This window comes from Streptomyces sp. NBC_01618 (assembly GCF_045209435.1).
Classification (GTDB): Bacteria; Actinomycetota; Actinomycetes; order Streptomycetales; family Streptomycetaceae; genus Streptomyces.
Genome location: NZ_CP109297.1, coordinates 3,433,931 through 3,491,030, shown reverse-complemented (window position 1 = coordinate 3,491,030; position 57,100 = coordinate 3,433,931). Strand labels below are relative to the sequence as shown.

At 69.1% G+C, this 57,100-nt stretch carries 51 protein-coding genes and 3 rRNA genes (1 of these 54 only partly in view); 32 read left to right on the top strand and 22 right to left on the bottom strand.

Translation table 11 applies throughout. The features are described from left to right. Positions 1-635: 635 nt before the first annotated feature. A complete protein-coding gene (locus OH735_RS16335) occupies positions 636-1,346 on the top strand; it encodes a M23 family metallopeptidase (protein ID WP_406382273.1) in 711 nt (236 codons plus the stop codon). A 20-nt stretch (positions 1,347-1,366) separates the two neighbouring features. Here the strand turns inward: OH735_RS16335 and OH735_RS16330 are convergent, their stop codons facing one another. Next, positions 1,367-1,951, bottom strand: coding sequence for a TetR/AcrR family transcriptional regulator (locus tag OH735_RS16330; RefSeq protein ID WP_406382272.1), 585 nt, complete (start codon positions 1,949-1,951; stop codon positions 1,367-1,369). 127 nt (positions 1,952-2,078) lie between these two features. Between OH735_RS16330 and OH735_RS16325 the strand changes: the two genes are divergently transcribed. Beyond that, positions 2,079-3,650: an MDR family MFS transporter gene (locus tag OH735_RS16325; RefSeq protein WP_406382271.1), complete on the top strand. Its 1,572-nt coding sequence runs from the start codon at positions 2,079-2,081 to the stop codon at positions 3,648-3,650. A gap of 181 nt (positions 3,651-3,831) precedes the next feature. On the opposite strand, the gene cseC is transcribed toward OH735_RS16325, so the two are convergent. From cseC to OH735_RS16295, 6 genes are all read right to left on the bottom strand, one after another. Next, positions 3,832-5,214 (bottom strand): two-component system sensor histidine kinase CseC, encoded by a 1,383-nt coding sequence (gene cseC, locus OH735_RS16320; protein WP_406382270.1) that lies wholly within the window; start codon positions 5,212-5,214, stop codon positions 3,832-3,834. Further along, positions 5,211-5,918 (bottom strand): two-component system response regulator CseB, encoded by a 708-nt coding sequence (cseB, locus tag OH735_RS16315; protein ID WP_406382269.1) that lies wholly within the window; start codon positions 5,916-5,918, stop codon positions 5,211-5,213. The genes cseC and cseB overlap by 4 nt, the downstream gene beginning before the upstream one ends. 10 nt (positions 5,919-5,928) lie before the next feature. Continuing rightward, the gene (locus OH735_RS16310; RefSeq protein ID WP_406382268.1) at positions 5,929-6,675 is read right to left on the bottom strand and encodes a hypothetical protein; all 747 of its coding nucleotides are present in this window, start codon (positions 6,673-6,675) and stop codon (positions 5,929-5,931) included. Beyond that, entirely contained in the window at positions 6,663-7,313 is a 651-nt protein-coding gene (locus OH735_RS16305) for a SigE family RNA polymerase sigma factor (protein ID WP_406382267.1), read from the bottom strand. The genes OH735_RS16310 and OH735_RS16305 overlap by 13 nt, the downstream gene beginning before the upstream one ends. 173 nt (positions 7,314-7,486) lie before the next feature. Further along, positions 7,487-8,389: an A/G-specific adenine glycosylase gene (locus OH735_RS16300; protein ID WP_406382266.1), complete on the bottom strand. Its 903-nt coding sequence runs from the start codon at positions 8,387-8,389 to the stop codon at positions 7,487-7,489. 153 nt (positions 8,390-8,542) lie between these two features. Then, positions 8,543-9,226 (bottom strand): phosphatase PAP2 family protein, encoded by a 684-nt coding sequence (locus OH735_RS16295; protein WP_406382265.1) that lies wholly within the window; start codon positions 9,224-9,226, stop codon positions 8,543-8,545. Positions 9,227-9,421: 195 nt separating this feature from the next. Between OH735_RS16295 and OH735_RS16290 the strand changes: the two genes are divergently transcribed. Continuing rightward, a complete protein-coding gene (locus OH735_RS16290; RefSeq protein WP_406382264.1) occupies positions 9,422-10,222 on the top strand; it encodes a hypothetical protein in 801 nt (266 codons plus the stop codon). A gap of 166 nt (positions 10,223-10,388) precedes the next feature. Here OH735_RS16290 and disA read toward each other — a convergent pair whose 3' ends face one another. Next, positions 10,389-11,513 carry a DNA integrity scanning diadenylate cyclase DisA gene (gene disA, locus OH735_RS16285; protein ID WP_406382262.1) on the bottom strand — a complete coding sequence of 375 codons (1,125 nt, stop codon included), beginning with the start codon at positions 11,511-11,513 and terminating at the stop codon, positions 10,389-10,391. Between the two features lie 80 nt (positions 11,514-11,593). Beyond that, positions 11,594-13,006 (bottom strand): DNA repair protein RadA, encoded by a 1,413-nt coding sequence (radA, locus tag OH735_RS16280; protein ID WP_406382261.1) that lies wholly within the window; start codon positions 13,004-13,006, stop codon positions 11,594-11,596. Between the two features lie 239 nt (positions 13,007-13,245). On the opposite strand from radA, the gene OH735_RS16275 reads away from it, so the two are divergent. Continuing rightward, positions 13,246-15,156, top strand: coding sequence for a BACON domain-containing protein (locus tag OH735_RS16275; RefSeq protein WP_406382260.1), 1,911 nt, complete (start codon positions 13,246-13,248; stop codon positions 15,154-15,156). 105 nt (positions 15,157-15,261) lie between these two features. Here OH735_RS16275 and OH735_RS16270 read toward each other — a convergent pair whose 3' ends face one another. Next, the gene (locus OH735_RS16270) at positions 15,262-16,104 is read right to left on the bottom strand and encodes a hypothetical protein (protein WP_406382259.1); all 843 of its coding nucleotides are present in this window, start codon (positions 16,102-16,104) and stop codon (positions 15,262-15,264) included. Positions 16,105-16,144: 40 nt separating this feature from the next. On the opposite strand from OH735_RS16270, the gene OH735_RS16265 reads away from it, so the two are divergent. The 3 genes from OH735_RS16265 to ilvD all read left to right on the top strand — a co-directional run bounded on the left by OH735_RS16265 (position 16,145) and on the right by ilvD (position 20,133). Then, the gene (locus tag OH735_RS16265) at positions 16,145-17,110 is read left to right on the top strand and encodes a Ppx/GppA family phosphatase (RefSeq protein ID WP_406382258.1); all 966 of its coding nucleotides are present in this window, start codon (positions 16,145-16,147) and stop codon (positions 17,108-17,110) included. A 140-nt stretch (positions 17,111-17,250) separates the two neighbouring features. Then, positions 17,251-18,078: a sugar phosphate isomerase/epimerase family protein gene (locus OH735_RS16260; protein ID WP_406382256.1), complete on the top strand. Its 828-nt coding sequence runs from the start codon at positions 17,251-17,253 to the stop codon at positions 18,076-18,078. Between the two features lie 204 nt (positions 18,079-18,282). Beyond that, a complete protein-coding gene (gene ilvD, locus OH735_RS16255) occupies positions 18,283-20,133 on the top strand; it encodes a dihydroxy-acid dehydratase (protein WP_406382255.1) in 1,851 nt (616 codons plus the stop codon). A gap of 68 nt (positions 20,134-20,201) precedes the next feature. Here ilvD and OH735_RS16250 read toward each other — a convergent pair whose 3' ends face one another. After that, the gene (locus tag OH735_RS16250; RefSeq protein ID WP_406382254.1) at positions 20,202-22,475 is read right to left on the bottom strand and encodes a serine/threonine-protein kinase; all 2,274 of its coding nucleotides are present in this window, start codon (positions 22,473-22,475) and stop codon (positions 20,202-20,204) included. Positions 22,476-22,598: 123 nt separating this feature from the next. On the opposite strand from OH735_RS16250, the gene OH735_RS16245 reads away from it, so the two are divergent. From OH735_RS16245 to OH735_RS16170, 16 genes are all read left to right on the top strand, one after another. After that, positions 22,599-22,922 (top strand): SH3 domain-containing protein, encoded by a 324-nt coding sequence (locus OH735_RS16245; RefSeq protein WP_406382253.1) that lies wholly within the window; start codon positions 22,599-22,601, stop codon positions 22,920-22,922. Between the two features lie 70 nt (positions 22,923-22,992). Beyond that, positions 22,993-23,514, top strand: a complete 522-nt coding sequence (locus OH735_RS16240) for a hypothetical protein (RefSeq protein ID WP_406382252.1) — start codon at positions 22,993-22,995, stop codon at positions 23,512-23,514. 68 nt (positions 23,515-23,582) lie between these two features. Beyond that, a complete protein-coding gene (locus tag OH735_RS16235; protein WP_406382251.1) occupies positions 23,583-24,371 on the top strand; it encodes an ABC transporter ATP-binding protein in 789 nt (262 codons plus the stop codon). Next, positions 24,368-25,156, top strand: a complete 789-nt coding sequence (locus OH735_RS16230; protein ID WP_406382250.1) for an ABC transporter permease — start codon at positions 24,368-24,370, stop codon at positions 25,154-25,156. Before OH735_RS16235 ends, OH735_RS16230 begins: the two co-directional genes overlap by 4 nt. Before the next feature lie 74 nt (positions 25,157-25,230). Continuing rightward, complete coding sequence (gene proC, locus OH735_RS16225; protein WP_406382249.1) at positions 25,231-26,040, top strand: pyrroline-5-carboxylate reductase; 810 nt, start codon at positions 25,231-25,233, stop codon at positions 26,038-26,040. A gap of 789 nt (positions 26,041-26,829) precedes the next feature. Next, positions 26,830-28,355 (top strand): 16S ribosomal RNA (locus OH735_RS16220). Positions 28,356-28,654: 299 nt separating this feature from the next. Further along, positions 28,655-31,779 (top strand): 23S ribosomal RNA (locus tag OH735_RS16215). Positions 31,780-31,856: 77 nt separating this feature from the next. Then, a 5S ribosomal RNA gene (gene rrf, locus OH735_RS16210) occupies positions 31,857-31,973 on the top strand. The 16S, 23S and 5S rRNA genes sit together here, the layout of an rRNA operon. Before the next feature lie 72 nt (positions 31,974-32,045). Then, positions 32,046-32,690, top strand: coding sequence for an HAD family hydrolase (locus OH735_RS16205; RefSeq protein ID WP_406382248.1), 645 nt, complete (start codon positions 32,046-32,048; stop codon positions 32,688-32,690). A gap of 42 nt (positions 32,691-32,732) precedes the next feature. Beyond that, positions 32,733-33,938 (top strand): MFS transporter, encoded by a 1,206-nt coding sequence (locus tag OH735_RS16200; protein ID WP_406382247.1) that lies wholly within the window; start codon positions 32,733-32,735, stop codon positions 33,936-33,938. Then, a complete protein-coding gene (locus tag OH735_RS16195) occupies positions 33,907-35,079 on the top strand; it encodes an acetoin utilization protein AcuC (RefSeq protein ID WP_406382246.1) in 1,173 nt (390 codons plus the stop codon). The genes OH735_RS16200 and OH735_RS16195 overlap by 32 nt, the downstream gene beginning before the upstream one ends. A 122-nt stretch (positions 35,080-35,201) precedes the next feature. Beyond that, a complete protein-coding gene (locus OH735_RS16190) occupies positions 35,202-36,017 on the top strand; it encodes a phosphatase (RefSeq protein WP_406382245.1) in 816 nt (271 codons plus the stop codon). A gap of 128 nt (positions 36,018-36,145) precedes the next feature. Next, positions 36,146-36,358, top strand: coding sequence for a helix-turn-helix domain-containing protein (locus tag OH735_RS16185; protein WP_014046653.1), 213 nt, complete (start codon positions 36,146-36,148; stop codon positions 36,356-36,358). Between the two features lie 109 nt (positions 36,359-36,467). Then, on the top strand, positions 36,468-36,566 hold the full coding sequence (locus tag OH735_RS16180; protein WP_003948845.1) for a 30S ribosomal protein bS22: 99 nt from the start codon (positions 36,468-36,470) through the stop codon (positions 36,564-36,566). Between the two features lie 184 nt (positions 36,567-36,750). Continuing rightward, positions 36,751-37,845, top strand: coding sequence for an NAD-dependent epimerase/dehydratase family protein (locus OH735_RS16175; RefSeq protein ID WP_406382244.1), 1,095 nt, complete (start codon positions 36,751-36,753; stop codon positions 37,843-37,845). A 15-nt stretch (positions 37,846-37,860) separates the two neighbouring features. Continuing rightward, the gene (locus OH735_RS16170) at positions 37,861-38,922 is read left to right on the top strand and encodes a lysophospholipid acyltransferase family protein (protein ID WP_406382243.1); all 1,062 of its coding nucleotides are present in this window, start codon (positions 37,861-37,863) and stop codon (positions 38,920-38,922) included. A gap of 65 nt (positions 38,923-38,987) precedes the next feature. On the opposite strand, the gene OH735_RS16165 is transcribed toward OH735_RS16170, so the two are convergent. From OH735_RS16165 to OH735_RS16155, 3 genes are all read right to left on the bottom strand, one after another. Next, positions 38,988-40,175 carry a DUF5667 domain-containing protein gene (locus OH735_RS16165; RefSeq protein ID WP_406382242.1) on the bottom strand — a complete coding sequence of 396 codons (1,188 nt, stop codon included), beginning with the start codon at positions 40,173-40,175 and terminating at the stop codon, positions 38,988-38,990. 224 nt (positions 40,176-40,399) lie between these two features. Continuing rightward, positions 40,400-41,176, bottom strand: coding sequence for an ECF subfamily RNA polymerase sigma factor, BldN family (locus OH735_RS16160; protein ID WP_030928170.1), 777 nt, complete (start codon positions 41,174-41,176; stop codon positions 40,400-40,402). Positions 41,177-41,532: 356 nt separating this feature from the next. Continuing rightward, positions 41,533-42,498, bottom strand: coding sequence for an HAD family hydrolase (locus OH735_RS16155; RefSeq protein ID WP_406382241.1), 966 nt, complete (start codon positions 42,496-42,498; stop codon positions 41,533-41,535). A 169-nt stretch (positions 42,499-42,667) separates the two neighbouring features. Between OH735_RS16155 and OH735_RS16150 the strand changes: the two genes are divergently transcribed. From OH735_RS16150 to hemB, 6 genes are all read left to right on the top strand, one after another. Continuing rightward, positions 42,668-42,943 (top strand): glutaredoxin family protein, encoded by a 276-nt coding sequence (locus OH735_RS16150; RefSeq protein WP_406382239.1) that lies wholly within the window; start codon positions 42,668-42,670, stop codon positions 42,941-42,943. A 272-nt stretch (positions 42,944-43,215) separates the two neighbouring features. Then, a complete protein-coding gene (locus OH735_RS16145; RefSeq protein ID WP_406382238.1) occupies positions 43,216-43,983 on the top strand; it encodes a redox-sensing transcriptional repressor Rex in 768 nt (255 codons plus the stop codon). Further along, on the top strand, positions 43,980-45,473 hold the full coding sequence (locus OH735_RS16140) for a glutamyl-tRNA reductase (RefSeq protein ID WP_406382237.1): 1,494 nt from the start codon (positions 43,980-43,982) through the stop codon (positions 45,471-45,473). Before OH735_RS16145 ends, OH735_RS16140 begins: the two co-directional genes overlap by 4 nt. After that, positions 45,470-46,462: a hydroxymethylbilane synthase gene (gene hemC, locus OH735_RS16135; RefSeq protein ID WP_406382236.1), complete on the top strand. Its 993-nt coding sequence runs from the start codon at positions 45,470-45,472 to the stop codon at positions 46,460-46,462. The genes OH735_RS16140 and hemC overlap by 4 nt, the downstream gene beginning before the upstream one ends. Then, entirely contained in the window at positions 46,459-48,129 is a 1,671-nt protein-coding gene (locus tag OH735_RS16130) for a uroporphyrinogen-III synthase (protein WP_406382234.1), read from the top strand. Before hemC ends, OH735_RS16130 begins: the two co-directional genes overlap by 4 nt. 134 nt (positions 48,130-48,263) lie before the next feature. Continuing rightward, on the top strand, positions 48,264-49,259 hold the full coding sequence (gene hemB, locus OH735_RS16125; RefSeq protein WP_406382233.1) for a porphobilinogen synthase: 996 nt from the start codon (positions 48,264-48,266) through the stop codon (positions 49,257-49,259). Between the two features lie 171 nt (positions 49,260-49,430). Here the strand turns inward: hemB and OH735_RS16120 are convergent, their stop codons facing one another. After that, positions 49,431-49,778 carry a hypothetical protein gene (locus OH735_RS16120; RefSeq protein WP_406382231.1) on the bottom strand — a complete coding sequence of 116 codons (348 nt, stop codon included), beginning with the start codon at positions 49,776-49,778 and terminating at the stop codon, positions 49,431-49,433. Positions 49,779-50,495: 717 nt separating this feature from the next. On the opposite strand from OH735_RS16120, the gene OH735_RS16115 reads away from it, so the two are divergent. Then, positions 50,496-51,110: a hypothetical protein gene (locus OH735_RS16115; protein ID WP_406382230.1), complete on the top strand. Its 615-nt coding sequence runs from the start codon at positions 50,496-50,498 to the stop codon at positions 51,108-51,110. Positions 51,111-51,274: 164 nt separating this feature from the next. Further along, positions 51,275-51,715 carry a hypothetical protein gene (locus OH735_RS16110; RefSeq protein ID WP_406382228.1) on the top strand — a complete coding sequence of 147 codons (441 nt, stop codon included), beginning with the start codon at positions 51,275-51,277 and terminating at the stop codon, positions 51,713-51,715. Between the two features lie 65 nt (positions 51,716-51,780). On the opposite strand, the gene OH735_RS16105 is transcribed toward OH735_RS16110, so the two are convergent. The 4 genes from OH735_RS16105 to OH735_RS16090 are packed head-to-tail and all read right to left on the bottom strand — an operon-like array spanning position 51,781 to position 54,387. Continuing rightward, on the bottom strand, positions 51,781-52,572 hold the full coding sequence (locus tag OH735_RS16105) for a DUF4253 domain-containing protein (RefSeq protein WP_406382227.1): 792 nt from the start codon (positions 52,570-52,572) through the stop codon (positions 51,781-51,783). A gap of 49 nt (positions 52,573-52,621) precedes the next feature. After that, positions 52,622-53,290 carry a maltokinase N-terminal cap-like domain-containing protein gene (locus tag OH735_RS16100; protein WP_406382225.1) on the bottom strand — a complete coding sequence of 223 codons (669 nt, stop codon included), beginning with the start codon at positions 53,288-53,290 and terminating at the stop codon, positions 52,622-52,624. Positions 53,291-53,314: 24 nt separating this feature from the next. Further along, on the bottom strand, positions 53,315-53,566 hold the full coding sequence (locus OH735_RS16095; protein WP_406382223.1) for a DUF397 domain-containing protein: 252 nt from the start codon (positions 53,564-53,566) through the stop codon (positions 53,315-53,317). After that, positions 53,563-54,387: a Scr1 family TA system antitoxin-like transcriptional regulator gene (locus OH735_RS16090; protein WP_406382221.1), complete on the bottom strand. Its 825-nt coding sequence runs from the start codon at positions 54,385-54,387 to the stop codon at positions 53,563-53,565. The genes OH735_RS16095 and OH735_RS16090 overlap by 4 nt, the downstream gene beginning before the upstream one ends. 112 nt (positions 54,388-54,499) lie before the next feature. Between OH735_RS16090 and OH735_RS16085 the strand changes: the two genes are divergently transcribed. Then, the gene (locus OH735_RS16085) at positions 54,500-54,895 is read left to right on the top strand and encodes an ATP-binding protein (protein ID WP_406382220.1); all 396 of its coding nucleotides are present in this window, start codon (positions 54,500-54,502) and stop codon (positions 54,893-54,895) included. A gap of 7 nt (positions 54,896-54,902) precedes the next feature. Here the strand turns inward: OH735_RS16085 and OH735_RS16080 are convergent, their stop codons facing one another. The 3 genes in view from OH735_RS16080 to OH735_RS16070 are tightly spaced (at most 49 nt apart) and all read right to left on the bottom strand, a layout consistent with a single transcriptional unit that may run on beyond the window. Continuing rightward, positions 54,903-55,478: a GNAT family N-acetyltransferase gene (locus OH735_RS16080; protein WP_406382219.1), complete on the bottom strand. Its 576-nt coding sequence runs from the start codon at positions 55,476-55,478 to the stop codon at positions 54,903-54,905. Between the two features lie 14 nt (positions 55,479-55,492). Then, positions 55,493-56,779, bottom strand: coding sequence for a hypothetical protein (locus tag OH735_RS16075; protein ID WP_406382218.1), 1,287 nt, complete (start codon positions 56,777-56,779; stop codon positions 55,493-55,495). 49 nt (positions 56,780-56,828) lie between these two features. Continuing rightward, on the bottom strand, positions 56,829-57,100 hold the 3' portion of the coding sequence (locus OH735_RS16070) for a SigE family RNA polymerase sigma factor (RefSeq protein ID WP_406382216.1). It continues 238 nt past the right edge of the window; 272 of the gene's 510 nt are visible here — the last part of the coding sequence; its start codon lies off the right edge, out of view; it ends in the stop codon at positions 56,829-56,831.

The following is a 57,100-nucleotide window of genomic DNA, read 5'->3' as shown; positions in this document are numbered from 1 at the left end:
CCCGTACCCGCCCGTGCCGTGCCCGTGCCCGTCCATGCCCCCGTACCCGCCCGTACCCGTGCCCGTGCCCGTCCGTGCCCCCGTACCCGCCCGTACCCGTGCCCGTGCCCGTCCGTGCCCCCGTACCCGCCCGTGCCGTGCCCGTGCCCGTCCGTGCCACCCCGTACCCGTCCGTGTCGCGCCCGGCGTCGAGCGCCTCGGAACGGTGAACCGGAACGGCTTCGCCCGTCGGCCGAAGGTCCCGGATCGGACGGGCTTCGGTCCCACCGGCGGTGACAAGGCACACAGCCCTTTCGGGGCCTACTAGCGGCGATAGGGGAGAGCGCCGCGGTCGCGGCAGGGACCTTTGACCCGGTGCGGGGAGGGGCCTTCGAGCCCCGAGGGGAAAGAACCTGAATCGCCATGTTTAGTCCGTTTGGACCGGTTTGGGGCTGGGGTTAAACCTGTCCGAAAAAGGAGTTTCGGTGCGTCCTGGTGGCGGGCGTGCGGAACCGGTGGCAGCGAATTCCCGAGGGCGCTGCTACGGCTTTTGTTCGTAGATGGGGTGTTTGAGCATAGGCGGGGTTGCGGGTTACCAAGGAATGGCCAGCCCGGCCTAAGCGCCGGGTCCAGTCATCTCCGGAGGATCTCCGCTTATGTCGAAGCGCGTTTCGTTCCAGCACTCCCGCCGCCCGTCCCTGTCCCGTGTCCGTGGCGCCGTGGTGGCAGCCGGCCTGGGGACGTCGATGGTTCTCGGTGCGGGCGCTGCGTTCGCGGCCGCCACGGCGGGCTCTCCCGGCGCCGCTAGCCTGATCAGCGACTCCTTGGCCGAGTCGGTCGCCCAGCAGGCGGCCGTCCAGGGCAAGGCTGCCAAGACGGCCGAGGCTGCCAAGGCGGCCGACGCCGCCAAGAAGGCGGCGGCCAAGGAGGCGGCCGCGAAGAAGGCTGCCGGCTGGCAGACCCCGGTGGGCCGCTACGTGCTGAGCGCGAGCTTCGGCAACGACGGCAGCCGCTGGGCCCACAAGCACTCCGGCCAGGACTTCGCCGTGCCGATCGGCACCAAGGTCGAGGCCGTGCACGGCGGCACCGTCGTGAAGGCCGGCCCGAACGGCGGCGGCGACGGTCCCGCGTACGGCAACGCCGTCGTGATCAAGCACGCCAACGGCACGTACTCGCAGTACGCCCACCTGTCGCGGATCGATGTGCGCATCGGCGAGACCGTGAAGACGGGCGAGAAGATCGCCCTCTCCGGCAACACCGGCAACTCCAGCGGCCCGCACCTGCACTTCGAGATCCGCCACACCGCCAACTACGGTTCCGCGGTCAACCCGGTCAGCTTCCTGCACAAGGAGGGCGTCTCGGTCTGATCCGACCGGGACGGACCCCGCTACTCGGCGGACTCCGGGCTCTGTGCCCGGGTGATGAGTTCGAAGGCGACTTCTTGGATGGCCTTGCGCTTCTCCTCGGGGTCGCCTTCGAGGTCCTTGAGGGCGAACATGCCCGCGTGCGTCGCGAAGAGCGCGGTGAAGCAGCGCACCTGGTCGGTCAGTGACGCGCCGGGCTCCTGGAGCAGGTCGACCAGGGCGACGACGCGTTCCTTGATGGTCACCCCGATGCTGAGGTCCCGTACGGCCGCCTGGTTCTCCTGCATGAAACGGAACAGCGGCGCGGCGCCGATCAGGGCCTCGCTGTAGCGGCTGAGGATCTCCTTCTTCGTCTCCAGGGTGCGCGGCTGCTCCTTGCCCCAGGCGAGCAGCTCCTCGACCGGACGGTTGAGGTCCTCGAAGATGCTGGCCAGGATGTCTTCCTTGGTCTTGAAGTGGTAGTACAGCGCGGCCTTGGTGACATCCAGCCGCTCGGAGATCTCGCGGAGCGAGGTCTTCTCGTAGCCCTGTTCGGCGAAGAGCTCCAGGGCGACGTCCTGAATGCGCTGGCGGGTGTTGCCACGGCGCTGCTGCGGCGTGTGGCCCATGAGGCTCTCCTTCAAAAAACTTACTTGACGCCCGGCTAGTTACGGGTCTACTTTCCCCAGTGTAGTCAACTAGCCGGGCGGCAAGTAAGTGTCTGGCCCGCACAGGGGATCAGGGGAGTGGGGACCAATGTCCGATCTGAAGAAGGCGGCTGGCGGAAAGGCGGCCGGTGCCGACCTGCCTGCCGGAAAACCGGGGAAGCAGCAGCGCAGTGTCCGGGTGGTGATGCTCGCCCTCATGATCGCGATGCTGCTCGCCATGCTGGACAACCTGATCGTCGGCACGGCCATGCCGACGATCGTCGGTGACCTGGGCGGTCTGGAGCATCTGTCCTGGGTCGTCACCGCGTACACCCTGGTCACCGCCGCTTCCACCCCCATCTGGGGCAAGCTCGGCGACATGTACGGGCGCAAGGGCATCTTCCTCACGTCCATCGTGATCTTCCTGGTCGGCTCGGTGCTGAGCGGAATGGCCCAGGACATGGGCCAGCTGATCGGCTTCCGGGCGGTCCAGGGGCTCGGCGCGGGCGGTCTGATCGTCGGCGTCATGGCGATCATCGGCGACCTCGTACCGCCCCGCGAACGCGGCAAGTACCAGGGCATGATGGCCGGCGTCATGGCCATCGCCATGATCGGCGGACCGCTGGTCGGCGGCACCATCACCGATCACCTCGGCTGGCGCTGGAGCTTCTACATCAACCTGCCGCTGGGCGCGGTCGCCCTCGCCATGGTCACCGCCGTGCTGCATCTGCCGAAGCGCGAGCGCGCCGCGGCGAAGGCCGACTACCTGGGCGCCGGGCTGCTGACCCTCGGCATCACCGCGATCGTGCTCGTCACCACCTGGGGCGGTTCGGAGTACGACTGGAACTCCGCTGTGATCATGGAGCTCATCGCGATCGGTGTCGCCTCGCTCGTCGGCTTCCTCTTCGTCGAGACCAAGGCCGCAGAACCGATCATTCCGCTGCACATATTCCGCAGCCGCAACTTCACCCTGATGTCCGTCGTCGGCTTCATGGTGGGCTTCGTGATGTTCGGCGCCGTGCTCTTCCTGCCCCTGTACCAGCAGTCCGTCCAGGGCGCCTCCGCGACCAACTCGGGCCTGCTGCTCCTGCCGATGCTGCTGGCGATGATGGTGGTCTCGCTGATCGCGGGACGGGTCACCACCAGCACCGGCAAGTACAAGATCTTCCCCATCGTGGGCTCCGCCCTGATGGTGACCGGTCTGTTCCTGCTCTCCCAGATGGACACCGCCACCACGCGATTGACCTCGGGCATCTACATGGCGGTGCTCGGCGCGGGCATGGGCTTCCTGATGCAGATCACGATGCTCGTCGCGCAGAACAGCGTGGAGATGAAGGACATGGGCGTCGCCTCCTCCGCGACCACCCTCTTCCGTACGCTCGGCAGCTCCTTCGGCGTCGCGATCATGGGCGCGCTCTTCACCGGACGGGTGCAGGACGAGATGGTGGCCCGCGGCGGCGGGGCAGCCACCGCGAAGTCCGCCCAGCTGGACGCGGCGAGCCTGGCGAAGCTGCCGGAGCAGGCGCGTGAGGCGTACCAGTACGCGGTGTCGTCCGGCACGCACATCGCGTTCCTGGTCGGCGCCTCGGTCGGCGTCGTCGCGCTGCTCGCGTCGGTGTTCGTCAAGGAGGTCCCGCTGCGGGGAGCGGGACCGGAGACCACGTCGTCGGACGACACGTAGCCACGGGACGCGGCCGCCGCTGCCAAGCAGGCCGAGGCCGTCTGACCCTTTCGCGGTGTACGAGCGGCGTACGAGCAGCGTGTGCGCGGCGTACCAGCGGCTCACCGCACGACGTGCGCGTACGAGCCCGCGTACGGAGAGGCTCCCGGGGCGCGCCCCGGGAGCCTCTCCCGTATCCGCTTCAGCCGCCGTTCCGTCTGCGGACGGACTCCGCCCTCTCCCCGTCGCCGCTGCCCGGTGTGCGCTGCTCGGACACGCGCAGGACCGGGAAGCTGCCGGTGTTCGTCGGCGCGTGCTCGGGCAGCCACAGCACGGCGATCGCCCCGCCCGCGCCCTTCGCCGCCCCCTCCGGCCCCGCGTTGCGGAAGGTCAGCCGGGCCCCGAGGACCCGCGCCTGGCCGACCGCGATCGTCAGCCCGAGACCGTGCCCGTGCCCGGCCCGGTCGCTGCTTCCGGTACGGAACCGGCTCGGCCCCTCACGCAGCAGCGCCGCCGGGAACCCGGCACCGTGATCGCGGATCCGCACCACCCGGCCCTCGACCGTGACCTCCACCGGCGTGGCACCGTGCTTCGCGGCGTTGCCCAGCAGATTGCCGAGGATCCGTTCCAGTCGGCGCGGATCGGTGCTGACCCAGGACTCGTGGACGACCTGCACCCGCACATCCGGGTCCAGCAGCGCGATCCGCCTGCTGACGAACTCGCCCAGCGCGATTTCCTGCAGCTCGGCCCGCTCCGACGCACTGTCCAGCCGGGCCACCTCCAGCACGTCCTCGACGAGCGTACGCATCGCCTGCGCCCGGTCCCGTACCAGCTCCGTGGGACGGCCCGGCGGCAGCAGCTCGGCCGCCGTCAGCAGACCCGTCACCGGCGTACGCAGCTCGTGCGCGATGTCCGCGGTGACCCGGCGCTCCGCCTCGATCCGTTCGTTCAGCGCGTCCGTCAGCGCGTCCACCGCCCGGGCCAGCTCATCGGTCTCGTCCTGGACGACACCGCCGACGGCCTCCCGGACCCGTACATCCGTGTTGCCCTCCGCGACCAGGCCCGCCGCGGCCGCCGCCTTGCGCAGCCGGCGCGACAGCTGCCCGCCGATCAGCACGCCCAGCGCGCAGCCGCCGAACACCACGGAGACCGAGCCGATGATCAGCGCCCGGTCCAGGTCACTCATGATCGTGGCGCTGCGATCGGCGAAAGGCGTGTGCAGCGAGAGGACGTCGCCGTTGCCGACCGGCACGGCCGCCCACACATCGGGCACCCCGTTCCTGAGCTCCTCGACATGCGTGGCGCGCCGGTTCCTGCTGATCTCCGCGCGCAGGCTGTGCGGCATCGTCGGATCGTTGAGCTTGGCGCCGAACCGTGGGTCGGCCTTCTGCGTCTTCTTGGCCTCGTACAGCAGCTGCGCGTATGTCAGCCGCTCAAGCTGGACCTCGCGCGCGTTCTCCAGCATCGAGACCCGCGCGGCGTTGTGGACGACGAAGCTGAGCGCGACCGCGGTCAGCGCGCCGACCGCCGCGATGGCGATGCTTATCTTCCAGCGGACCCCCGTCCGCAGGGCGAGCCGCTTCATGGCCGGAGTTTGTAGCCGAAGCCGCGGACCGTCTCGATCCGGTCCTGGCCGATCTTGGTGCGCAGCCGCTGCACATGGACATCCACGACCCGGGTGTCACCGCCCCATCCGTAGTCCCAGACCCGCTCCAGGAGCTTGTCGCGGGAGAGCACAGTGCCGGGCGCGGCGGAGAACTCCAGCAGCAGCCGCATCTCGGTCGGGGTCAGCGCCACGTGCTCGCCGGCCCGGTGGACCTCCATGCCCTCGGTGTCGATCTCCAGGTCGCCGAAGACCAGCACCCCGCCGACGGGCTGCTGGTCCGGCTCCCCGTTGCCCGGCCGGCCGCCGCCCGACGCATGGCCGAAGCGGCGCAGCACGGCACGGATCCGGGCGACCAGGACCGCCCCGTCGAAGGGTTTGGTGACGTAGTCGTCGGCGCCGGCCTCCAGGCCGAGCACCACGTCGATCGAGTCGGCCCGGGCCGACAGCATGATCACGGGGACGGTCGACTCGTCGCGGATACGACGGCAGAGGCTGACTCCGTCGAGGCCCGGCACCATCACGTCGAGCAGCGCGATGTCGGGACGGTCGGCCCGGAACGCCTCCAGGCCCGACAGCCCGTCGGGCATCGCGGTGACCGTGAAGCCGTCGCGCTCCAGCGCCAGCTGGGTGGCCTCTCGGATGACGTCGTCGTCCTCGACGAACAGGACGTGGGTCTCGGCCATCGGACTGCTCTCAGTTCCTCGCCGGTTCAGCGGATTCCGGAAGTCCGGCCGCTCCGTCACCGACGGCTCGGTTGAAGTCGTTGTGCACCCGGTCGTGCTCGCTGAACCGGTTGTTCGCCCAGTGGTAGGTGATCACTTCCTCGCCGGAGGGGTACGCGACCGTGTCCTTCTTCCCGTACACCTGGGCCGTGACCACCAGATCACCGCGGTCGATGGTGCCGTACACCGCGGGCTGCTCGATGGCGAACACGTTCTCGTACGTGCCGTTGCCCCGCGGGCGGTACACGTACGTGCCGACGCCCACCGAGTCGCCGCAGGTCATCACGTTGACCACGACGTCGGCCGAGGAACTGCCGGTCAGGGTGCCGTAAGAGGTGTCCACCGGGTACTCGGAACTGCTGCACGGCTTCAGGTCCGTCCTGACCCGCTCGCCGACCTTGGGGTCCTTCTTGAGCAGCGCCACCGGATCGACCCGGGGCGTGGGCTTCGCCGTGGACGGCGAATGGGCGCTCGGCGTGACCTGGGCGACCGGCTGGGTGCCCGCCGGGCCCTCGTCCCGGGTGCCCGTGCCGCCGGTGGAGCAGCCGACGGCGAACAGCCCGAAGGCGGCGAGCCCGACCAGGGTCGTGGTGCCCGCCGCCCAGCCGGTCAGGAACCGGCCACGTCGGACGGTGGCCACGGGGCCACCGTCGTCTCTTGCGCCGCAACGGTCGTCGTCGCCGCTGCCGCTGTCACCGCTGGCTGTCAGGCCGCGCACCGCTCCCGCCCCCGTTCGTCCATCCGCCCACCCGCCTGCTCCCGTATCCGCGCCGTTGCCCGCGCACGCACCGGAGCACCGGCGGCCGGAGCGCGGCCGGCCGCGGCACGTCCCTGCTCCTCCCGGAGCCGGGCCTCCGTGCTCGCCGCCTCGCGGCTCTCCAGCTCCTGGCGCAGTCGTGCCAGCGCGCGGTGCAGCGTGCTCTTCACCGTACCGGTCGACATGCCGAGGGCCGCCGCCGTCTCCTCCGTACTCATCTGCTCCCAGTGTCGCAGCACGACGACGCTGCGCTGCTTGGGAGCCAGTACGCCCAGCACGTCCACCAGCAGGGCACGGTTCGCGCGCTGCTCGGTGCCGTCCTCGACGCTCGCGTCGGGCAGCTGCTCGGTGGGGACTTCGTCCAGCTTGCGGGACCGCCACCACTCGGTCCGGGTGTTGATCATGACGCGGCGCAGATAGGCGTCGGCGAGGGACTTGTCGGCGATGCCGTCCCAGCGGCCGTACGTACGGACCAGGGCGGTCTGCAGCAGGTCCTGCGCGTCCACCGGGTCGGGGACCAGTCGGCGCGCACTGCGTAGCAGTGCCTCCTGCCGGGTGCGTACGTATTCCTCGAATTCGAGCACCTCGCCCTGCGCCATTCCAACCGCCTCCGTCCCCGTAGAACCCCGTACACCGCCGCCAGCCATCGGATCGGTTGGGCGGACGTCGTCGACGCTACGGAGCTGTTGTCACGGGGCTGTGCGGAGCAGCCATACGCCGACGCACGGCTGTCCATCGGTTGTGTAACAGCGAGGGGGAGGAGAGCTGTGGATCAGCTCATCGGCAGCCGGTACTGGCCGCCGGGCAGCGGTTCGACGAGGCCGTCCGCGACCAGGCCGTCCAGTGCGCGGGCGCGTTGCACCGGCTCGTCCCACACCGCGTCCAGGGCCGACTGCGGCACCGGTGCCACGGCCTCGCGCAGTACGGCGAGCAGCCGCCCGCGCACCTGCCGGTCCGTACCGGCGTAGGACTGGCCCCGTCGGGCGGGCCCCTGGTGGGCGGGCTTGCCGGCCAGCCGCCAGGCGCACTGCCCAGCGATCGGGCACCGCGTGCAGTCCTCGTTCTTGGCGGTGCAGACGAGGGCGCCGAGCTCCATCGTCGCGGCGGCCCAGCGGGCGGCCCGTTCGTCCTCCTCGGGGAGCAGGGCGCGGGCGAGCTTGCGTTCGGCGGCGGTGGTCGCGTTCGGCGGGTACTGGATGCCGGTCGCGGCCCGGGCGAACACCCGGCGGACGTTCGTGTCCAGTACGGCATGCCGCTGCCCGTACGCGAACGAGGCCACGGCCGCCGCGGTGTACTCGCCGATCCCGGGCAGGGCGAGCAGCTGACCGTGCTCGCTCGGTACGTCGCCGCCGTGTCGTTCAGTTATTGCCAGCGCGGCCCCGTGCAGGCGGAGCGCGCGGCGCGGGTAGCCGAGCCGGCCCCAGGCGCGGACCGCCTCACCGGGCGGCTCGGCGGCCAGGTCGGCCGGGCGCGGCCAGCGGGCCAGCCACTGTTCGTACACCGGAAGGACCCGGCTGACGGGGGTCTGCTGCAGCATGAACTCGCTCACCATCACACCCCAGGCGTCCGCTTCGGGACGGCGCCAGGGCAGATCGCGGGCGTGCTGTTCGAACCACCCGATGACGGGAGTGTGGAGGGAGGCGGGGGGCGTCTGTGTCGCAGTCATGGCAGTCATCGCACCCACGATCCTGGCACGGAGGGGCGGACGAACACTCGGCGCACGGTGGTGTCGCTCCTCCTGAGGGCCCTTGGGGTGATAATGCCACCCGTCTGTCCCCCCGGAATCCGGCAACCGGCCCAAGGGGTCTCCCCCGGGCCGTCGATGCCGTCAGCGCCGCCGCCGGGACCCTCCGTGCCGCCGCCGGGACCGGCCCGCCGGCGCCGTACCCTGCCCCTGCCCCGGCGCCGTGCCCGGCCCCGACACGAGGGCCGCCACCGGCGCCCCGCTGTCCCGTACCGTCCGGGCGAGCGACCGTGCCGGGCGGTACAGCACGGCGACCACCGCGGCCGACACAGCCGCACCCAGCAGCAGCCCGACCGCCACGTCGTGCGGATAGTGCACCCCGACGAAGACCCGGGAGAAGGCCATCAGCAGGGCCAGCGGCACGGTGAGCCAGGCCAGCCGGGGCCGGGCGATCGCCAGGGCGACGGCTGCCGCGCCGGCGATCGCGGAGTGGTTGCTGGGGAACGACCAGTCGCCCGTCGGCGGACAGGGCACCAGGGAGGCCGCCGCCCCGACGACCGTCCGGCACGGCCGTTCCTCGTCGACCACCGACTTGAGCACCTCGCTGACCACGTAGCCGAAGGCCGTCGCGAGGGGCGCGAGCACGGCCAGGGCCAGGGCGCGCTCGTCCGCCCGGCGGGCCCGCCACCACCCGGTGACGAACAGGACGCCGAAGACGAGGAGTCCGAGCTCCGTCCATATTTCGGCCAGATGTTGCACCCATGACGGCATGTCATGAGCGAAGTCGGTGATGTCCCGGTAGAGCGGGGCAGTAACTGAACTATCCATGTGACAGAGGGTAGTCAACGAAATCGAGTGGTCACCTTCGGCGATGCCAGGGGCCGAACAGGCGGCAGTGCGGGGCCCGAACGGGCGGAAGTGCGGGGCCCGAACAGGCCGTCCCGGGATGATGATCCGCAAAACTTCGGGGCGGGGCGGCGGGTGGGGCGGGAGTCGGCGCGGATCTCTCGTACAGTTTGCGCCGTGGGATCTTTGCGTAATCCGATCGGGCCGCTTCCCTCCACCATCTACTGGCGGCGGAGGGCGGTAGCGGCGACGCTGGTTGCGCTGCTCGTGGCGCTGATTGTATGGGCCGTCACCTCCGGCGGCGGCAAGAAGACCACGGACGATTCCCGGCCCGGTGGATCGGGTCCCGTGCACGAGATCACTCCCGGCCCCACCCCGTCGGGCCCGGCCATCAGCCAACAGCCGGGCGGGCGCGACGAGTCGGACGACACGGGTGGCGGTGGCGGGGACAGCAGCGGTACGGGCACGGGCACCGACGGCGGTACGGACGCCGGCGGCGGGTCGGGCACCGGAGCCGGTGGCGCGGGCGACGGCGTCGAGACGACTGGTCAGCAGGTCCCGGCGAACTCCCCGATCCCCAACTGCACCGCAGGCGCACTCCAGTTGAGCCTGAGCACCGAACTCAGCTACAGCCCCGGCCAGAAGCCGAAGTTCCGCCTGGTCGCCAGGAACACCTCGTCCGCCGACTGCAAGGCCGACTTCGGGCCGAAGAGCGCGGTGCTCACCATCACCGAGGCCGGTGGCGACGACAGCCAGGTGTGGTCCTCCAAGGACTGCCCGCGCAACGCGGGCAGCCTGCTGCTGAAGATCCCGGCGGGCGCTACCGTCGTGCACACTGTGGAGTGGGACCGCAGGAAGAGCGTCCCGCAGTGCGCCACGCCGCCGTCGGGGGCCGCGGGGCCCGGTACGTATCTGGTCGAGGCGAAGGCGCCGGGCGAGCCGGTGCAGCGCGCCTCCTTCGTCCTCGCGAAGGACTGAGCAGGGCCGAGAACGGCGAAGGGCCGAGAGTGGCGAAGGGCCGAGAGCGGCGAAGGGCCGAGAACGGCCGAGAAGGACTCAGGGGCTGGGGCCCCGGAAAACACTGCGGGGCCCGGTCTTCCGGGCCCCGCACTGTGTCTCATGCCGCGCACTGCTGCGCGCGCCGCTACACGTACCGTTCGAGGATCGACGACTCGGCCAGCCGCGACAGCCCCTCGCGCACGCTCCGCGCCCGCGCCTCGCCGACCCCGTCGACCGTCTGGAGGTCGTCCACGCTGGCGGCGAGGAGCTTCTGCAGGCCGCCGAAGTGCTCCACCAGCCGGTCGATGATCGCCCCGGGCAGCCGCGGCACCTTCGCCAGCAGCCGGAAGCCGCGCGGCGAGACCGCCGAATCCAGCGTCTCCGGCGAGCCGCTGTACCCCAGCGCCCTTGCCACGACCGGGAGTTCGAGCAGTTCGGTGTGGGAGAGCGCGTCGAGTTCGGTCAGCGCCTCGGTGACCGTACGGGACCGCTTCGCGGTCGGCTCCGGCACGTAGTCGCGCACGACCAGCTCGCGCTCCGGCTCGACGCCTGCGATCAACTCGTCGAGCTGGAGCGAGAGAAGCCGGCCGTCGGTGCCCAACTCCACCACGTACTCCGCGATCTCGGTCGCGATCCGGCGGACCATCTCCAGACGTTGCGCGACGGCCGTCACGTCCCGGACCGTCACCAGATCCTCGATCTCCAGCGCCGAGAGCGTGCCCGCGACCTCGTCGAGCCGGAGCTTGTACCGCTCCAGGGTGGCGAGTGCCTGATTGGCGCGGGAGAGGATCGCGGCGGACTCCTCCAGGACCCGGCGCTCCCCGTCCACGTACAGCGCGATCAGACGCATCGACTGCGAGACGGAGACGACCGGGAAGTTGCACTGCTTGGAGACCCGGTCCGCCGTGCGGTGGCGGGTGCCGGTCTCCTCGGTGGGGATGGAGGCATCCGGGACCAGTTGCACGCCGGCCCGCAGGATCTTGGTCATGTCCTTGTCGAGGATCAGTGCCCCGTCGAGCTTCGCCAGCTCACGCAGTCGCGTCGCGGTGAACTCCACGTCCAGCACGAATCCGCCGGTGCACATCGACTCGACGGTCTTGTCCATGCCGAGCACGATCAGCCCGCCGGTGTTGCCGCGGAGGATGCGCTCCAGGCCGTCCCGCAGCGCCATTCCGGGCGCGACGGCGCTCAATGAGGCGCGCATCAGCGCCTCGTTACCGGTGCCTTGGCCGGACTTTCCGGGCGATGCTGCCCGGTCGCTGGCTGCCACTGCACTCCTCCGGTCACAGGTTTGCGGTGCCCTTACGTCACTCATACCGTTCGTACGGACGGGCGAGACCAGGGCAAAGTCTACCGGCGTGCGCTCTCCTCCCGTGGGGCCTGTGCGCGAGACCGGCGCGGGAGCACGCTCAGAGCATCGCCCATGTTGGCGACTTCTGTGACCTTCATACCGGCCGGGACCTTTCCCGGGTCGGTCGGAACCAGCGCGTGCGTGAAGCCCAGACGGTACGCCTCGGCCAGCCTGCGCTGGACCCCCGTAACCCGTCTGACCTCGCCCGCGAGGCCCACTTCGCCGATCGCCACCAGGTTCTTGGGAAGAGGCGTGTCACTGGCGGCGCTGGCCAGCGCCAGCGCGACCGCGAGGTCCGCGGCGGGCTCGGAGAGCTTCACTCCGCCGACCGTCGCGCTGTAGATGTCCCGCTTGCCGAGCGAACTGATCCGGCCGCGCTGTTCCAGAACGGCCAGCATCATCGACACCCGGGACGTCTCCAGCCCCGAGGTGGTGCGCCGGGGGGAAGGGATCTGGGAGTCGACCGTCAACGCCTGCACCTCGGCGACGAGCGGCCGCTTGCCCTCCAGGGTGACGGTCAGGCAGGTGCCGGGCACCGGTTCGTCGCGCCGGGTGAGGAACAGCCCGGACGGGTCGGCGAGGCCGGTGATGCCCTCGTCGTGCAGCTCGAAACAGCCGACCTCGTCGGTCGCGCCGTACCTGTTCTTGACGCCGCGTACGAGCCGCAGACGGGCATGGCGGTCGCCTTCGAAGGACAGCACCACATCGACGAGATGCTCCAGCAGCCGCGGCCCGGCGATCGCCCCGTCCTTCGTGACGTGGCCGACCAGGAGCGTCGACATGCCGCGCTCCTTGGAGGCCCGGATGAGGGCGCCGGCGACCTCCCGGACCTGTGCCATGCCGCCGGGGGCCCCGTCGATCTCGGGCGAGGCGACGGTCTGTACGGAGTCGAGGATGAGGAGCGACGGCTTGACGGCGTCCAGATGACCGAGGACCGCGGACAGGTCCGTCTCGGCGGCGAGATACAGATGGTCGTTGATCGCCCGGATCCGGTCGGCGCGCAGGCGCACCTGGCTCGCGGACTCCTCGGCGGTGACGTAGAGGGTGCGGTGGTCGTCGCTCGCCGCCTTGGCGGCGACATCCAGCAGCAGCGTCGACTTCCCGACGCCCGGTTCGCCCGCGAGCAGCACGACGGCACCGGGGACGAGCCCGCCGCCGAGCACCCGGTCCAGCTCACCGACGCCGGTGGACCGGGCGGTGGCCTGCCGGCTGTCGACCTGGCCGATGGGGAGCGCGGCGGTGCTGACCCGGCCGGCCGCGGTGGTCCGCACGGCGGGGGCGCCGCCGAACTCCTCGACCGTCCCCCACGCCTGGCATTCGGGGCAGCGGCCGAGCCACTTGGCGGTCGTCCAGCCGCATTCTGTGCAGCGGTAGGACGGCCGGTCCTTCGCGGATTTCGTACGGGCAGCCATGGCGCAACCGTATAGGTGGGGTCGGACAACGCCGCCGGGCACGGTCCGTGGGCGGCGTCCGGCACGGCAGCGGCGGGTAGCTTCCGTCGGTTTCGAGGATCTCGGCTCCCAGAGTTCCAAGGATCTCGGCTCCCTGAATCCGGGATTCCTGTCCTCTTTCGAGCGATACGTTCACCCGTAAGGATTAAATGTGCTGAAGGGGCGCTAAAGGCATGCTCTGTGCTGCCTACGGTCGCCAGGTGACGAGCAGCAGACTGGAGCCCCCCACGCACACCACCGGCGCACACCGGGCGCGGCGACTTGCGCCCCACTCCTCGACGCACCCTTCGCCGCGGCGGCCTCCCGCACGTTACGAGCCGCATCTCGACGGCCTGTTCACCTACTGCCTCTCCGTGCTTTGCGACCACGATGCCGCCACCGAGGCGCTCGGCGGTGTGCTGGCGATCGCGGAACGGCAGCACGGCCGGTGCCCGGCGGGTGAGGAGGAACGTAAATCCTGGCTGTACGCGCTGGCCCGATGGATGTGTCTGCGCAGGCTCGCCGAGCAGAAACAGGGCCGTCGGGCACACCGTCACAAGGCCGGGAAGCCCTCGGGAAGACCGCAGCCCGAGCCGGAGCCGAGGCGGGAGGCGAACCGGGCGGCCGGCGGGCCCCCGGGCAAGCAGCCGAGCGGGGCGGCCGCCCAGGCGGCGCGCGCGGGACGCCGTATGCCCCCCACCGCCGCGGCGAAGGCCGCTGCCGCCCCCTTCCCGTCCGGCGGCGCCCCGGCGGGCCACGCCTCCGCCCCGCAGTCCGAAGCCGCCGTTGAGGCGCACCGCCGCGAACTCGCCCAGCTGGCCTGGCCGGAGGCCGCGGGCACCACCCCCGAACAGCGCGAAGCGCTCGAACTCGCCGTGCGCCACCGCCTCGCCCCGCGCGCCGTCGCCTCCGTCCTGGGCCTCGAACCAGCGACCGCCCGGGAGCTCCTGGCCGCCGCGGCCTGCGAGGTGGAACGCACCCGCGCCGCCCTGGCCGTCGTCGAGACCGGCAACTGCCCCACCATCGCCCGCCTCACCGGCGACCACCGCGTCCTGCTCTCCGCCACCCTGCGCCGCGAACTCGTCCGCCATGTCGACGACTGCCCCCGCTGCCGCCGGGCCGCCGAGCGGGCCGGTGCCGAGGGTCCCTGGCCGGGCGCGGCCGTCACCCCGGCCGCCACGCTGCCGGTCGTCGAGGCGCCGCGGCCGTCCGCGTACGTCGCGATGGTGCACGCCCAGCGGAACCGGTCCGGCGGCCCGCGCTTCGACCGGGCGGGCTTCCCCATGGACCCGAAGGACCGCGCCGCGCGCCGGGACCGGCTGCGGGCCAGGGTCGTGACGACGACGGTGGTGGCGACGGTCGTCGCGGCCCCGGTGATCGCGCTGTGGACCGCCTATCGCGGCGCGCCGCAGACCGGCGAGGGCCACGACGGCGCCTCGGTCACCGCGACCGAGGCGGACGCCCGCCAAGACCTCGACGGCACCCCGGACGGCCACTACGAGAACGCGGGCAACGCCCGTCCCCGCCCCGACGGTCCCTTCGAGGACGGCCGCGGTCCGGACGTCTCGGCCGAGGTGATCAGCTCGGGTCCGGTGCGGGGCGGCATCGGCGGTCTCACCGTCGAGGCCCGCTCGTCCGGCGGGACGACACTGATCCGGCTGACCGCCTCGGGCGGCGCCCCGGTCGCGTGGTCGGCCCGCGCGGACGCGTCCTGGCTGCGCCTCAGCAGCTCCTCGGGGACGCTCGCCGCGGGCGAGAGCGTCACGATCCGCGTCCATGTGGACCACCTGCGGGAACCCGCCGGCCCCTGGAGCGCGCGCATCGCCCTCGCCCCGTCGGGTTCGGTCGTGGCGATCCGGGGACGGGGACACGACGCGACGACACCGTCGCCCGGTGGCCCGGGACATTCGGGGACGCCCGCACCCTCCGACTCCTCGGGACCGTCCGTACCGTCGGATCCGCCGCCGTCCTCGCCGGACCCCACACACCCCACCGACCCGACCCCCGACCCGACGGGCTCCCCGGACCCCACACCGTCCCCGACCGATCCGACACCGTCCCCGGACCCGTCCGGACCGTCGACCCCCTCCGACCCGGGGACGGGCACGGGCACCACGACCCCGGCAGGCTGAAACACACCGGCCCCGCGCGACGCGACCGACCGGCCCGCGGGAGGGCGCCCCGGCGGTCACGCCTCGCCCCGTCCGGCGCGGTCCGCCGCTGTCACACCCCGGCGGTCACGCCGGATCCGCCGGGTGCGGTGCCATCGGCAGCAGCGAGGACAGGCGTTCCTCGCACAGCTCGACCAGCCGGTCGTAGCCCTCCTTGCCCATCAGTTCGATGAGCTCCGGCCGGTACGAGACGTACACCGGCTCCCCGGCGCCGTGCGCGGACGTCGCCGATGTGCACCACCAGTGCAGATCGTGACCGCCCGGACCCCAGCCCCTGCGGTCGTACTCGCCGATCGAGACCTGGAGCACGCGCGTGTCGTCGGGCCGGTCGATCCAGTCGTACGTACGCCGGATCGGCAGCTGCCAGCAGACGTCCGGCTTGGTCTCCAGGGGCTCCTTGCCCTCCCGCAGCGCCAGGATGTGCAGCGAACAGCCCGCGCCCGCCGCGAACCCGGGACGGTTCTGGAAGATGCACGAACCCTTCCAGCGCCGCGTCTGGCGTTCCCCGTCCTCGTCGACCTCGACCCAGCCGGTCTCCGTACCGACGTCGTGGAACTGCCACAGCTCGGGGGTCAGCCGCTCGACGTGGCCGGCCACCCGCTTCTCGTCGTCCTCGTCCGAGAAATGTGCGCCCAGCGTGCAGCATCCGTCGTCCGCGCGGCCCGCCTGGATGCCCTGGCAGCCGCTGCCGAAGATGCAGGTCCACCTGGAGGTCAGCCAGGTCAGGTCGCAGCGGAAGATCTGCTCGTCGTCCGCGGGGTCGGGGAACTCGACCCAGGCGCGGGCGAAGTCGATACCCGTTTCGTCTTCGGACCGGCTCGGTCCGTTCGCTTCCTGTTGCTGCATCTCCTGCTTCGTTCTCTGCGTCTTCGTGTTTTTGCCCGGCTTCGCCTTTTTCGTCTTTGGCACGCGCCAAGAGTAAGTCCGTCGTCCCGGTAGCGTTCCTGGTATGAGACTCGGAGTCCTCGACGTGGGTTCGAACACGGTGCATCTGCTGGTGGTGGACGCGCACCCCGGCGCCCGTCCGCTGCCCGCGCACTCGCACAAGGCGGAGCTGCGCCTGGCCGAACTCCTCGACGACGACGGGGCGATCGGCCCCCACGGTGTCGACCGGCTCGTGGCAACGCTCACGGACGCGCTCCAGGCCGCCGAGGACAAGGGGTGCGAGGACGTGCTGCCCTTCGCCACGTCCGCGGTACGGGAGGCGAGCAACGCCGACCAGGTGCTGGCCCGGGTGCGGGACGAGACGGGCATCGACCTCGCCGTCCTCAGCGGCGCGGAGGAGGCCCGGCTCACCTTCCTCGCCGCCCGCCGCTGGTTCGGCTGGTCGGCGGGGCGGCTGCTGGTCCTGGACATCGGGGGCGGTTCGCTGGAGATCGCGTACGGCATGGACGAGGAGCCGGACGCCGCGGTGTCGCTGCCGCTCGGGGCCGGTCGGCTGACCGCCGGGTGGCTGCCGGGCGATCCGCCGGACCCGGCGGACGTGCGGGCGCTGCGCCGTCATGTCCGGGCCCGGATCGCCCGGAGCGTCGGGGAGTTCACCCGCCTCGGGCGCCCGGACCACGTCGTCGGCACCTCCAAGACGTTCAAGCAGCTCGCCAGGATCGCGGGCGCCGCACGCTCCACCGACGGCCTGTACGTGCAGCGCGCCCTCACCCGCAAGGCGCTGGAGGAGTGGGTGCCGAAGCTGGCGGCGATGACGACCGAGCAGCGGGGCGCTCTGCCCGGGGTCTCCGAGGGCCGGGCCGCGCAGCTGCTGGCCGGGGCGCTGGTCGCCGAGGGGGCCATGGACCTGTTCGGGGTCGAGGAGCTGGAGATCTGCCCCTGGGCGCTGCGCGAGGGCGTCATCCTGCGCCGCCTGGACCACCTGCCGACGGAGCCCACAGAACCGACGGAGCGGGCCGCGCTGCGCTGAAGCGCCGCGCGCAGGGGGCCACGCCACCCCACGCAGGTCGCCCCGCCGCCCGGCACAGGTGGCCGGAAGCCGGCCATGGCCCTTGTCACTTTCCGCCCGGGTCCCTCGGCGGGGCGTACCACTGCCCGTACGCTGTCCCAGTGGCAGAACCAGTGGTGCGCATCCCGGATGCGAAGGTCGCCCTGTCGACGGCTTCCGTCTACCCGGAGTCGACGTCGACGGCCTTCGAGATCGCCGCGCGTCTTGGTTACGACGGTGTCGAGATCATGGTGTGGACCGACCCCGTCAGCCAGGACATCGAGGCCCTTCGACGGCTTTCGGACTACCACCAGGTGCCGATCCTCGCCGTCCACGCGCCCTGTCTGCTGATCACCCAGCGCGTCTGGTCCACCGATCCGTGGGTGAAGCTCCAGCGGGCCCGTGCAGCCGCGGAGAAGCTCGGGGCGACGACCGTGGTCGTCCACCCGCCGTTCCGTTGGCAGCGCAACTACGCGCGCGACTTCGTCACCGGGATCTGGCGCATGGCCGACGAGACCGATGTGCGGTTCGCCGTCGAGAACATGTACCCGTGGCGCTACCGGGACCGCGAGATGCTCGCGTACGCCCCCGACTGGGACGTCACCAACGACGACTACCGGCACTTCACCGTGGACCTCTCGCACACCGCGACGGCCCGCACCGACGGCATGGCGATGGTGGACCGGATGGGCGACCGGCTCGCCCACGTCCACCTCGCCGACGGCAAGGGCTCCAACAAGGACGAACACCTGGTGCCCGGCCGCGGCGACCAGCCCTGCGCCGAACTCCTGGAGCACCTGGCCCGTACCGGCTTCGACGGCCATGTCGTCATCGAGGTCAACACCCGCCGCGCCATGTCCACCGCCGAACGCGAGGCCGACCTGGCGGAGGCGCTGGCCTTCACCCGACTCCACCTGGCGTCGTCCTCGGCCGAGGCGCCGCGCCGGTGACCGGCGGCCACACCGACGACGAGGGCCCCGCGCACCCCGCCCCCGAGCGCCGCGGCCGTCCCTCCCGCACGTCCCGTACCAAAAAGGCCCCGCCCCGCCCATCCACCGAGCACCCCATCTCGTATACCGGACACGGTGTCCAGATCTTGGAGCCGGAGGCGTAGGCTCGAAGGCAGTCTTTTCATGTCGAAGGAGCGAGAGACGATGCCCCAGCTGAGGTCCCGCACTGTCACCCACGGCCGCAACATGGCGGGCGCCCGCGCCCTTATGCGGGCGTCGGGCGTAGCGAGCGAGGACATCGGCAAGCCGATCATCGCCGTCGCCAACTCCTTCACAGAGTTCGTCCCCGGCCACACCCACCTGGCCCCGGTCGGCCGGATCGTCTCCGACGCGATCAAGGCCGCGGGTGCCGTGCCGCGCGAGTTCAACACCATCGCCGTCGACGACGGCATCGCGATGGGCCACGGCGGGATGCTCTACAGCCTCCCCTCCCGCGACCTGATCGCCGACTCCGTCGAGTACATGGCCGAGGCGCACTGCGCGGACGCGCTGATCTGCATCTCCAACTGCGACAAGATCACCCCCGGCATGCTGATGGCCGCGATGCGCCTCAACATCCCGACCGTCTTCGTCTCCGGCGGCCCGATGGAGGCCGGCAAGGCCACCCTCGTCGACGGCACGGTCCGCAAGCTCGACCTGGTCAACGCGATCAGCGACGCGGTCAACGAGAACATCTCCGACGAGGACATCCTCCGCATCGAGGAGAACGCCTGTCCCACCTGCGGCAGCTGTTCCGGCATGTTCACCGCCAACTCGATGAACTGCCTGACCGAGGCGCTCGGCCTCTCCCTCCCCGGCAACGGCACGGTCCTCGCCACGCACACCGCCCGCAAGGCGCTGTACGAGGAGGCCGGCCGCACGGTCGTCGAGATCACCAGGCGCTACTACGAGCAGGACGACGAGACGGTCCTGCCCCGCTCCATCGGTACCCGCGCCGCGTTCGACAACGCCATGGCGCTCGACATCGCCATGGGCGGCTCGACCAACACGATCCTGCACCTGCTCGCCGCGGCGCAGGAGGCCGAGCTCTCCTACGACCTCGACGACATCGACGAGGTCTCGCGCCGCGTCCCGTGCCTGTCGAAGGTCGCGCCCAACGTGGCCCCTGGCGGCACGTACTACATGGAGGACGTGCACCGGGCCGGCGGCATCCCCGCCATCCTCGGTGAGCTGCACCGCGCCGGCCTGCTCAACGAGGACGTGCACGCGGTCCACTCCGGCTCCCTCGCCGAGTGGCTGAAGAACTGGGACGTCCGCGGCGGCTCCCCGTCCCCCGAAGCCGTCGAGCTGTGGCACGCGGCCCCCGGCTGCGTCCGTTCCGCGACTGCCTTCTCGCAGTCCGAGCGCTGGGAGACCCTCGACGTGGACGCGGCCGGCGGCTGCATCCGCGACCTGGCGCACGCGTACTCCAAGGACGGCGGCCTCGCGGTCCTCAAGGGGAACATCGCCGTGGACGGCTGCGTCGTGAAGACGGCGGGTGTCGACGAGTCGATCTGGACCTTCGAGGGCCCGGCGGTCGTCTGCGAGTCGCAGGAGGACGCCGTCGACAAGATCCTCCGCAAGGAGATCAAGGAGGGCGATGTCGTCGTCATCCGTTACGAGGGCCCGCGCGGCGGCCCCGGGATGCAGGAGATGCTCTACCCCACGTCCTTCCTCAAGGGCCGCGGCCTCGGCAAGAGCTGTGCCCTGGTGACCGACGGCCGCTTCTCCGGCGGTACGTCGGGACTGTCCATCGGCCATGCGTCGCCGGAGGCCGCGTCGGGCGGCACGATCGCGCTCGTCGAGGACGGCGACCGGATCCGGATCGACATCCCGAACCGTTCGATCGAGCTTCTCGTCCCCGAGGCCGAGCTGACCACCCGCCGCGAGGCGCTGAACGGCGTCTACGCGCCGAAGGGCCGCGAGCGCAAGGTCTCGGCCGCGCTGCGCGCGTACGCGGCGATGGCGACGAGCGCGGACCGGGGCGCGGTGCGGGACGTGTCCAAGCTCGGCTGAACCGGGCCTGATAACGCAATCTCGACTGAACCGGGCCTGATACGCAATAACGAAGCAGGACCCCGCTCTCACCAGCGAGCGGGGTCCTGCCCGTCCACGGCGAACACGGACCCGTCGGGCGCGGTCCCGAAGACGGCCCGGCCGGCGGCTACGGGGGCGGGCAGCGTCGAGGCGTACGTGAGCTTCCCGTCCCGGAGCCGGGGCCCCGTCTGCCCCAGCAGCGTTCCGCGTTCCGTGTCCACGGCGAGCAGCCGCCCGTCCGCCGCCGAGAAGTACAGCCGGTGTCCACCGGCGAGGACGGGCGCCGAGGTCCGCCCGGCAGCGGTCTCCAGCTGCCAGAGAACGGCCTCGCCGCCTGCCGGACGCGTGTCGACGGCCACCAGGGTCCCGCCGTGCGCCAGCAGATAGGCGGTGTCCCCGCCCACCACGACCTCCGGTTCGTTCATCCGGAACGGCAGCGCCACCCGGGCGACGCGCCCCCGCTCCGGGTCGTAGCGGACGAGCCCGACGGTCTGGGTGTCCCCGTTCATGGACGTCAGGACGAGTGCGCCGTCCGAGGTCCCCACCGGGGTGAGCATGCCGTCCAGCCGCCGCTGCCAGGTCACGCGCCCGGCCCGCGCGTCGACGGCCGTGACCAGCGTGGTGGACCCGTAGGCGGAGTGCTCGAACGCGTAGGCCAGCCCCGACGCGTCGTCGTACAGCGCGAAGTCCGGGCGCCGGTGCCCGGCGAGCGGATGCCGCCAGCGGGACACGCCGGTCGCCGAGTCGAGGGCCTCGGTCGTGCCGTCCTCGGCGACCAGCAGCAGCGTGTCACCCGCGGCGAAGGGGGTACCGAGGTACGGGGAGAGATCCGCCTGCCAGACCTGCTCGCCCTCGGCGGGGTCGTACGCCCGGAGCTTCCCGCCCGGCACCGCCGTGTGCACCAGATCGCCGGAGACCGACACGACACCGGCCGACGGGGCGTTCGCGGCGGCGCCATGGGACCACAGCACCCGGCCGTCCGCGGGATCCAGCCGAACGGCGCCGATACCGGCAGCGGCGCAGTACAGCGCCGTGGAACGCCCGGCAGCCGCCTTGCCGTCGCCGTCCTTGCCGTCATCGAGGGCGGCGCCGTCGCCGCCGCTGCTCGCCGCGGAGCAGACCGGCGTCGAGTTGCCCGAGGTCGGCAGCGGCGTATGCCACGGCGCGACCGCTTCCGCCGAACCCTTCGCCCCACCCGACTCCCCCGGCCCACCGGAGCCACCCGACGTACCCGAGCCACCCCCGTCGCCCACCACACCGGCCGCCCACACCCCACCGGCACCGATGACGAGCAGCGCGGCACCGGCCGCCAGCCACCGCCGCTTGCCGCCACGGTTGGCGGTCGCCCTTTTGCCCCGCGCAGCCGCGCCCGCGCCCGCGTGCGTGTCCGCGTCCGCCCGCGCCACGATCCCGGGGCCCGAGTCCGCCGTGGCTCCGGGCCCGGCCTCGACGGCGCCCGGTCTGCGCTGCGACGGTATGAACGCTGCGGCGTCGTACGAAGGAGGGCGCAGCGCCGCCATGATGTCGTCCGGCGTGGGCCGCTCCGCAGGGTCCTTCGCCAGGCACTGCCCGATCAGCGGCGCCAGCTCCGTGGGCACGCCCGTCAGGTCCGCCTCGTCGTGCACCACCTGGTAGGCCACGATGTACGGGCTGTCCGAATCGAAGGGCCCCCGGCCGGTCGCCGCGTGGACGAGCACGGAGCCCAGGGCGAACACATCCGCGGCGGGCCCGACCTCGCGCGGCCGCTGGAACTGCTCGGGCGCCATGTACGGCGGCGAGCCGATCAGCTTGCCCGTCTCGGTGCGCAGATCGCTGTCGTACGGGCGGGAGATCCCGAAGTCGATGACCTTGGGCCCGGAGTCGGTGAGCAGCACGTTGCTCGGCTTGAGGTCGCGGTGGATGACCCCGGCCCGATGGATGTCGCGCAGCGCCTCGGCCAGTCCGGCCGTCAGCCTGCGGAGTTCCGCGGGAGCCAGCGGCCCGTTCCGCTTCACCTGGTCGGAGAGCGTGGGGCCGGGCACGTACAGGGTGGCCATCCACGGCCGTGCGGCATCGGGGTCGGCGTCGACGACCGGCGCCGTGAAGGCCCCGCTGACCCGCCTCGCGGCCCCGACCTCCTGCCGGAAACGGGCCCTGAACTCGGGGTCCTGGGAGTAGTGCCGGTGCACCACCTTGACCGCCAGTTGCAGCCCCGAGGCCGAGCGAGCCAGGTGTACGACACCCATGCCACCCGCGCCGAGACATGCCTGCAGGCGGTATTGACCGGCGTATTCCGGATGCTCCGCTTCCGGATTGGCTCCGGTACCTCGCAGCGGCGGCATCGCCCACCCCCGTGTGTTCGTCCGCAAGCGCGACGCACGGAGCCTAGTCGATGGTGTGTGCGATACGGGCGGGGCTTGTAGCCTGCGCGTCGTACACACCGTCTCTCAACGGGGGAGGGCCTCATGGCCTTGGAAGAGCACACCGACAGCACCGCCGACGCGGCCGAGGGCGTGACCACGCTCGCCGGTACCGACGACGTCACCCGGTACCCCATCGCGCCCGGCTACCGCGTCAACGTCCGCACGGGACCGGGCACCCAGTACGGCATCGTCAGGACACTGCCGTACGGAGTGAAGGTCCCGGTCTACTGCCAGAAGCCGGGGGAGCGGGTCACCGGCCCGTACGGCACCTCGAACATCTGGGACAACATCGCCAACGGCCAGTTCGTGTCGGACGCCTACGTCCACACGGGCAGCGACGGCTACATCGCCCCGCGCTGCGACTGACCGGAACGGCGCGGGCCGCGACCGGGGGACCGCAGCCGGGACCGCGGCCCGCCCGGGGATAATCGACCTCGTGAGCGAGAACAGCGAAGCCCCCGGCTCCACCACGCCCGGCCCGCAGCCCGAGCCCCTGCTCTTCTTCGGTACGACCTGGGTCGACCACGACGGGGGCTACGGGCTGCGACGCGTCGGGACCGCGGTCGGCTCCCTCGCCGCCGCGGCCGCAGCCTGTTTCGTCCTGCGCTTCGCCTTCCAGGGGCTGGAGATCGCCGACGTCGGCAGCCTCGCCGGCACCCTGGTGGTCCTGATGTTCGCCATCTGCAGCGCCGTCGCCTTCCGCAAGACCTGGGAAGGATTCAGCCGCCGCCCGGCCGATCCGGCGCGCGAGGCGAGTCTGCGCGGTCTCAAGACGATCGGCTTCGTCGGCTCGCTGCTCGCGTACTTCCTCCGTACGTTCAAGGAGGCACCGGGCGAACAACTGCGCCGCACGGAGTACGAGGCGGCCCTCGCCCGCTACGCGAAGCGCCGCTCGGCCCGCACCGGCAACCCGGCCGCCCGCAAAACCACCAAGGGCAAGCGCCCCAAGCGCAAGTAGCACCCCACGCGCACCGGCGGTCCCCACATGTCTCGGCGCCCACGCTGCGCGTCGGTCACGATGGCCCCATGTCGCCCTCCGATCCCACCCCGGCCCCACCCCGCGCCCTCGCCATCGAGGCCCGTGGCCTCACCGTCGTACGAGGCAACCGCACCGTCCTGCGCGGCCTCGACTTCACCGTCGAAACCGGCAGGATCACCGGCCTCCTGGGCCCCTCCGGCTGCGGCAAATCCACCCTGATGCGTGCCGTCGTGGGCACCCAGGCCAAGGTCACCGGCACCCTCGACGTGCTCGGCAGCCCCGCGGGCGACCCCACTCTCCGCCCGCGCATCGGGTACGTCACCCAGGCCCCGTCCGTCTACACCGACCTGACGGTCCGACAGAACCTCGACTACTTCGCGGCGATCCTCCAGCCCGGCCGCAGGCACCGCGACGCACGCCGGACCGCCGTCACCCGCGCGATCGCCGAGGTCGACCTGACCGGCCACGCCGATGCCCTCGCCGACACCCTCTCCGGCGGCCAGCTCACCCGCGTCTCCCTCGCCGTGGCCCTGCTCGGCACCCCCGAACTCCTGGTCCTCGACGAACCGACCGTCGGCCTCGACCCGGTGCTCCGCCGCGACCTGTGGAACCTCTTCCACGCCCTCGCCGCCGACCGCGGCACCACACTCCTCGTCTCCTCCCACGTCATGGACGAGGCAGAGCGCTGCCACCGGCTCCTCCTCATGCGCGAGGGCGAGATCGTCGCCGACGACACCCCCGAGGCACTGCGCACCGCTGCCGGCGCCGCCACCGTCGAAGAGGCATTCCTCCACCTGGTCGACAAGGCCGCCATCCGTCAGGAGGCCGCCCGATGAGCACGCACCCGAACCCCGGCCCTCACCCCCGCCCGGCCGCACCACCCCTGAGTCCGGCCCGCACCCTCGCCACCGCCGCCCGCGTCCTGCGTCAACTCACCCACGACCCGCGCACCGTCGCGCTGCTCCTCCTGATCCCGGTCGTGATGATCACGCTGCTCCGGTACGTGTTCGACGGCAGCCCCCGCACCTTCGACGCCATCGGTGCCTCGCTCCTCGGCATCTTCCCGCTGATCACGATGTTCCTGGTGACCTCGATCGCCACCCTGCGCGAACGCACCTCGGGCACCCTCGAACGCCTCCTCGCCATGCCGCTCGGCAAGGGCGACCTCATCGGCGGCTACGCCCTCGCCTTCGGCGCCGTCGCCATCGTCCAGTCCCTCCTGGCCACCGCACTCTCGGTCTGGGCACTCGGCCTGGACGTCACCGGCTCCCCGTGGCTCCTGCTCCTCGTCGCCCTGCTCGACGCGCTGCTCGGCACGGCACTCGGCCTCTTCGTCTCGGCCTTCGCCGCATCCGAGTTCCAGGCCGTCCAGTTCATGCCGGCGGTGATCTTCCCGCAGCTCCTGCTCTGCGGACTGTTCATCGCGCGCGACCGGATGGCACCCGCCCTCGAAGCGATCTCGAACGTCCTGCCCATGTCGTACGCGGTCGACGGCATGAACGAGGTCCTCCACCACACCGACGTCACCGGCGACTTCGTCCGTGACGTCCTGATCGTGGCGGGCTGCGCCCTGCTCGTCCTCGCCCTTGGCGCAGCCACCCTCCGCCGCCGCACCGCCTGACGGGCCGGTGCGAGGATGGCGGAAACGAGTACCGAGCACCGAGAACCGTCAGCACCGCCCGGAGGGTGAACCACATGACCCAGACAGTCGCAGTCCTCGGCACCGGCAAGATCGGCGAGGCCCTGCTCAGCGGCATGATCCGGGCGGGCTGGCGCCCGGCGAACCTGCTGGTCACCACCCGCCGCTCCGAGCGCGCCGAGGAACTCCACAGCCGCTACGGCGTCGACTCCGTCACCAACGCCGAGGCCGCCAAGCGCGCCGACATCCTCATCCTCGCGGTCAAGCCCCAGGACATGGGCCGGCTCCTCGACGAACTCGCCGGGCACGTATCCGCCGACCGCCTGGTCATCAGCGCCGCCGCGGGCATCACGACCGCTTTCATCGAGGACCGCCTCGCCGCGAACACCCCGGTCGTACGCGTCATGCCGAACACCCCCGTCCTCGTCGACGAGGGCATGTCCGTCATCTCCGCGGGCAGCCACGCCACCACCGAACACCTCGCCGCCGCCGAGACGATCTTCGGCGGCGTCGGCAAGACCCTGCGCGTGCCCGAGTCCCAGCAGGACGCGGCAACCGCCCTCTCCGGCTCGGGCCCCGCGTACTTCTACTTCCTCGTCGAGGCGATGACGGACGCGGGCATCCTGCTCGGCCTGCCCCGCGCCCAGGCACACGAGCTGATCGTCCAGGCCGCCATCGGCGCCGCCGTCATGCTCCGCGACAGCGGCGAACACCCGGTCAAGCTCCGCGAGGCCGTCACGAGCCCGGCCGGCACCACCATCAGCGCCATCCGCGAACTGGAGAACCACGGCGTACGCGCCGCCCTCATCGCCGCCCTCGAAGCCGCGCGCGACCGCAGCCGCGAACTCGCCTCCGGCAACGGCTGACGGCCGGCAGGCCCCACGCACACCCCCTCCACCTGCGTCGCACCACCTTCGCGAACCCACTGCCGGGCAACGACACGGCGGTGGGTTCGCGCCCACGCCCGAGCCACCGGCCAGGCCCTGGGTTGACACGACACGCCCACGTACGTAATGTGCTCCGAGTTGTCCGATGTGAGCGCCGACCCTGGTCGGTCCCCGGACAGCCATTCCGCAGTAACCACATCGGTCAGCGACATCTGTCGCCTGACTTTCTGTGCGCATTTGCGAAATGAGGAATCCGCGTTCGAAGGAACAGGACCCCGATTAGCGTCGAGGCCCAGGATTCGCTAAAGTCTCACTCGTCGGAACGGCCCAACGGCCGGGAAGACAAACCCCGCTGACTGGGAATCAGGCCCGAAAGGATCTGATAGAGTCGGACTCGCCGGAAAGGGAAACGCGAAAGCGAAGAACTGGAAAGCGATCCCGTTTCGACCGGGAATCGGACACGAAAGAGTCTGATAAAGTCGGAAACGCAAGACCGAAGGGAAAAGCCCGGAGGAAAGCCCGAGAGAATGTTCTGCGGGTGAGTACAAAGGAAGCGTCCGTTCCTTGAGAACTCAACAGCGTGCCAAAAGTCAACGCCAGATATGTTGATACCCCGGCCTGCTTCGGCAGGTTGGTGGTTCCTTTGAAAGTCCCACGGGGTCAAAGACCCGGTGGGCAGTTTACACAGCGAGGACGCTGTGGACGATCGGTCTTATTCCGGCTGATCGTTCCGCTCTCGTGTTGTGTTGTCCCGATTACGGGAAAACATTCACGGAGAGTTTGATCCTGGCTCAGGACGAACGCTGGCGGCGTGCTTAACACATGCAAGTCGAACGATGAAGCCCTTCGGGGTGGATTAGTGGCGAACGGGTGAGTAACACGTGGGCAATCTGCCCTTCACTCTGGGACAAGCCCTGGAAACGGGGTCTAATACCGGATAACACTCTGTCCCGCATGGGACGGGGTTGAAAGCTCCGGCGGTGAAGGATGAGCCCGCGGCCTATCAGCTTGTTGGTGGGGTGATGGCCTACCAAGGCGACGACGGGTAGCCGGCCTGAGAGGGCGACCGGCCACACTGGGACTGAGACACGGCCCAGACTCCTACGGGAGGCAGCAGTGGGGAATATTGCACAATGGGCGAAAGCCTGATGCAGCGACGCCGCGTGAGGGATGACGGCCTTCGGGTTGTAAACCTCTTTCAGCAGGGAAGAAGCGAAAGTGACGGTACCTGCAGAAGAAGCGCCGGCTAACTACGTGCCAGCAGCCGCGGTAATACGTAGGGCGCAAGCGTTGTCCGGAATTATTGGGCGTAAAGAGCTCGTAGGCGGCTTGTTGCGTCGGTTGTGAAAGCCCGGGGCTTAACCCCGGGTCTGCAGTCGATACGGGCAGGCTAGAGTGTGGTAGGGGAGATCGGAATTCCTGGTGTAGCGGTGAAATGCGCAGATATCAGGAGGAACACCGGTGGCGAAGGCGGATCTCTGGGCCATTACTGACGCTGAGGAGCGAAAGCGTGGGGAGCGAACAGGATTAGATACCCTGGTAGTCCACGCCGTAAACGTTGGGAACTAGGTGTTGGCGACATTCCACGTCGTCGGTGCCGCAGCTAACGCATTAAGTTCCCCGCCTGGGGAGTACGGCCGCAAGGCTAAAACTCAAAGGAATTGACGGGGGCCCGCACAAGCAGCGGAGCATGTGGCTTAATTCGACGCAACGCGAAGAACCTTACCAAGGCTTGACATACACCGGAAAGCATCAGAGATGGTGCCCCCCTTGTGGTCGGTGTACAGGTGGTGCATGGCTGTCGTCAGCTCGTGTCGTGAGATGTTGGGTTAAGTCCCGCAACGAGCGCAACCCTTGTTCTGTGTTGCCAGCATGCCCTTCGGGGTGATGGGGACTCACAGGAGACTGCCGGGGTCAACTCGGAGGAAGGTGGGGACGACGTCAAGTCATCATGCCCCTTATGTCTTGGGCTGCACACGTGCTACAATGGCCGGTACAATGAGCTGCGATGCCGCGAGGCGGAGCGAATCTCAAAAAGCCGGTCTCAGTTCGGATTGGGGTCTGCAACTCGACCCCATGAAGTCGGAGTTGCTAGTAATCGCAGATCAGCATTGCTGCGGTGAATACGTTCCCGGGCCTTGTACACACCGCCCGTCACGTCACGAAAGTCGGTAACACCCGAAGCCGGTGGCCCAACCCCTTGTGGGAGGGAGCTGTCGAAGGTGGGACTGGCGATTGGGACGAAGTCGTAACAAGGTAGCCGTACCGGAAGGTGCGGCTGGATCACCTCCTTTCTAAGGAGCACTTCTTACCGGGCTTTGCCTGGTCAGAGGCCACTACGTCGGCAAATGTCCGACGGTGGTTGCTCATGGGTGGAACGTTGACTATTCGGCACGATGGGTTGTTGTTCACTAGTACTGCTTCGGCGTGGAACGTGGGTGATGGCTTGTCGGGTCGGGCACGTTGTTGGGTATCTGAGGGTACGGCCGTGAGGTCGCCTTCAGTTGCCGGCCCCGGTAAAGCACCGCTTGTGTGGTGTGTGACGGGTGGCTGGTCGTTGTTTGAGAACTGCACAGTGGACGCGAGCATCTGTGGCCAAGTTTTTAAGGGCGCACGGTGGATGCCTTGGCACCAGGAACCGATGAAGGACGTGGGAGGCCACGATAGGCCCCGGGGAGCTGTCAACCAAGCTTTGATCCGGGGGTGTCCGAATGGGGAAACCCGGCAGTCGTCATGGGCTGTCACCCGCTGCTGAACACATAGGCAGTGTGGAGGGAACGAGGGGAAGTGAAACATCTCAGTACCCTCAGGAAGAGAAAACAACCGTGATTCCGGGAGTAGTGGCGAGCGAAACTGGATGAGGCCAAACCGTATGCGTGTGATACCCGGCAGGGGTTGCGCATGCGGGGTTGCGGGAGTTCTCTTGATCAATCTGCCGATTGGTCGACGAGTCAGAAACCGTTGATGTAGGCGAAGGACATGCGAAAGGTCCGGCGTAGAGGGTAAGACCCCCGTAGCTGAAACATCAACGGCTCGTTTGAGAATTTCCCAAGTAGCACGGGGCCCGAGAAATCCCGTGTGAATCTGGCGGGACCACCCGCTAAGCCTAAATATTCCCTGGTGACCGATAGCGGATAGTACCGTGAGGGAATGGTGAAAAGTACCGCGGGAGCGGAGTGAAATAGTACCTGAAACCGTGTGCCTACAAGCCGTGGGAGCGTCGCTGTTGTTCTTCGGAGCAACAGTCGTGACTGCGTGCCTTTTGAAGAATGAGCCTGCGAGTTTGCGGTGTGTTGCGAGGTTAACCCGTGTGGGGAAGCCGTAGCGAAAGCGAGTCCGAATAGGGCGGTTGAGTAGCACGCTCAAGACCCGAAGCGGAGTGATCTAGCCATGGGCAGGTTGAAGCGGAGGTAAGACTTCGTGGAGGACCGAACCCACCAGGGTTGAAAACCTGGGGGATGACCTGTGGTTAGGGGTGAAAGGCCAATCAAACTCCGTGATAGCTGGTTCTCCCCGAAATGCATTTAGGTGCAGCGTCGTGTGTTTCTTACCGGAGGTAGAGCACTGGATAGGCGATGGGCCCTACCGGGTTACTGACCTTAGCCAAACTCCGAATGCCGGTAAGTGAGAGCGCGGCAGTGAGACTGTGGGGGATAAGCTCCATGGTCGAGAGGGAAACAGCCCAGAGCATCGACTAAGGCCCCTAAGCGTACGCTAAGTGGGAAAGGATGTGGAGTCGCAGAGACAACCAGGAGGTTGGCTTAGAAGCAGCCATCCTTGAAAGAGTGCGTAATAGCTCACTGGTCAAGTGATTCCGCGCCGACAATGTAGCGGGGCTCAAGCGTACCGCCGAAGTCGTGTCATTCCAGCATATAGGGCCAACGCCTGCTGGGATGGGTAGGGGAGCGTCGTGTGCCGGGTGAAGCAGCCGCGGAAGCGAGTTGTGGACGGTTCACGAGTGAGAATGCAGGCATGAGTAGCGATACACACGTGAGAAACGTGTGCGCCGATTGACTAAGGGTTCCTGGGTCAAGCTGATCTGCCCAGGGTAAGTCGGGACCTAAGGCGAGGCCGACAGGCGTAGTCGATGGACAACCGGTTGATATTCCGGTACCCGCTTTGAAACGCCCAATACTGAATCAGGCGATGCTAAGTCCGTGAAGCCGGCCCGATCTCTTCGGAGTTGAGGGTAGTGGTGGAGCCGACGAACCAGACTTGTATTAGGTAAGCGATGGGGTGACGCAGGAAGGTAGTCCAGCCCGGGCGGTGGTTGTCCCGGGGTAAGGGTGTAGGCCGTGTGGTAGGTAAATCCGTCACACATTAAGGCTGAGACCTGATGCCGAGCCGATTGTGGTGAAGTGGATGATCCTATGCTGTCGAGAAAAGCCTCTAGCGAGTTTCATGGCGGCCCGTACCCTAAACCGACTCAGGTGGTCAGGTAGAGAATACCGAGGCGTTCGGGTGAACTATGGTTAAGGAACTCGGCAAAATGCCCCCGTAACTTCGGGAGAAGGGGGGCCATCACTGGTGAGGAGACTTGCTCTCCGAGCTGGGGGTGGCCGCAGAGACCAGCGAGAAGCGACTGTTTACTAAAAACACAGGTCCGTGCGAAGCCGTAAGGCGATGTATACGGACTGACGCCTGCCCGGTGCTGGAACGTTAAGGGGACCGGTTAGCCGACTTTCGGGTCGGCGAAGCTGAGAACTTAAGCGCCAGTAAACGGCGGTGGTAACTATAACCATCCTAAGGTAGCGAAATTCCTTGTCGGGTAAGTTCCGACCTGCACGAATGGCGTAACGACTTCTCGACTGTCTCAACCATAGGCCCGGTGAAATTGCACTACGAGTAAAGATGCTCGTTTCGCGCAGCAGGACGGAAAGACCCCGGGACCTTTACTACAGTTTGATATTGGTGTTCGGTTCGGCTTGTGTAGGATAGGTGGGAGACTTTGAAGCGGCCACGCCAGTGGTTGTGGAGTCGTCGTTGAAATACCACTCTGGTCGTGCTGGATGTCTAACCTGGGTCCGTGATCCGGATCAGGGACAGTGTCTGATGGGTAGTTTAACTGGGGCGGTTGCCTCCTAAAGAGTAACGGAGGCGCCCAAAGGTTCCCTCAGCCTGGTTGGCAATCAGGTGTTGAGTGTAAGTGCACAAGGGAGCTTGACTGTGAGACCGACGGGTCGAGCAGGGACGAAAGTCGGGACTAGTGATCCGGCAGTGGCTTGTGGAAGCGCTGTCGCTCAACGGATAAAAGGTACCCCGGGGATAACAGGCTGATCTTCCCCAAGAGTCCATATCGACGGGATGGTTTGGCACCTCGATGTCGGCTCGTCGCATCCTGGGGCTGGAGTCGGTCCCAAGGGTTGGGCTGTTCGCCCATTAAAGCGGTACGCGAGCTGGGTTTAGAACGTCGTGAGACAGTTCGGTCCCTATCCGCTGTGCGCGTAGGAATATTGAGAAGGGCTGTCCCTAGTACGAGAGGACCGGGACGGACGAACCTCTGGTGTGCCAGTTGTTCTGCCAAGGGCATGGCTGGTTGGCTACGTTCGGAAAGGATAACCGCTGAAAGCATCTAAGCGGGAAGCCTGCTTCGAGATGAGTATTCCCACCAACTTGATTGGTTAAGGCTCCCAGTAGACGACTGGGTTGATAGGCCAGATGTGGAAGCCCGGTAACGGGTGGAGCTGACTGGTACTAATAGGCCGAGGGCTTGTCCTCAGTTGCTCGCGTCCACTGTGTTTGTTCTGAAATAACGAACGGCCGTGTTGTTCCGGTGTTGGTTAATTTCATAGTGTTTCGGTGGTCATTGCGTTAGGGAAACGCCCGGTTACATTCCGAACCCGGAAGCTAAGCCTTTCAGCGCCGATGGTACTGCAGGGGGGACCCTGTGGGAGAGTAGGACGCCGCCGAACTCCTTTTACGGGAAAGCCCCGTGCCCTTGTGGCACGGGGCTTTTCTGCGTTCGGAGCGTCTAGGCTCGATCCATGCGCTACGAACTGGTCATCTTCGACAACGACGGTGTGCTCGTGGACAGCGAGCCGATCTCCAACACCATCCTGTCCGAGTACCTCACGGAACTCGGACACCCCACCTCGTACCAGGAGTGCCTTCGCGACTACATGGGGGCTGCCGTGCACCGAGTGCACGACCTCGTCGAGGAAAGGACCGGGGAGAAGCTGCCCGCGGACTTCGACGAAACGCTCCACTCACGGATTTTCGCGGCCTTCCAGCAGGAGCTGGAACCGGTGGCGGGCATCGACGACGTGCTGGGGAAGCTTGTTGCCGACGGGGTCGCCTATTGCGTCGCGTCCTCGGGGAGCCATGAGCGGATCCGGGTCGGGCACCGCAAGACCGGGATCGATCAGTGGTTCGAGGAGGACTGGATCTTCAGCGCGGACGACGTGGCGCGCGGAAAGCCGGCGCCCGATCTGTTCCTGCTTGCCGCCGAGCGGATGGGTGTTCCTCCCGAGCGGTGCGTCGTCATCGAGGACAGCCCGCTCGGAGTGGAGGCGGCCCGGGCCGCGGGGATGGACGTGTACGGGTTTACGTCGATGATGCCCTCGGACCGGCTCGCCGGGGTGACCGGGCTCTTCTCCGACATGAGCCAACTGCGGGAATTGCTCGCCTGATCCATCTACCCATGGGTAGATACTGGCCTTACGCTCGCGGCCATGACACATGCTCGGTTGCGGCACGGCAGGGCCTCCCTCGCGTTGAGCTTCTTCGTGCAGGGAGTCACCTTTGCTCTGCTCGTGACGCGGATTCCCGCCATCCAGGACCGGTACGGGATATCCGACGGGCTGTTGCCGGTGTTTCTGGCCGCGGTGCCGATCCTGGCCGGGGTGGGCAGCGTTGTCACCGAGAAGGTGGTCGCGCGGGTGCGGCCCGGGGTCGTACTGCGGTGGGCGCAGCCTGTTGTGATGCTTGCGCTGCTTGGTGCCGGGGCCGGGAGCGCGTTGTGGGAAGCGGTTCTGGCGCTCGGGGTGTTCGGGCTTGCCGTCGGGGCGCTCGATGCCTCCATGAACATGATGGGGGTCAGCCTTCAGCGGGCGTACGGGCGTTCCATCATGCTGGGGTTCCATGCCTCGTACAGCCTGGGCGGGATCGCCGGGGCGTCCATGGCGTGGGCCGGGGCGCACTGGGACCTGTCGCTGTTGGCTTCGTACCTGCCGGCGGTCGTCGTGCTGCTGCCCGTCGCGTTCATCGGGAGCCGGTGGTACGCCGAGGGTGCGTCCGCCGAGGCGGGCCCGGTGGAGGGGCAGGGGAAGGGGGCCGCGTCGGTTTCCTTCAAGTTGCTGATGCCGCTCTGTCTGGTGATGAGCTTCGCGTACATCGGGGACTCGACGGTCTCCAACTGGAGCGCCAAGTATCTGCAGGACGTGCTGGGGAGTTCGGAGCAGCTGTCGACGGTTCCGTACAACGTCTACATGGTGACGACGCTGCTGGGGCGGACTGTCGGGGACTTCGGGGTGCGGCGGTTCGGGGCGGTTGCGGTGGTGCGGTGCGGGAGTGTGCTGGCCGCGGCCGGGTTCGCTGTGGTGGCGCTGGCCGGTGGGGCGTGGGTCGGGATGCTCGGGTTCACCCTGCTGGGTCTCGGGCTGTGTGTGATCGTGCCGCAGACGTTCGCCGCTGCCGGGCGGATGTTCCCCGGGGCGAGTGATACGGCCATCGCGCGGCTGAATGTCTTCAACTACGTGGGATTCCTGGTGGGGTCGCCGCTCGTGGGGGCGCTCGGGGACGCCTGGAGCTACCGGGGGGCGATGCTCGTCCCGATGGTGCTGGTCCTGGCGACGCTCGTGTACGCCAAGTCGTTCGGCGCGGAACCCGCCCGATACGGTGGCGGGCATGAGCGGCCGCGCACAGTTGATGTGGGATGACGCAGTAACGGGATACGACTTCGGCGAAAGTCATCCGATGGACCCCGTGAGACTGGCTCTGACGATGGGGCTGGTGCGGGCGTTCGGGCTCGACCGCGCGGTGGATGTGGTGGCGGCCAAGCCCGCCGGCGAGTCCACGCTGCGGCTGGTGCACCGTGAGGACTATGTCGCCGCCGTGCGTGCCGCGTCGGCGGATCCGAAGCACGCCGATCAGAACTACGGGCTCGGGACGGTCGACGATCCCGCGTTCGCGGGGATGCACGAGGTGTCGGCGCTGATCGCCGGGCAGTCGGTGGCTGCGGCCGAGGCGGTGTGGCGTGGGGACACCGCGCATGCCGTGAACTTCACGGGCGGGCTGCACCATGCCATGCCGGCCGGTGCGGCAGGGTTCTGCATCTACAACGATCCGGCGCTCGCCATCGCGCGGCTGCTGGAGCTGGGTGCCGAGCGGGTCGCGTACATCGATGTGGACGTGCACCACGGGGACGGTGTGCAGGCGGCCTTCTGGGAGGACCCGCGGGTTCTGACCGTGTCGCTGCACGAGCACCCGCGCACGTTGTTCCCGCAGACCGGCTGGCCGGAGGAGACCGGCGCCGGGGCCGGTGAGGGCAGTGCGGTGAACGTGGCGTTGCCGGCCGGTACGGGGGACGCGGGCTGGCTGCGGGCGTTCCATGCGGTGGTGCCGGAGCTGCTGGCGGACTTCCGGCCGCAGGTGCTGGTGAGTCAGCACGGGGCCGATACACACTTCGAGGACCCGCTCGCCCACCTGGCGGTGTCGCTGGACGCGCAGCGGTCGGTGATGGCTGCCTGTCACGATCTCGCCCACGAGTACGTGGAGGGCGGGCGCTGGGTGGCGCTCGGCGGCGGCGGTTACGCGGTGGTCGACGTGGTGCCGCGGTCCTGGACGCATCTGGTGGGGATCGCCGCGCACGCGCCGGTGGATCCCGAGTCGGTGATTCCGGCCTCGTGGCGGGACGAGGTGTACGCGCGGACCCGGCAGCCGGGACCGGCCCGGATGACGGACGGGCGTACTCCTTCCTGGAAGTCGTGGGAGGAGGGGTACGACCCCGCGGACCGGGTGGACCAGGCGGTGCGGGCGACCAGGCGGGCGGCGTTCCCGTTGCGGGGGCTGCTGGCCTGAGGTGGGCGGGGGCGGTCGCGGTGCGGCCGTTTTCGTGCGGTGGTGAGGAAGGGTTACGCCAACTGTGGGGCGTAACCGGGTTTCCGGCCCCCCGTCCGGGTGGTTGCGGCAGCATCGGTGGGGTGTTGAGCACCGGAGCGCTGCGTGCGCATCTGCTGGCGGCCCGGCTGGCCGGGCCCGTGGCCACATCGAGGGAAGTGAGCCTGCGGAGCTATCGGCTCTTCGCGGCCCGCGACCCTCGGGTGACGCTCGGCCTCGATCCCGAATGGCGCTGGGAAGAGTCCGATCTTCTTCGTCTGATGGCCGATAAGTGTGGTGTTTCGGACGATCCCGCTCATGTTTCGGGTTCTGATGTGATCGATCCGGAGCGGACCCTGGCGGCTCTGGATTCCTTCGCGGAGCGGCTGTCGCATGCGGTGGCCCGGCGGGCGCCGGTGCTGTTCGGGACCGGTCATCCGCATCGGCTGCTCGGTTTCTACGCAGAGCTGGCAGACGCCCTGTCGGCGGCCGGGTGCCCCGTACTCACCCCCGCGCAGGGCCGATGTATCGACATAACGACCCGGTTCGGCGTACGCACGCACAACCTGGATTACGTACGAGGGGTCGCGATGGTGCGCGAACCGGGCGCGCGGGCTCCCGGTGATGACACCGGCGCGCATACCCATTCACCGCTGCCGGTCCGGATCGTTCTGGAGTCGGCGGCAAAGGGGTGCGGGCGGCTGCCGGAGTTGGTCGTCGGGGACCACGGATGGGTCTGCGGGGCAGGTCAGCTGGGCATCGAGGCGATCGGCCTGGCGGATACGGACGATCCCGCACTGTTCGTCGGCGAGGCGGAGGGGCGGGTGTCGGTCGCCGTTCCGCTCGATGACGCCGTACGGTCCGCCCACTACCGGCCGCTCACGCGCTATGTGCTCAATCGGGCGTGTCTGTCACAGTAGGCGGCCGATCGTCTCTCCTCTTCCCCACTCGCATCACCCGCCCCTAGTCTGGGGAGTGAGCGCACAACGACGAAGAGTCACCGGAGGGGAAGCCGGTGCGCGTCTCGTGCGGAAGGTACAGGTGGGTCATGGCTGCTGGCAGCGAGAGGCCTCTCAACGAGGTCAAGTTTCTGACTGTGGCGGAAGTCGCCTCGGTCATGAGGGTGTCGAAGATGACCGTGTACCGCTTGGTGCACAGCGGTCATCTGCCGGCGATCCGGGTGGGCAGGTCATTCCGGGTTCCGGAGCAAGCGGTTCACGAGTATCTCCGCGAGTCCTTTGTGGGGGTGGAGTCCGCCTGAGGTTCACCTCGGATTACGCCCCTCACGCGGTGGCGGGTAGGCTAGGCCGACGTAGGTCGTGTGGGCCCAGACGCCCCGCACCAGTGAAGAGAAGTGAGCGAGGGTAGTCGTGGGCTCTGTTATCAAGAAGCGGCGCAAGCGGATGGCCAAGAAGAAGCACCGCAAGCTGCTCAAGCGCACGCGCGTTCAGCGTCGCAACAAGAAGTAGGCGAACGCAGTTCGTGAATCCGCAGCCCTTCCGTCCTTGTGGCGGGAGGGCTGCGGCGCGTTGTGGGGAGGTACCCGCATTCGGGCCAAAGTCTTGGCACAAGGCCGCCGTGCGGTCATCACAGGGCAACATCCACCCGCTACGGTGACGGCCAGGGGAAACCTTTCGACGGAAGGCGCTGATCTTGGGGAAGGTCGTGCTGGTCACGGGAGCGGCCCGGCAGCTGGGCGGCCGCTTCGTGCGGCGCATCCAGCGTGATCCGGAAGTGGACCGGGTGATCGCCGTCGACGCGGTCATGCCCGGACACCGGCTGGGCGACGCCGACTTCGTGACCGCGGACATCCGCCAGCCCGCGATCGCCAGAGTCCTCGCCGAGTACTCTGTCGACACGGTCGTCCATCTGGACGTCTCCGCGAAGGTGGTCGGCACGGGTGGTCGGACGACGGTCAAGGAGACCAACGTCATCGGCACCATGCAGCTGCTCGGGGCCTGTCAGAAGGCGCCGAGCGTGCGGCGGTTGGTCGTCAAGTCCAGTACGAACGTGTACGGCTCCGCGCCCCGCGATCCAGCGGTCTTCACGGAGACCACTCCGCCCAAGTCCCTGCCGAGCGGGGGCTTCGCCAAGGACGTGGTGGAGGTCGAGGGGTACGTACGGGGCTTCGCGCGCCGCCGGCCGGACGTCGCCGTCTGCGTGCTCAGGTTCGCGAACATCCTGGGGCCGGAGGCGGATTCGCCGCTCGCCGACTATCTGTCGCTGCCCGTAATGCCCACGGTGTTCGGTTACGACCCGAGGCTCCAGTTCGTGCACGAGGACGATGTCGTCGACGTACTGGGGATCGCCTCGCGCGAGCCGAGGCGCGGGACGCTGAACAGCGGCACCTTCAACATCGCCGGGGACGGCGTGCTGCTGCTCTCGCAGTGCTCGCGGCGGCTGGGGCGGCCGACGATGCCGTTGCTGCTGCCCGCGGTCACGTGGGTGGGTCAGGCGCTGCGTACGGTCGGCATGACGGACTTCTCGCCGGAGCAGATCAGGCTGCTCACCCACGGCCGGGTGGTCTCCACCGTCCAGATGCGCGAGACGCTGGGCTTCCACCCGGAGTTCACCACCGCGGAGACGTTCGCGGAGTTCGCGCGCAGTCAGGGGCCGGGGCTGCTGCCGCCCGAGGCGGTGGGAAGGGCGGTCGACAGAGTGGCCGCCATGCCGTTCGCCGGGGCGGCCGGCGATGGTCCGGGGATCACCGGGGCGGGCGACACGTACCCGACCCCCAGCGGCAGGTAGAGGAGCGCATCGACGATGGCGGACGCCAAGGTCATTCCGTTCGACGACGACCGTTCGCGGTCGGGCGGCGCGTCGCGCTCCGCGCGGCGCCGGTCCGCGGGGGGCGGCGGGCGGGGGCCCTCCGCGGCGCCGGTGGTCGGGACGGCGGCCGTCAGCGCCCTTCCCGGGCAGCAGGACGCCTCGCTGCCGCAGGGGGAGCCCCAGTGGGCCGGGCAGCCCCTGGAAGGGGCGGAGCGGGGCGACTGGGACCGGCGGATCGCCGGCGGGCTCGCGTTCCTGCGCCGGCGGGTCACCGGTGAGTACGACGTCGACGAGTTCGGGTACGACAAGGAACTGACCGATCAGGTCCTGATGTCGATGCTGCGTCCGGTGTACGAGAAGTACTTCCGGGTCGAGGTGAAGGGCATCGAGAACATCCCGTCCGACGGCGGGGCGCTCATCGTGTCCAACCACTCGGGGACGCTGCCGCTCGACGGGCTGATGCTCCAGGTCGCCGTGCACGACAACCATCCGGCCGGGCGGCACCTGCGGCTGCTCGCCGCCGATCTCGTCTTCATGCTGCCGGTGGTCAACGAGCTCGCCCGCAAGGCCGGGCACACGCTGGCCTGCGCGGAGGACGCGGAGCGGCTGCTGCGGCGCGGCGAGCTCGTCGGGGTGATGCCGGAGGGCTTCAAGGGCATCGGCAAGCCGTTCGGTGAGCGGTACAAGCTGCAGCGCTTCGGGCGGGGCGGTTTCGTCTCCACGGCGCTGCGGGCCGGGGTGCCGATCGTTCCGTGCTCGATCGTGGGCGCGGAGGAGATCTACCCGATGATCGGCAACTCGAAGACGCTGGCACGGCTGCTGGGCTTTCCGTACTTCCCGATCACGCCGACGTTTCCCTGGCTGGGGCCGCTCGGGGCGGTGCCGTTGCCGACGAAGTGGACGATCCAGTTCGGCGAGCCGATCTCCACGAGTGGGTATCCGGTGGAGGCGGCGGAGGATCCGATGCTGATGTTCAATCTGACGGATCAGGTGCGGGAGCAGATCCAGCACACGCTGTACAAGTTGTTGGTGCAGCGGCGGTCGGTGTTCTTCTGAGCCGGTGATCACCGGCTCACCGGACGGGCTTGTCCTGTCGTGCCCGTCCGGTGACCGCCGTGGTGTCAGTCGTTCAGGTCCTCGCTGTTGATTCCCAGGCCCGGTAGCAGGCCGGGGAGGAGCGGGGGCAGGGTTACGTCCGGCGTGGGCGGGGGGCTGATCCGGCCGTCGGCGGACGGGAGGGTGCCCGTAGGCGGGGTGCCGAGGAGGCCGTCCGCGCCGCCGATCAGACCGTCGGACGGGGCACTGCCGGACGCCGAGGGGTGGGGCGCGGCGCTGGGGTCCGTACGGCTGTGCGAGGCCTCCGGCGACGAGGGCGCGGAGGGGGCCGTACCGGACGATCCCGTGGCCTGTTCCGTGGCGTCCGACTGCTGTGAATCGCTGCTTCTGTCCGGGGTGCGGGGCAGCAGCGACTGCAGTGGTTCGACCTCTTCGTCCATGGCGTCGAAGACCGAGCTGACCTGGTCACCCACATCGGTCAGCTGGACGGGCAGCCGGTCGCGCAGGCTGCTCCAGCTGTCGCGGTGCGAGCGGGAGAAGGACTCCAGGGTCTGGATCGGGCCGATGGCGCCGTCCCGCTGGTAGGCCGCGTGGAGCAGGCGGTGGCCCTCGGTGGCGTCGTGCGTCATGCCGTTGAGGGTGCGCCTGACCTCGCCGAGCTGTTCGTGGTCGAGATCGCCGGAGCGGGCGCGTTCCATCAGCCGGCGGGCCTCGCTGAGCCGGGTCGATGCCTGGTCGAGGTAGACCTCGCCACGGTCGGCGTCGCCGCTGGCCATGGTGAGGTGGATGTCCTCCATGCCGCGCTTGAGCCCGTACAGCGAATCACCCGGCAGGGCGTCGGAACTGGCAGCGGCCACTCCGCCGAAGGCCCCCGCCGCCACTCCGACGGTGAGCCCGCCGGCCGCGAGGCCCTTCGCCCAGCGTGAGCGCGGGCGCAATTTCCGGAGCGGGGAGGCCCGGTGGGCCCCCTTGGTCCTTTGTTCGGGCAGCGTAGGGCCCGTGGATTCACCGCCCTCGGCGAACATGGCCTCCATGGCGGCGACGAGCTGGGCTCGCTGCACCACTTTGACTTCGGGATCCAATTCGGGCCGCGGTAGCTCGCCGAGGCCGTTCGCCAGGGCCAACAGCGGTCCGTGGTCGGCCGGTTCGGCCGGTTCCTCGGGCTGTACGGCCGCCGCACCGCGGAGCGACTGCTCCTCCAGGGCCTGGGCGAAGGCGTTCGCCCGCCGGTGTGCCGAAACGTTTGCGATCACTGGCGGCACCTCCTCTCGTCATGACGGTCGACTCCCCTGAGGGTCCGGAAGGTTGCACACCTTGAGCGCTTCCACACGAATGAGTGAGTGTCGGCGGACATGGGGTGACGACAGGGGGCCTGCAACCGACACAACGAGGGGCGCGGCACATGGGTTACGCAAGAAAGATGATCGGACCAGTGCGTGATGAGCATATCGCCGAGAGTGATTCGGCCGGGTTGGAGTCAGCGGGCGTCGTCCGGGAGGAGCCGGGCCAGGGTGCGGACGGCGCGGTACTGCAGGGTCTTGATCGCGCCCTCGTTCTTGCCCATGACCCGGGCGGTCTCGGCGACCGAGAGGCCCTGCAGAAAGCGCAGGGTCACGCATTCCTGCTGCTGGGGGTTGAGTCGGCGCACGGCTTGCAGCAGTGCGGCATTGGAGAGGGACTCCAGGACGGAGTCCTCGGGGCTGCGCTCGACCTCGTTGGCGTCGAGCATTTCGCCGGTGGTCACCTCCAGCCGGAAGCGGCTGGATTTGAAGTGGTCGGCGACCAGGTTGCGGGCGATCGTGACCAGCCAGGCGCCGAAGTCGCGGCCCTGCCAGGTGAAGGTGGAGATGCGGCGCAGGGCGCGCAGGAAGGTCTCACTGGTGAGGTCCTCCGCCGTCGCCTTGCCACCCACGCGGTAGTAGATGTAGCGGTAGACGGTGTCGCTGTACTGGTCGTAGAGACGGCCGAAGGCGTCGGCCTCGCCGGCCTGTGCGCGCTCGACGAGATCCATCATGCGCGCGCTGTCGCTGTCGGCGGTGGGCCGGCGGACGGTGGACGTAGTAGTTGCGCCGCGGTTGCTGCGTCTTCCGACCGCCGCACCGCGTTCGGCCAGGGCGTAGCAAGGGCCGACAGGTGCAGGGGTGGCAAATGCGGGTACGGCGTACGCGGTGGGGACGAAACCGCGCAAGCGGTCGGCGACCGTTGCGCGGAGCGTAGCCAGGCCCGAGGCGTCAACCCCGACGTGTGGGTACACGGGACTCCCAGAGGCAGAGCTTCCATCACGTGCAGTGCGAAACCGTCACTCGTCGTAGTGAGTGGTGGGTTCCGGAATGCGTCTGAGGAGAATAACGCTTCGTACAGGCAGTGCTACACCCAGTTGCTCAAATCATCGATTACGTCGCTTCTGTAGCGACTAATCGATGCATCAAGTAGCACATCGTGACCGGTTATTGATCGGATTAGTCCGGGATCTGCCTGCGGGTGCGACGGGTTGTGGTCGGGTGCGAGCAATCCGACTGGCGGGGGCGGCCGGTGGGCAAGGGATCCCGATCCGCGGCGGGTGTCCGGGCGTGGCTCGGCGGCCCCCGGCGGGGAGCGAACGGGTGTGCGTCAGCGGCGGCGGCGGTGCAGGGCGACGGCGGCCGCGGTGCCGCCCGCGAGGGCGCCGACGCCGGCCGCGGCCGGGATGCCGACCTTGGCGGCCTTGCGGCCCGTCCGGTAGTCCCGCAGCCGCCAGTCGAGGGCGCGGGCGTGCTTGCGGAGCTTGGCGTCCGGGTTGATCGCGTACGGGTGGCCGACCAGGGACAGCATCGGGATGTCGTTGTGCGAATCGCTGTACGCCGCGCAGCGGTCGAGGTCCAGGTCCTCGGCGGCGGCCAGGGCGCGGACCGCCTCGGCCTTCGCGGGGCCGTGCAGCGGTTCGCCGACCAGGCGGCCGGTGTAGACGCCGTCGACGGATTCGGCGACGGTGCCGAGCGCGCCGGTCAGGCCCAGGCGGCGGGCGATGATCGTGGCGGTCTCCACCGGGGCGGCGGTGACCAGCCAGACCCGCTGCCCGGCGTCCAGGTGGGCCTGGGCGAGGGCGCGGGTGCCGGGCCAGATGCGGTCGGCCATGTACTCGTCGTAGATCTCCTCGCCGATGGACATCAGCTCGGAGACGCGGTGGCCCTTGACGATGGACAGGGCGCTGTCGCGGGCGTCCTGCATGTGCTCCGGGTCCTCGACGCCGGCCAGCCTGAACCACGCCTGCTGCCAGGCGAACCGGGTCAGCTCGCGGCGCTGGAAGAACTTCCGCTTGTACAGGCCGCGGCCGAAGTGGAAGATCGCCGCGCCCTGCATCACGGTGTTGTCCAGGTCGAAGAAGGCGGCGGCCCGGTCGTCGCCGACGACGGGGAAGACCGGCTCCTCGGCCTCGGCGGGGGCGGAGCTGCCCTGATCGGTGGCGGAGAGCTGGTCGTCGGGGAGTCCGTCGCGGAGGGCGGACTTCCGCGCTGCCTCAGCTGCAGCCTCGCCTGCCAGCACGCTCCGTGCTGTCGCGGGGCGCCTACGGGGTGTGAGCCATCCAAGAGCGGCCATGTCGTGAGCATAGCCAGTTGATTCGGCCGTTCCGGACCTGCCGTGATGCCGTGCCGTGAACTCTCGGCTGCCGAATTGTTAATCGGGTGATTCGGGGCGTAACGGATCAAGGGTCGGGCCGGCGCTCCTTCCGTTCGGGCGGCGGTCCCGTTCGGCGCAGAATGAAGGCATGAGTGCCCTGTTGCGACGTAAGAGGAAGAAGCCCGCGGACCGGGTGGTGACCCTGGTGGGGAAGCCCGGATGTCACCTCTGTGACGACGCGAGGGTGGTGGTGAGGGGGGTGTGCGAGGAGGTCGGTGCGTCCTGGGAGGAGAAGGACATCACCCAGGACGAGCAACTGCACCGGGAGTACTGGGAGCAGATTCCGGTCGTCCTGATTGATAACGAACAGCACACGTTCTGGCGGGTGGACCCGGTGAGGCTGCGCAGCGCGCTGCTTTCGTGAGTGAAACCCGGTTACCATCGTGGGCGTTTTGAGTGATCTCGGGGGAGTGGTTGTGAGGAGTGTGTGCCGCTTTGCCCCCTTCGGGCCTGCAACGGGCTGATGCGATCCGTGGTTCCGGGATCGCGCGACGAATGTGCGTGACCCCGGTCACTTTGACCGGACAAAACGGACACTATCTTTGTGCACGTGTTCACAAAGACATAGCCTGCATTCGACGGGGCGGTCCTGCTGCATACGGCCGCCTGCAGCCCCGCTCATCCCGCAGGAGCACCGTGGCAACTGGCCGAACTCACCGACCGGCGACCCGTAGCCGAGGAATTCCCGAGGCCACCGTCGCCCGACTTCCGCTGTATCTGCGCGCACTGACCGCGCTCTCCGAGCGCTCGGTCCCCACGGTCTCGTCCGAGGAGCTCGCGGCGGCGGCGGGGGTCAACTCTGCCAAGTTGCGCAAGGACTTCAGCTACCTCGGGTCCTACGGGACGCGTGGTGTCGGGTACGACGTCGAGTATCTCGTCTACCAGATCTCCCGCGAACTCGGGCTCACCCAGGACTGGCCGGTCGTGATCGTCGGTATCGGTAACCTCGGCGCCGCGCTCGCCAACTACGGCGGTTTCGCCTCCCGCGGTTTCCGGGTCGCCGCGCTGATCGACGCCGATCCCGCGATGGCCGGAACGCCCGTCGCCGGGATCCCCGTTCAGCACGCCGACGAGCTGGAGGAGATCGTCAGCGAGAACGGCGTGTCGATCGGCGTCATCTCGACCCCGGCCGGTGCCGCGCAGCAGGTCTGCGACCGGCTCGTCGCCGCGGGCGTCACCTCCATCCTGAACTTCGCGCCGACGGTGCTCTCCGTGCCCGACGGCGTCGACGTCCGCAAGGTCGACCTCTCCATCGAACTCCAGATCCTCGCCTTCCACGAGCAGCGCAAGTCCGGCGAGGACATCACCGAGAGCAGCCCGGACGCGGCCACGCCGCCCGCGCGCGCCGCCACCGGCAGCCGGAAGGGACCCGACGGGGACATGCCCGCCGTGATGCCGGCATGAGTCTTCTCGTAGTCGGGCTGAGCCACCGAAGCGCCCCCGTCTCCGTACTGGAACGGGCCTCGCTGGCCGCCGAGACGCAGGCCAAGCTGCTCCAGGACACCCTCGCCGTGGAGCCCGCGGCCGAGGCCGCCGTGCTGGCCACCTGCAACCGCATCGAGCTGTACGCCGACGTGGACAAGTTCCACGCGGGCGTTGCCGAGCTGTCCACGCTCCTCGCCCAGCACAGCGGCGTCGGTCTGGACGAGCTCACTCCGTATCTCTATGTGCACTACGAGGACCGGGCCGTCCACCACCTCTTCTCGGTGGCGTGCGGGCTGGACTCGATGGTCGTCGGCGAGGGCCAGATCCTCGGCCAGATCAAGGACGCGCTGGCGCTGGGGCAGGAGCTCCACACCGCCGGCCGGCTGCTGAACGATCTGTTCCAGCAGGCCCTGCGGGTCGGTAAGCGTGCCCACAGCGAGACCGGGATCGACCGGGCCGGGCAGTCGCTCGTCACCTTCGGTCTCGAACAGCTCGCGTCCGGTGCGGACGTCACCGACTGGGCCCGGGGCAAGCGCGCGCTGGTGATCGGCGCCGGCTCGATGTCCTCGCTGGCCGCCGCGACGCTGGCCCGTGCCGGTGTCGCCGAGATCGTCGTCGCCAACCGGACCAGGGCCCGCGCCGACCGGCTCGTTGAGATCCTGGGCCAGCCCGGCGGTACCGGAGTGGCCGCCCACGCCGTGGAGATGGCCGCCGTCGCCGACGAACTGACACGTGCCGACGTCGTCGTCTCGTGCACCGGCGCGACTGGTCTCGTGCTGACCGCCGAGGCCGTCGCCGGAGCGCTCGGCCTGGCCTTCGACCCCGCGCACGAGGCGCCCGCCGCCTCCGTCCCCATGCCGCCCGCCGCCCCCGACCGGCATGCCGCCTGGGTGGAGAACGGCACCGCCGGTACGGCGCGCCAGGCCGTCCGCCGGGCCACCGTGCCCGCCCAGGGCGCCGGCCCCGTCCGCCTCGCCCTGCTCGACCTCGCCATGCCGCGGGACATCGACGGCGCCACCGCCCGCCTCGACGGCGTTCGTCTCGTCGACATCGAGTCGCTCGCCGAGGCGTCGGCGGACGCCCCGATGGCCGCCGATGTGGACCAGGTGCGCACCATCGTCGCCGCCGAGGTCGCCGCCTTCGGTGCCGCCCAGCGCGCCGCCCACATCACCCCGACCGTCGTCGCCCTGCGCACGATGGCCGCCGGAGTGGTCGCGGGCGAGATCGCGCGGCTCGACGGACGCCTCCCCGACCTGGACGAGAAGCAGCGCGCCGAGATCTCGCAGACCGTGCGCCGCGTCGTCGACAAGCTCCTGCACGCGCCCACCGTGCGGGTCAAGCAGCTCGCCAGCGAGCCCGGCGGCGCCGGGTACGCCGATGCGCTGCGGGAACTCTTCGACCTCGACCCGCAGACGGTTGCCGCCGTCTCCCGGGCAGACCTGAACGACCCGAATCGAGGGCGGTCATGACCGACAACTCCCCCCAGCGCGCGCGGACCGACGCAGACGCACCGCTCCGGCTGGGCACCCGGCGCAGCAAGCTCGCCATGGCGCAGTCCGGCCTCGTCGCCGACGCGGTCAGCGAGGTGACCGGGCGCGCCGTCGAGCTCGTCGAGGTCACCACGTACGGCGACATCTCCCGGGAGCACCTCGCGCAGATCGGCGGCACCGGTGTGTTCGTGGCGGCGCTGCGCGAGGCGCTGCTGCGCGGCGAGGTGGACTTCGCCGTCCACTCGCTCAAGGACCTGCCGACCGCCCAGCCCGAGGGCCTCGTGCTGGCCGCCGTGCCGGTGCGCGAGGACCCGCGCGACGTACTGGTGGCGCGGGACGGGCTGACCCTGGAGCAGCTGCCGTCCGGTGCCCGCATCGGCACCGGCTCGCCGCGCCGCATGGCGCAGCTCAACGCGTACGCCCGTAACCACGGCCTCGACATCGAGACCGTGCCGATCCGGGGGAACGTCGATACGCGTATCGGATTTGTCCGAAGCGGGGAGCTGGACGCGGTGGTACTCGCCGCGGCCGGGCTCAGCCGCCTCGGCCGGACCGGTGAGGCGACCGACTTCCTGTCGGTCGACACCATTCTGCCCGCTCCCGGCCAGGGAGCACTGGCGATCGAATGCGCTGAGACCAGCGCGGACCTCGCCGCCGCGCTCGCCGAGCTCGACGACCCGGTCACCCGGGCCGCCGTGACCGCCGAGCGTGCCCTGCTCGGCGCTCTGGGGGCCGGTTGCTCCGCACCTGTGGGTGCGCTGGCCGACCTCCTGGCCGACGGGCAGGCTGTCAATGAACTGCGCCTGCGCGGTGTCGTCGGTTCCACCGACGGTTCCTCGCTGGTACAGATGTCCACCACCGGTCCCGTCCCCACGTCGCACGACGACGCGGCGGCCATCGGTCGCGAACTCGCGGCCGAGATGCTCGCCAAGGGTGCGGCCGGTCTTATGGGGGAGCGAGCACTTTGAGCCCCACCGGCCCCGCCGCATCCGACTTTCCGGCCCTGTCCGCACAAGGGCACGTCACCTTCCTCGGCGCCGGTCCCGGCGACCCGGGACTGCTGACTCTGCGCGCCGTCGAGGCGCTCGCGAGCGCGGACGTCCTTGTCGCCGAGCCGGACGTTCTCGGCGTTGTTCGCTGCCATGCGCGGGCAGGCGTAAGCACGCCTGAGCTGACGGTTGTTGACGCGCAGTCAACAGCCGCCGGTGTTCCCGTTCTCAGGGATGCGGTCAATCTTGTCATGGAGGCAGCGAAGGGCGGCAGGCGGGTCGTTCGTGCCGTCTCCGGTGACCCAGGACTGGACGGGAACGCCGGCGCGGAGATGCTCGCCTGCGCCACCGCCGGCATCCCCTTCGAGGTCGTGCCGGGAGTCGCGAACGCGGTGGGCGTGCCCGCGTACGCCGGTGTGCCGCTGCGCGACGCGCAGGGCGCGGACGTCCGGTTCGTCGACGCGCGTACCGCCTCGGACCGCTGCTGGACCGAGGTCGGCGCGAGCGATGCGACGGCTGTCGTCTCGACGACGCTCGACTCGGTGGCCGCGGCCGCCGGTGAGCTGGTCGCGGCGGGCCGCAAGCCGGACACCCCGCTGACCGTGACGGTGGCCGGTACGACCACCCGCCAGCGCACCTGGACGGCGACCCTCGGGACGATCGCCCAGGTCCTGAAGCAGGCGAAGGTCCTTCCGTCGCCGGACGGGCACCAGCCCGTCATAGCCGTGGTCGGTGAGCGCAGCTCCGCCGCCCAGCGCGACCGGCTCGCGTGGTTCGAGTCCAAGCCCCTCTTCGGCTGGAAGGTGCTCGTCCCGCGTACCAGGGAGCAGGCGGCGTCGCTCTCCGACCAGCTTCGTTCGTACGGTTCCGTGCCGTACGAGGTCCCGACGATCGCCGTCGAGCCGCCTCGTACGCCCCAGCAGATGGAGCGCGCGGTCAAGGGCCTGGTCACGGGCCGTTACGAGTGGATCGCCTTCACCAGCGTCAACGCGGTGAAGGCCGTCCGGGAGAAGTTCGAGGAGTACGGGCTCGACGCCCGTGCCTTCGCCGGGATCAAGGTCGCGGCCGTCGGTGAGCAGACCGCCGCCGCGCTCGTCGACTTCGGTGTGAAGCCGGACCTGGTGCCGTCCGGTGAGCAGTCGGCCGCCGGTCTGCTGGAGGACTGGCCGCCGTACGACCCGGTCTTCGACCCGATCGACCGTGTCTTCCTGCCACGTGCCGACATCGCCACCGAGACGCTGGTGGCCGGGCTCATCGAGCTGGGCTGGGAGGTCGACGACGTCACCGCGTACCGCACGGTCCGCGCCTCGCCGCCGCCCGCCGACACGCGTGAGGCCATTAAGGGCGGCGGGTTCGACGCGGTGCTCTTCACCTCGTCGTCGACCGTACGGAACCTCGTCGGCATCGCGGGCAAGCCGCACAACGTGACGGTCATCGCGTGTATCGGCCCGGCGACGGCGAAGACCGCCGAGGAGCACGGGCTGCGCGTCGACGTCCTGTCGCCGGAGCCTTCGGTGCACAGGCTGGCCGAGGCCCTCGCCGAGTTCGGTGCGCGGCGCCGGGAGGCGGCGAAGGAGGCCGGTGACCCGGTGACGCGGCCGAGCGAGCGGCGTCCGGGGGCGCGGCGGCGTCGTTCGACGACCTGACCCGTGTGACCTGTGGGTGTGTGAGGACCGGGCGGTCCGGCTGCTTCGGCGGCCGGGCCGCCCGTCGCCGTTGTGACGTTTTTCCGGCGCCGGTGTCGGTAAATCGGTGATGTGTACGGGTCTAGTCTCGAAGCATGACTGTGTACGGAAACTTCCCCGGCTCCCGCCCCCGGCGGCTGCGGACGACCCCGGTGATGCGGCGCATGGTCGCCGAGACACGGCTCGACCCGGCGAACCTGATCCTGCCCGCGTTCGTGCGCGAGGGCATCGACGCGCCCGTCGCCATCTCGGCCATGCCCGGCGTCGAGCAGCACACCCTGGACACCCTGCGGAAGGCCGCCGTCGAGGCGGTGTCGGCCGGGGTCTGCGGGATCATGCTGTTCGGCGTTCCCGCGGACGAGAAGAAGGACGGCCGGGGCTCGGCGGGCACGGACCCGGACGGGATCCTCCAGGTCGCTCTGCGCGCGGTGCGTGAGGAGGTCGGTGACGAGCTCGTGATCATGTCGGACCTGTGCCTGGACGAGTACACCGACCACGGCCACTGCGGTGTCCTGACCGCCGACGGCCGCGTCGACAACGATGCGACGCTGGAGCGGTACGCCGAGATGGCGCAGGTCCAGGCCGACGCGGGCGCCCATGTGGTCGGCCCCAGCGGCATGATGGACGGCCAGGTCGGCGTGATCCGTGACGCGCTGGACCAGACGGGCCACGAGGACGTCTCGATCCTCGCGTACACGGCGAAGTACTCGTCGGCGTTCTACGGGCCGTTCCGCGAGGCCATCGGGTCGTCGTTGAAGGGTGACCGCAAGACGTACCAGCAGGACCCGGCGAACACCCGTGAGTCCCTGCGCGAGCTGGCGCTCGACCTCGAAGAGGGCGCCGACATGGTCATGGTCAAGCCGGCCGGTCCGTACCTCGACATCCTCGCGAAGTTCGCCGACTCGGTGGACGTGCCGGTCGCCGCGTACCAGATCAGTGGCGAGTACGCGATGATCGAGGCGGCGGCGGAGCGCGGCTGGATCGACCGGGACGCGGCCATTCTGGAGAGCCTGACCGGGATCCGGCGGGCCGGGGCGCAGATGATCCTGACGTACTGGGCGACGGAGGTCGCGCAGCGGCTGGGGCGCTGACCTGGGCTGTTTGCTTTGTGTGCGGGGAGACGGGCCGTGGGCGAGAACGCCTGCGGCCCCTTTTCATGGCTCGCTGATGAAGCTTCCCTCCTCCGCCTTGGATTCGAAGCCGCTTGACGCCGCTCGCTGATCCATTCTCTGTCGCGGGTGAGGTTATAAGACTCTGGAGGCTCAGGGCCAGTCGACCAGTGCCATGAACGCTACCCACGCGATGAACACCGTGCTGGGTGCGAGCACGGCGAGCGCGAGGCCCGTCGGCGGCCTGCGCCTGCTGAACGCCCAGCTCGCGACGAGTGCGATCAACGCCAGAACCAGGCCGCAGCAGAGAACGGTCCAGGCGGGATCGAAGCTGGTGTCGAACCGGTCGGAGTCGGCCTCCGAGCAGGAGTCGCAGGCCATCGGCGAGAGCCCGCCGAAGACCAGGGCGAAGAACGCGAGCGGGAGCGTCACGACCGTGGAGACCAGTGACGCGATCCAGACGCGGGAGGAGGGGCGGGTAGCAGTGACGTCGTCGGGCATGCGTGCGATTCAATCGGGTCGTCGAATACGGCACATGAGTCGGCGTACTCATCTGCCGGGTATGGGGGCGTGACGCTTCGTACGGTGACCCGTCCTGCGCCACGTGTCCCCGACAGCACGCGTCTCTTCGGTGGCGGCTGCAGCGCGGCCCGCACAGGCCGTCCGGCGGCCGGTGAGCCCCCGACCCGTGGCCGTCTCGCTGGGCCGCGTCAGGCCAAAACGATGTGCGACGCCTGCATTCGGGCCAATGCGGCTCGGCGACGCCGCACAGTCGCCGGTTCGCATGTCGCGTCGAGCAGCTACGCCGAAGTCCTGGTCTCTCCGGAGAAGCTCAAGCAACCCTCAAATGCGCCGCCCGCCCGAAGCCGCATTGCGTGGATTGAGGGAGATTACCCGTCTTTTACTGCTGCGAGATTCCCGCCGATCTCTATTTCTCAGAGATCTTCTGGTGTTAACGTGCGTCTGCGCCGGTGACATGGAAGCGGTGAGAGCAGGGGATGAAAGCCACGAGCGAACATTCTCGCTGTATCTCAAGCATTTTTCGCTCAACCGACTTCGGCCCCGCGAGTCAGCCAAACCCTTCATGCGCTCCAGGGTGCCGTCGGATGCCCAAAATGCGTAGTCGTGCTGAAACTGTACCCACGCATTTTCGAAACTCGCATACATACAAGACAGGGGAAGCAAGTGAATCGCTCTTTCGGTATGGTCCACCGTCCTGTGGCAGCAGCTCTTCTCGCCCTCGGTGTCGTGGCCGGCGCCAGTTCGACGGCTTCCGCTGCCGAGCCGCAGCCGCCCACGGTCGAGAGCGCCGACGGGGAAATCGGGGTGATGGGCGTTCCGTGTGACGGCTACACGGGGACCTGGTACTCCGTGTCCAACGTGGCGAAGCCGAAGAAGATCACCCACGCGACGCGACACTACAACGGCACCTCGTCCAACATGTCGTCCAACTTCACCACCGGACATCAGCAGACGCTTACCGCCGGAATCACCTACACGAGCGGCGCTTCGGCCGAGGCCAGCGCGGTAATCGGCAAGCTGTCGGCCAGCACGAGCCTTTCACTCGCCGCCTCCGGCTCGGCGACGTCCTCTACGTCTGTCTCCGTCACCGCGACGGTCAAGCCGCAGAAGTACGTGGTCACTTATGCGGGACGTGTCCAGGTCACGGGCAACTGGCAGAAGAACTCCTGCTCCAGCGGCACCGGCACTCTGGTAGTCGCGGCCAAGGGCACCGGCAAATCCCACCACGTGCAGGAAGTGGGGGCGGCCCAGTGCGACATCGCCCAGCCGTCCGGAAGTATGGCGGCCCTCGCCAAGAGCAGCTACTGCTGATGAGGCCACGTCCGGCATGGGTTGCTGTCGCCGTCGTCACCGTCGTTGCCACGTCGGCAATCGGCTGCACGGCGAGCGGCACCCCCAAGACGTCCGGGCATGCGATCGCCACGAGCTCCGCGGCGGGAACGAGCTGCGGGAGCACTGCCTTCAGTGCTCCCCCGGTGAAAAAGATTCCGCGCAACTGGACGTTCACGGCGATCCGGAAGGTGGATCCTGCATGGGGAGACGAAAAGAACGTCGTCCTGGTCGATAAGCCTGTCACTGCCAAGGTCGAATGGGAATCCGACCGCGTGGATGAAACCGCCGTTCTGGCGGCCATCGAGGATGAGTCGGAGCTCATCGCATCCGGAACCAGTGACACTCTCTCGGAGATGGACCGTTTCCTGTCCGGCGTCAAGGAAAAGAAGGAATACGTCGGATACGCCGCGGTGGAAAAGGTTTCGGTTCCCTTGTCTCTGAAATGCCTTGATGGCACCAGGGTTCAAGGGAAACTCTTTACCTGGTCTGAAGCCGAAATCGGGGTCGTAGTCTGCGCCACCAAGTATGGCAAGGGCAAGGCGCCAGTGGCAGCGTTGAAAGCCCAGGCCGAGTTCTGCAACTGAGACCGGGTGCGAGACCGGTGGCCCGCACCCCAGGAGGCGCGGGCCACCGTCAAGGCCGTGGTCCGCTAGTCCCACCAGAACGACCAGGTCTCCTGGTTCAGCACCATCTTCTCGGCGTACACATCCAGGTCGTACGGCGGGTTCTGGTTGATGTTGTCCGGGCAGAAAGCGAAGTGTTCGGCGGCGAGCGCCCGTGCCTCGGCGAGGGTGGTGGGCGGCCGTCCGACGGACACGGTCAGGGTGTCGAAGCCGAGCACCACGACCCGTATGCCGAAGCGGTCCTCCCAGGAGCGGAGCACGGCGCAGAGCCGGGCCACGTCGTCCTCGTGGTTGACCGGTCCCGACCAGCCGATCGCCGCCGGGATGTCCGCGCTGCGCCGGGCCGGGACGAGCGCCGCCCGCGTACCGGGGAACCAGCCGTCCGGGCCGACGCACTCGTCCGCGATCTCGGCCGCCAGGTCGTCCGGGCCGGACTGTCCGTCGACGGACGGGGTGGGCGCCAGGCCCGGCCATTCGTCCTCGGCGGCGTCGAGTTCGTCGGGTGCGCAGTCCGCCCAGTACTCGCCGAGCACCTCCTCGGCGTCGTGATCACCTGGGTACGACGTCCTGTCCGGGGCCAGGTCCCAGGTGTCGGGCCACTGGTCGCGTATCCCGCCGTCGATCAGTACGGGAAGGAGCCCGACCGGCCGTCCCGCCTCACGCAGCCCGGCCCACGTCCCCGGCGACGCGGGCTCGTCCCCGTACCAGAGCAGCGGCTCGTGCCACACGCCGTCGACCGTGGCGTTCACCAGTGAGCCGGGCGGGAGTTGAAGCCCTGACGTGGCCAGGGACGGGAGCGGGTTCGGGAGCGTCGCCATGACCGCGACTTTAGACGCGGCCACTGACAACGCCGGGATACGACCGGGGCTACGGGTGTGCGTGGACGATGGCGAACGCGGTGCGCGCGGTGGTGCCGTCGGGCAGCGGCACGTCTGCGGTGACGTGGCCGAGTGCCTGCTCCTCGGTGTCCCGGCCGGGCTGGAGAACGCGGTTGATGTGGATGGTCAGCCGGCGTCCGTCGGGTGCTGTCTCCACGTGGATGTCCGTACCGGCCGGGTTGTCGGTCACTGTCGTGGAGGCGATCGAGGCCTTGGCGCCGGTCTCCGCGAACCAACCCGTGACGGACGGGTCGGGGGTGTTGCTCGTGCTTTGCATCTGCGGCTCGGCCTCGCCGACGATCAGCGCGAACAGCTGGGCGACGAGGACCGGGTCACGCGTCCCGTCGTACACCCACCGCTTCCCCAGCACCCCGTGCTCGGTCGTGCCGATGAGGGCCTCGTCTGCACCCGGGATCGGTGCGCCTCGGTAGCTGAACGGGATCTGGTACGAGACGGGTTGGTCCCCCGACGTGTCGGTGGCCACCATGAATTCGATCCCCACCTCGCCCTCCGGGTCGTCCAGCCGGAATCCGCCGGTCCTGGCCAGCTCGGGCTGCTGCCCCGCCTTGCCGCGGTACCAGGGCTGCGTGGGCAGCCAGGTGGCGAGGAGTTCCAGTTTGGTGGGCGTCAGGGTGGTGGTGTTGTGGATGACAGCCATGGTGGTGGTATCCCTCCCGTGGGCTCAGACGAGACGCCGGTCGGCGGCGAAGCCGGCGAAGGCCGTCCAGGTGGTGGGCGCGACGGTGAGGGTGGGGCCGTCGGGGTTCTTGGAGTCGCGGACGTGGACGGCGGTGCGGTGTGCGGCGATCTCGACGCAGGCCCCGCCTTCGTCACCGCTGTAGCTCGACTTCTGCCAGTCGTAGGCGACTTCGAGGCACTCGCCGCCGTCGCTGCCGCTGTAGCTGGACTTGAACCACTCATGTTCGGTGCTCATAGCTCTCCTAGCAGCTGGTCCAGCAGGTCCCTCGATTCCTCGGTGTTGAGGGCCTGCGTTCGCAGCATCGCATACCTCTGCGCGAGGATGCTGATCTCGTCGGGGTCCGAGATGAGTTGGCTGCCGCGTTGGGTTTCGGTGTAGGCGATGTGCTGGTAGTCCGGTGTTTCCAGCAGGATGAACGGCCCGTCGAGTGCCGCGTGAGTCCGCCTGCCAAGTGGGATGACCTGGAGGGTGATGCCCGGCAGATCGGCGCAGGTGCGAAGGTGGCGCAAGGTCTCCTGGTACACCTCGTTGCCTCCGAGGCGGTCTCGGAGAACGGCCTCGGAGATGACGAAGCTGGTGGTTGGGGGCACCTTGCGGCGCAGGATCTCCTGACGCGCCAGTCGCTTGCCGACATGGGCGTCGATCTCTTCCTGGCTGAACGTGGGGACGCGGCTGTCGAAGACTGCTCGGGCATAGGTCTCGGTCTGAAGCAGACCGGGCAGAACCTGGTTTGCGAAGAAACACAGAGCCAGTGCGTCCCGTTCCAGATCCATGTACTGCTCCGCCCACGCCGGGATCAGGTCCACCTCTGGCATGTTTCCCACTGCCGTTTCCAGTGCCTCCTTGGTCTCCAGCAACTCGTCCAATCGACGGGCCAGTTCCGGCAGCAGCGCGCGTCTGCCCTGTTCGATGGAGGCGATCGTCTCCACCTGGTGGCCCACCCGGTCCGCGAGTTGGGCCTGGGTGAGGTTGGCCGCGACGCGGAATACGGCGACCAGTTTGCCCACGAGTTTCATTGCCGACGCGTTCTTGCGCTGCCGCTTCCTGGGGTGCATACGGTTCGAACTCCCACCTACGTGCGTACTTCACGCGAGCACGACCCGTACAAGAAATGTGTACGGGTGCGCATACTGCGACAGCCTAGTCACGGAGTGTGACTCTCGTCCCATGAACGAGACGATGCAACTCTCGCTGCTGCGTGAGCGGTTCTACCGGCGTGAGCGCCGATCGGTGCCTGCGGCAAGGGAGTTCGTACGGGGAGCGGTCACCGACTGGGGGTTCGGGGCGCGGCTGGACGACGTACTGCTGTGTGTGAGCGAGCTGTCCACCAACGCGCTGGTGCACGGGGTGCCGCCGGGGCGGGGGTATCTGGTGCGGCTGCTGCTGTGTGAGGAAGGGAAGCTGCTGCGGGTGGAGGTCCACGACAGCGGGGGCGGGCGGCCGGGGGTGCGGGAGCCGGACGGGGAGTCGGGGCGTGGGCTGGTGATCGTGGCGGCGCTGGCGGATCTGTGGGGGGTGGGGGAGCGGGACCCGGGCAAGGTGGTGTGGTGCGAGTTCGGGTAGGGCGCGGTCAGCCTTGTCGGCGCAAGTCCAGCATGTAGAAGACCTTGTCGTAGCGGCGTTCGCCGACGGCCACGAACTCGGGGAGGCGGCCGTATTCGGTGAAGCCCAGCGACCGGTAGAGATGCAGGGCGTTGTTGTTGTCGCCACGCGCGTCCAGGGTGAGGACCTCGATTCCTGCCTCCCGGGCGTCGGAGATCAGGGCGGTGGTCAGCGCCCGGCCGATGCCGTGGCCATGGGCAGTGGCGTCCACCGCGAGCTTCTCCAGATCGGCGTGGGGCCGATGGGTCGGCCGGGTGTAGCGGAGCCAGTAGCCCAGACCGACAAGCCGGCGGTCGAGGTAGGCGGCACGCAGGGCCGCATCCCCGGACCGCACCGCGGAGACGAGGTGGCCGAGAAGTTCCGCCACCTCGCCCCGCGAGGGTGGTTCGAGCCAGCCGAGCGCGGCACCGCCACCGACCAGGTCCGCCAGGATCCGGTGGGCCGACTCCGCGAAGCGTGCCTTCAGCTCCGGATCGGAATACAGCTCCACGGCGTCAAGGATGGTGGGTTCAGTGGTGACGCCGCTGGTCGTGTCCGTATTCATGACCGGCAGCGTAGTTAGCTCTGCCACAACTTGCTCGTGGCGATCTTCTGCAGCTCGGCGAGGGTCAGGGCGGGGGCCTCCCGGGTGGCGGCCTCGTTCTGGTTCGCCGCATTGAAGGCGGAGATCACCACCCGGAGGCCGTCGGGGCGGATCGTGTCGACCTGCCTCGTCTTCACGCCCTCACCGCCCTTCTCGCCCGGCCCCTGATGTGTGGTGACCTTCGTACCATCCGCCAGGACCTTCGCGTCGGAGCCGAAGAGCTCGCCCTCGACGTCGGACATGTTCGGCTGGACGTTGATCTGCACGAAGCTCTTGCCCTGGCCATCGTCGACCACGACGTACGCGTACTCCGTCTGCTGCTTCCCGGACGCCTTCACCGTCAGGCGGTCGGGGAGCTGCTCGGTCAGCTTGCCCAGGATCACGTCACCGCTCTGACCCTGCGGGGCCGGCTGTTCCAGTGCCGGCTCCGCGGGTTCGGGCAGGGACTCGATGATCGGGCGCCACTCCTTGGCCTGGGCCAGTACCTTCATCCGGTCCAGCGACAGCGGCGGGGCAGGACGGCTGACCGGAGCGTCCTTCTCCGCGGGCGCGTTCCATTCGGACACCGAGATCCGGTAGCCCTCGGGCGTCAGCAGGTCCGCGTACCACCACTTGGTCTCCTCGCGCCGGTCCGGATACTCCCAGCCCTTGAACAGCACGAGGCGCGAGCCGTCCTTCAGCGTCGTGGCGGAGCAGGCCTCGAACACGTTCAGGTTCTTGTCCGGGCAGGAGAGCTCGCCTTCGTTCAGCTTCTGGTCGGGGTTCTGCCGGCTCAGGCCCACCGACACGGCGGCCTTCCCGTGGCCGTCGTCGTACACGACGGAGGCATACGGCGCGTGCAAGCGCTTCTGGTCACCCGTACCGTTGGTGCCGCGGCCCGTCTGCTCGCTGAACTTCCCGTCCGGCAGCAGCCCTTCGAGTGTCTTGATCACTTGCTGCTCGGAGTAGAGGCGTCGCCCCGACGCGTTCTGGGTCGACTGCGCGCCCACCGCCGCCCCGTTGCCATCGTCCTGCGAAGCGCCGATGCCCCCGGTGACGAACGACCCGCCAAGCCCGATCACGGCCAGCGCCGCCACGCTCCCGGTCACCGCGGCGCTGCGGCGCAACACCATCCGGCGCCGGCCGCGCGCGACCCCGCCGTCCACGAGCGGTCGTCCTGCGACGGAGAACCCCTCCCCCGCCTGCTTCATTGCCTCGCCGAGCCCGCCCTCGAAGGCATCCCGGTCCTTCTGAGTACCGTTTCCGTGCATGTCGTCCGCCACCGTCCCCACACCTGTGGAAAGAGAAAAAGGAAAGAAGAACGAAGAGAATTCAGTGGGCGGCCAGCTCGACGATGCTGCCGCCGAGTTGCTCACGCAGCCGGGCGAGCGCACGGGTGCTGCGGGTGCGTACCGCCGCCGAGCTGACGTGCAACGCGTCCGCGGTCTCCGTGACCGACCGGTCCTCCCAGTAACGCAGCACGATCACCGCCCGGTCCTTGGGCGGCAGCCCGCGCAGCGCGTCGAGGAGCGTCATCCTCAAGGACGCGTCCCCCGGCGACTCTCCTGCCCGGTCCGGTAGTTCGCCGCTCGCTCGTTCCCCCG

Excerpts from the sequence above, each read along its gene's own strand:
- OH735_RS16085 (WP_406382220.1), top strand. The coding sequence starts at position 54,500 with ATGAACGAGACGATGCAACTCTCGCTGCTGCGTGAGCGGTTCTACCGG.
- cseC (WP_406382270.1), bottom strand. The coding sequence starts at position 5,214 with ATGAAGCGGCTCGCCCTGCGGACGGGGGTCCGCTGGAAGATAAGCATC.
- hemB (WP_406382233.1), top strand. The coding sequence starts at position 48,264 with ATGACTGTGTACGGAAACTTCCCCGGCTCCCGCCCCCGGCGGCTGCGG.
- OH735_RS16335 (WP_406382273.1), top strand. The coding sequence starts at position 636 with ATGTCGAAGCGCGTTTCGTTCCAGCACTCCCGCCGCCCGTCCCTGTCC.
- OH735_RS16200 (WP_406382247.1), top strand. The coding sequence starts at position 32,733 with ATGACACATGCTCGGTTGCGGCACGGCAGGGCCTCCCTCGCGTTGAGC.
- OH735_RS16095 (WP_406382223.1), bottom strand. The coding sequence starts at position 53,566 with ATGAGCACCGAACATGAGTGGTTCAAGTCCAGCTACAGCGGCAGCGAC.
- hemC (WP_406382236.1), top strand. The coding sequence starts at position 45,470 with ATGACCGACAACTCCCCCCAGCGCGCGCGGACCGACGCAGACGCACCG.
- OH735_RS16185 (WP_014046653.1), top strand. The coding sequence starts at position 36,146 with ATGGCTGCTGGCAGCGAGAGGCCTCTCAACGAGGTCAAGTTTCTGACT.
- proC (WP_406382249.1), top strand. The coding sequence starts at position 25,231 with ATGACCCAGACAGTCGCAGTCCTCGGCACCGGCAAGATCGGCGAGGCC.
- OH735_RS16090 (WP_406382221.1), bottom strand. The coding sequence starts at position 54,387 with ATGCACCCCAGGAAGCGGCAGCGCAAGAACGCGTCGGCAATGAAACTC.
- OH735_RS16250 (WP_406382254.1), bottom strand. The coding sequence starts at position 22,475 with ATGCCGCCGCTGCGAGGTACCGGAGCCAATCCGGAAGCGGAGCATCCG.
- OH735_RS16150 (WP_406382239.1), top strand. The coding sequence starts at position 42,668 with ATGAGTGCCCTGTTGCGACGTAAGAGGAAGAAGCCCGCGGACCGGGTG.
- OH735_RS16170 (WP_406382243.1), top strand. The coding sequence starts at position 37,861 with ATGGCGGACGCCAAGGTCATTCCGTTCGACGACGACCGTTCGCGGTCG.
- OH735_RS16265 (WP_406382258.1), top strand. The coding sequence starts at position 16,145 with ATGAGACTCGGAGTCCTCGACGTGGGTTCGAACACGGTGCATCTGCTG.
- OH735_RS16100 (WP_406382225.1), bottom strand. The coding sequence starts at position 53,290 with ATGGCTGTCATCCACAACACCACCACCCTGACGCCCACCAAACTGGAA.
- OH735_RS16195 (WP_406382246.1), top strand. The coding sequence starts at position 33,907 with ATGAGCGGCCGCGCACAGTTGATGTGGGATGACGCAGTAACGGGATAC.
- OH735_RS16155 (WP_406382241.1), bottom strand. The coding sequence starts at position 42,498 with ATGGCCGCTCTTGGATGGCTCACACCCCGTAGGCGCCCCGCGACAGCA.
- OH735_RS16230 (WP_406382250.1), top strand. The coding sequence starts at position 24,368 with ATGAGCACGCACCCGAACCCCGGCCCTCACCCCCGCCCGGCCGCACCA.
- OH735_RS16245 (WP_406382253.1), top strand. The coding sequence starts at position 22,599 with ATGGCCTTGGAAGAGCACACCGACAGCACCGCCGACGCGGCCGAGGGC.
- OH735_RS16080 (WP_406382219.1), bottom strand. The coding sequence starts at position 55,478 with ATGAATACGGACACGACCAGCGGCGTCACCACTGAACCCACCATCCTT.
- OH735_RS16330 (WP_406382272.1), bottom strand. The coding sequence starts at position 1,951 with ATGGGCCACACGCCGCAGCAGCGCCGTGGCAACACCCGCCAGCGCATT.
- OH735_RS16235 (WP_406382251.1), top strand. The coding sequence starts at position 23,583 with ATGTCGCCCTCCGATCCCACCCCGGCCCCACCCCGCGCCCTCGCCATC.
- OH735_RS16295 (WP_406382265.1), bottom strand. The coding sequence starts at position 9,226 with ATGGATAGTTCAGTTACTGCCCCGCTCTACCGGGACATCACCGACTTC.
- radA (WP_406382261.1), bottom strand. The coding sequence starts at position 13,006 with ATGGCTGCCCGTACGAAATCCGCGAAGGACCGGCCGTCCTACCGCTGC.
- OH735_RS16205 (WP_406382248.1), top strand. The coding sequence starts at position 32,046 with ATGCGCTACGAACTGGTCATCTTCGACAACGACGGTGTGCTCGTGGAC.
- OH735_RS16300 (WP_406382266.1), bottom strand. The coding sequence starts at position 8,389 with ATGACTGCCATGACTGCGACACAGACGCCCCCCGCCTCCCTCCACACT.
- OH735_RS16120 (WP_406382231.1), bottom strand. The coding sequence starts at position 49,778 with ATGCCCGACGACGTCACTGCTACCCGCCCCTCCTCCCGCGTCTGGATC.
- OH735_RS16325 (WP_406382271.1), top strand. The coding sequence starts at position 2,079 with ATGTCCGATCTGAAGAAGGCGGCTGGCGGAAAGGCGGCCGGTGCCGAC.
- cseB (WP_406382269.1), bottom strand. The coding sequence starts at position 5,918 with ATGGCCGAGACCCACGTCCTGTTCGTCGAGGACGACGACGTCATCCGA.
- OH735_RS16305 (WP_406382267.1), bottom strand. The coding sequence starts at position 7,313 with ATGGCGCAGGGCGAGGTGCTCGAATTCGAGGAATACGTACGCACCCGG.
- ilvD (WP_406382255.1), top strand. The coding sequence starts at position 18,283 with ATGCCCCAGCTGAGGTCCCGCACTGTCACCCACGGCCGCAACATGGCG.
- OH735_RS16140 (WP_406382237.1), top strand. The coding sequence starts at position 43,980 with ATGAGTCTTCTCGTAGTCGGGCTGAGCCACCGAAGCGCCCCCGTCTCC.
- OH735_RS16105 (WP_406382227.1), bottom strand. The coding sequence starts at position 52,572 with ATGGCGACGCTCCCGAACCCGCTCCCGTCCCTGGCCACGTCAGGGCTT.